46 protein-coding genes and 2 other annotated features are annotated in these 44201 nt (G+C 35.3%); of the genes, 5 read left to right on the plus strand and 41 right to left on the minus strand.

The window, feature by feature from the left end; translation table 11 throughout:
• The coding region (locus NE544_RS05720) for a transposase (protein ID WP_256268661.1) at positions 1–656 on the plus strand (656 nt) is incomplete at its 5' end.
• 158 nt (positions 657–814) lie between these two features.
• Positions 815–1744, plus strand: coding sequence for a TIGR01212 family radical SAM protein (locus NE544_RS05725; protein WP_256268662.1), 930 nt, complete (start codon positions 815–817; stop codon positions 1742–1744).
• Between the two features lie 16 nt (positions 1745–1760).
• Here the strand turns inward: NE544_RS05725 and tyrS are convergent, their stop codons facing one another.
• The 13 genes from tyrS to NE544_RS05790 form a co-directional block, all read right to left on the minus strand.
• On the minus strand, positions 1761–2993 hold the full coding sequence (gene tyrS, locus NE544_RS05730) for a tyrosine--tRNA ligase (protein ID WP_217292033.1): 1233 nt from the start codon (positions 2991–2993) through the stop codon (positions 1761–1763).
• Between the two features lie 31 nt (positions 2994–3024).
• Positions 3025–3220, minus strand: a binding site (T-box leader).
• A gap of 25 nt (positions 3221–3245) precedes the next feature.
• Positions 3246–4499, minus strand: coding sequence for a peptidoglycan bridge formation glycyltransferase FemA/FemB family protein (locus tag NE544_RS05735; RefSeq protein WP_256268663.1), 1254 nt, complete (start codon positions 4497–4499; stop codon positions 3246–3248).
• Positions 4500–4511: 12 nt separating this feature from the next.
• Positions 4512–6926, minus strand: coding sequence for a leucine--tRNA ligase (gene leuS, locus NE544_RS05740; protein WP_256268664.1), 2415 nt, complete (start codon positions 6924–6926; stop codon positions 4512–4514).
• Positions 6927–6963: 37 nt separating this feature from the next.
• Positions 6964–7161, minus strand: a binding site (T-box leader).
• Between the two features lie 18 nt (positions 7162–7179).
• The gene (locus NE544_RS05745) at positions 7180–7578 is read right to left on the minus strand and encodes a hypothetical protein (protein WP_256268666.1); all 399 of its coding nucleotides are present in this window, start codon (positions 7576–7578) and stop codon (positions 7180–7182) included.
• A complete protein-coding gene (locus tag NE544_RS05750; RefSeq protein ID WP_118114471.1) occupies positions 7529–7921 on the minus strand; it encodes a prepilin-type N-terminal cleavage/methylation domain-containing protein in 393 nt (130 codons plus the stop codon). Before NE544_RS05750 ends, NE544_RS05745 begins: the two co-directional genes overlap by 50 nt.
• A complete protein-coding gene (locus NE544_RS05755) occupies positions 7884–8045 on the minus strand; it encodes a hypothetical protein (RefSeq protein ID WP_158567574.1) in 162 nt (53 codons plus the stop codon). Before NE544_RS05755 ends, NE544_RS05750 begins: the two co-directional genes overlap by 38 nt.
• Positions 8032–8424: a prepilin-type N-terminal cleavage/methylation domain-containing protein gene (locus tag NE544_RS05760; protein WP_256268667.1), complete on the minus strand. Its 393-nt coding sequence runs from the start codon at positions 8422–8424 to the stop codon at positions 8032–8034. Before NE544_RS05760 ends, NE544_RS05755 begins: the two co-directional genes overlap by 14 nt.
• Positions 8402–8701, minus strand: coding sequence for a competence type IV pilus major pilin ComGC (comGC, locus tag NE544_RS05765; protein WP_117571621.1), 300 nt, complete (start codon positions 8699–8701; stop codon positions 8402–8404). The genes NE544_RS05760 and comGC overlap by 23 nt, the downstream gene beginning before the upstream one ends.
• 14 nt (positions 8702–8715) lie before the next feature.
• Positions 8716–9663: a hypothetical protein gene (locus NE544_RS05770; protein WP_256268668.1), complete on the minus strand. Its 948-nt coding sequence runs from the start codon at positions 9661–9663 to the stop codon at positions 8716–8718.
• Positions 9623–10615, minus strand: coding sequence for an ATPase, T2SS/T4P/T4SS family (locus NE544_RS05775; protein WP_256268669.1), 993 nt, complete (start codon positions 10613–10615; stop codon positions 9623–9625). Before NE544_RS05775 ends, NE544_RS05770 begins: the two co-directional genes overlap by 41 nt.
• Positions 10616–10658: 43 nt before the next feature.
• A complete protein-coding gene (locus tag NE544_RS05780; protein ID WP_256268670.1) occupies positions 10659–11282 on the minus strand; it encodes an MBL fold metallo-hydrolase in 624 nt (207 codons plus the stop codon).
• A 39-nt stretch (positions 11283–11321) separates the two neighbouring features.
• Positions 11322–11471, minus strand: a complete 150-nt coding sequence (gene rpmG, locus NE544_RS05785) for a 50S ribosomal protein L33 (protein ID WP_003864966.1) — start codon at positions 11469–11471, stop codon at positions 11322–11324.
• A gap of 79 nt (positions 11472–11550) precedes the next feature.
• Positions 11551–13626 carry a penicillin-binding protein 2 gene (locus NE544_RS05790; RefSeq protein WP_256268671.1) on the minus strand — a complete coding sequence of 692 codons (2076 nt, stop codon included), beginning with the start codon at positions 13624–13626 and terminating at the stop codon, positions 11551–11553.
• Between the two features lie 102 nt (positions 13627–13728).
• Between NE544_RS05790 and ispG the strand changes: the two genes are divergently transcribed.
• A complete protein-coding gene (ispG, locus tag NE544_RS05795) occupies positions 13729–14778 on the plus strand; it encodes a flavodoxin-dependent (E)-4-hydroxy-3-methylbut-2-enyl-diphosphate synthase (RefSeq protein ID WP_256268672.1) in 1050 nt (349 codons plus the stop codon).
• Between the two features lie 6 nt (positions 14779–14784).
• Here the strand turns inward: ispG and NE544_RS05800 are convergent, their stop codons facing one another.
• On the minus strand, positions 14785–15624 hold the full coding sequence (locus tag NE544_RS05800) for a deoxyribonuclease IV (protein ID WP_256268673.1): 840 nt from the start codon (positions 15622–15624) through the stop codon (positions 14785–14787).
• Positions 15621–16943, minus strand: coding sequence for a DEAD/DEAH box helicase (locus NE544_RS05805; protein WP_118114464.1), 1323 nt, complete (start codon positions 16941–16943; stop codon positions 15621–15623). The genes NE544_RS05800 and NE544_RS05805 overlap by 4 nt, the downstream gene beginning before the upstream one ends.
• 81 nt (positions 16944–17024) lie before the next feature.
• On the opposite strand from NE544_RS05805, the gene ispH reads away from it, so the two are divergent.
• Positions 17025–17924, plus strand: a complete 900-nt coding sequence (ispH, locus tag NE544_RS05810; protein ID WP_256268674.1) for a 4-hydroxy-3-methylbut-2-enyl diphosphate reductase — start codon at positions 17025–17027, stop codon at positions 17922–17924.
• Here ispH and NE544_RS05815 read toward each other — a convergent pair.
• The 23 genes from NE544_RS05815 to fmt form a co-directional block, all read right to left on the minus strand.
• The gene (locus tag NE544_RS05815) at positions 17909–18562 is read right to left on the minus strand and encodes a class I SAM-dependent methyltransferase (protein WP_256268675.1); all 654 of its coding nucleotides are present in this window, start codon (positions 18560–18562) and stop codon (positions 17909–17911) included. The two genes, ispH and NE544_RS05815, sit on opposite strands and share 16 nt — an antisense overlap.
• A complete protein-coding gene (gene rpoD / locus NE544_RS05820; protein ID WP_118114461.1) occupies positions 18562–19785 on the minus strand; it encodes an RNA polymerase sigma factor RpoD in 1224 nt (407 codons plus the stop codon). The genes NE544_RS05815 and rpoD overlap by 1 nt, the downstream gene beginning before the upstream one ends.
• 4 nt (positions 19786–19789) lie before the next feature.
• Positions 19790–21559: a DNA primase gene (gene dnaG, locus NE544_RS05825; RefSeq protein WP_256268676.1), complete on the minus strand. Its 1770-nt coding sequence runs from the start codon at positions 21557–21559 to the stop codon at positions 19790–19792.
• Entirely contained in the window at positions 21559–22938 is a 1380-nt protein-coding gene (locus NE544_RS05830; protein WP_118114510.1) for a glycine--tRNA ligase, read from the minus strand. The genes dnaG and NE544_RS05830 overlap by 1 nt, the downstream gene beginning before the upstream one ends.
• Before the next feature lie 191 nt (positions 22939–23129).
• Entirely contained in the window at positions 23130–23546 is a 417-nt protein-coding gene (locus tag NE544_RS05835) for an HD domain-containing protein (protein WP_256268677.1), read from the minus strand.
• Positions 23546–24268, minus strand: coding sequence for a DNA repair protein RecO (recO, locus tag NE544_RS05840; RefSeq protein WP_118115554.1), 723 nt, complete (start codon positions 24266–24268; stop codon positions 23546–23548). The genes NE544_RS05835 and recO overlap by 1 nt, the downstream gene beginning before the upstream one ends.
• Entirely contained in the window at positions 24258–25166 is a 909-nt protein-coding gene (gene era / locus NE544_RS05845; RefSeq protein ID WP_118115556.1) for a GTPase Era, read from the minus strand. Before era ends, recO begins: the two co-directional genes overlap by 11 nt.
• Positions 25167–25178: 12 nt before the next feature.
• On the minus strand, positions 25179–25526 hold the full coding sequence (locus NE544_RS05850; RefSeq protein ID WP_256268678.1) for a diacylglycerol kinase family protein: 348 nt from the start codon (positions 25524–25526) through the stop codon (positions 25179–25181).
• The gene (gene ybeY / locus NE544_RS05855; protein ID WP_256268679.1) at positions 25507–25962 is read right to left on the minus strand and encodes an rRNA maturation RNase YbeY; all 456 of its coding nucleotides are present in this window, start codon (positions 25960–25962) and stop codon (positions 25507–25509) included. The genes NE544_RS05850 and ybeY overlap by 20 nt, the downstream gene beginning before the upstream one ends.
• Before the next feature lie 44 nt (positions 25963–26006).
• Positions 26007–27014 carry a LacI family DNA-binding transcriptional regulator gene (locus tag NE544_RS05860; protein ID WP_118115560.1) on the minus strand — a complete coding sequence of 336 codons (1008 nt, stop codon included), beginning with the start codon at positions 27012–27014 and terminating at the stop codon, positions 26007–26009.
• Positions 27015–27016: 2 nt separating this feature from the next.
• The gene (locus NE544_RS05865; RefSeq protein ID WP_118115562.1) at positions 27017–27550 is read right to left on the minus strand and encodes a hypothetical protein; all 534 of its coding nucleotides are present in this window, start codon (positions 27548–27550) and stop codon (positions 27017–27019) included.
• Position 27551: 1 nt separating this feature from the next.
• Positions 27552–27902, minus strand: a complete 351-nt coding sequence (locus NE544_RS05870; protein WP_256268680.1) for a hypothetical protein — start codon at positions 27900–27902, stop codon at positions 27552–27554.
• 262 nt (positions 27903–28164) lie between these two features.
• A complete protein-coding gene (locus tag NE544_RS05875; RefSeq protein WP_227991801.1) occupies positions 28165–28587 on the minus strand; it encodes an arsenate reductase ArsC in 423 nt (140 codons plus the stop codon).
• A gap of 143 nt (positions 28588–28730) precedes the next feature.
• Positions 28731–30038: a UDP-N-acetylmuramate--L-alanine ligase gene (murC, locus tag NE544_RS05880; protein ID WP_256268681.1), complete on the minus strand. Its 1308-nt coding sequence runs from the start codon at positions 30036–30038 to the stop codon at positions 28731–28733.
• 1 nt (position 30039) lies between these two features.
• Positions 30040–30708, minus strand: a complete 669-nt coding sequence (locus NE544_RS05885; protein WP_256268682.1) for a hypothetical protein — start codon at positions 30706–30708, stop codon at positions 30040–30042.
• Entirely contained in the window at positions 30702–31040 is a 339-nt protein-coding gene (locus tag NE544_RS05890) for a thioredoxin family protein (RefSeq protein ID WP_118115572.1), read from the minus strand. The genes NE544_RS05885 and NE544_RS05890 overlap by 7 nt, the downstream gene beginning before the upstream one ends.
• Entirely contained in the window at positions 31033–31674 is a 642-nt protein-coding gene (trmB, locus tag NE544_RS05895; RefSeq protein WP_118115574.1) for a tRNA (guanosine(46)-N7)-methyltransferase TrmB, read from the minus strand. Before trmB ends, NE544_RS05890 begins: the two co-directional genes overlap by 8 nt.
• 1 nt (position 31675) lies before the next feature.
• Positions 31676–33064, minus strand: coding sequence for a dipeptidase PepV (gene pepV, locus NE544_RS05900; protein ID WP_256268683.1), 1389 nt, complete (start codon positions 33062–33064; stop codon positions 31676–31678).
• A 74-nt stretch (positions 33065–33138) separates the two neighbouring features.
• Complete coding sequence (gene pnp, locus NE544_RS05905) at positions 33139–35280, minus strand: polyribonucleotide nucleotidyltransferase (protein ID WP_256268684.1); 2142 nt, start codon at positions 35278–35280, stop codon at positions 33139–33141.
• A 67-nt stretch (positions 35281–35347) separates the two neighbouring features.
• A complete protein-coding gene (gene rpsO, locus NE544_RS05910; RefSeq protein ID WP_117923787.1) occupies positions 35348–35614 on the minus strand; it encodes a 30S ribosomal protein S15 in 267 nt (88 codons plus the stop codon).
• 88 nt (positions 35615–35702) lie between these two features.
• A complete protein-coding gene (hemW, locus tag NE544_RS05915) occupies positions 35703–36782 on the minus strand; it encodes a radical SAM family heme chaperone HemW (RefSeq protein ID WP_256268685.1) in 1080 nt (359 codons plus the stop codon).
• Positions 36782–38584 carry a translation elongation factor 4 gene (gene lepA, locus NE544_RS05920; protein ID WP_256268686.1) on the minus strand — a complete coding sequence of 601 codons (1803 nt, stop codon included), beginning with the start codon at positions 38582–38584 and terminating at the stop codon, positions 36782–36784. Before lepA ends, hemW begins: the two co-directional genes overlap by 1 nt.
• A 10-nt stretch (positions 38585–38594) precedes the next feature.
• Positions 38595–39524 carry a methionyl-tRNA formyltransferase gene (gene fmt / locus NE544_RS05925; protein WP_227991787.1) on the minus strand — a complete coding sequence of 310 codons (930 nt, stop codon included), beginning with the start codon at positions 39522–39524 and terminating at the stop codon, positions 38595–38597.
• Positions 39525–39634: 110 nt separating this feature from the next.
• Between fmt and rpsT the strand changes: the two genes are divergently transcribed.
• Entirely contained in the window at positions 39635–39898 is a 264-nt protein-coding gene (rpsT, locus tag NE544_RS05930; protein WP_003864936.1) for a 30S ribosomal protein S20, read from the plus strand.
• Between the two features lie 1006 nt (positions 39899–40904).
• Here the strand turns inward: rpsT and holA are convergent.
• From holA to NE544_RS05945, 3 genes are read right to left on the minus strand one after another with little or no spacing between them, the layout of a single operon-like run.
• A complete protein-coding gene (holA, locus tag NE544_RS05935; RefSeq protein ID WP_256268687.1) occupies positions 40905–41846 on the minus strand; it encodes a DNA polymerase III subunit delta in 942 nt (313 codons plus the stop codon).
• Positions 41843–43690, minus strand: a complete 1848-nt coding sequence (locus NE544_RS05940; RefSeq protein ID WP_256268688.1) for a ComEC/Rec2 family competence protein — start codon at positions 43688–43690, stop codon at positions 41843–41845. Before NE544_RS05940 ends, holA begins: the two co-directional genes overlap by 4 nt.
• The gene (locus NE544_RS05945) at positions 43687–44061 is read right to left on the minus strand and encodes a DUF655 domain-containing protein (protein WP_256268689.1); all 375 of its coding nucleotides are present in this window, start codon (positions 44059–44061) and stop codon (positions 43687–43689) included. Before NE544_RS05945 ends, NE544_RS05940 begins: the two co-directional genes overlap by 4 nt.
• Positions 44062–44201 lie beyond the last annotated feature (140 nt).

A 44201-nucleotide genomic window follows, 5' to 3' on the forward strand; every position in this document is an offset into this window, starting at 1 on the left:
CACATCCAGAAATGCTTCAGAAAAAGAAGATTAACACAGTATCTAAAGTGATTCAAAACAAAACATGTCATCGTCAGGCAGTGAGTGATACAATGGCTGACAAGGCCATAGAGTACTCTAAAACCATCTATTCAGGATGTGATAAGGATGATATTGAAGTATTAATCCTTCAGAGATTCATCAAGAAATTAAATGAAGATATGGCAGAGGCTGAAAGAACAATTGGTGAAATGATCAAGCTTGCACAGGAACTACCTGACTTTAATATAATCAAATCCATACCAGGTATTGGAGATAACCTAGCTGCACGCATTATTGCAGAACTAGGTGATATGACAAGATTTAAAAAGAAGAATGAGTTAGTAGCTTTTGCCGGACTGGATCCAAGAATTAGCGAAAGTGGACAAAATGATGGGGATCATATGCACATTACTAAAAAAGGCAATAAACGATTAAGGTGTTTATTATATCTGGCTGTAACGTGTTCTATAAGGCTTAAAAGAGATGATAATAGTATTAAAGATTTCTATATAAAGAAAAAGCAGCAATCAAACCCGATGTGTTCGAAAGCTGCAAAGACTGCATGTGCCAGTAAATTAGTCCGAATAATTTATAGCATGTGCAAAACTGGTGAGTTATACCAGTACAACAAATAACAACAAGATTATACGCCTAAACCACCCTGAAAAAAAGCGCTTTTTCTTCAGGGATTTTCAGCGTGCAATAAAAACCATGAAAAATCATTGATATTTTTTTAATTTTTACTTGATTTCTATTATCCAATTTTTTATGTTAGAATGTTTTGGGTGATACAATGAACAATCCTTATCCTTATTCAAATGACAATAAAAGATATCAAACCATTAATTATTATTTTCGCAACAAATACCATCAAAAAGTAGCGAAAATTCCATTAAATGCAGGCTTTACCTGTCCAAATCGTGATGGATTTAAAGGAACAGGAGGATGCACATTCTGTTCAAGTATGGGCTCCGGTGATAGTATTTTATGTTTTGATGATTCATTGCAGAAACAATATCAAGAAGGCTTAAAGCGCATGCAAAACAAGTGGCCCGATTGTATTGGGTTTGCGTATTTTCAAAGTTATTCCAATACATATGCTCCACTATCTATCTTGAAGAAAATATATGACCCTTTCTTTAAAGATCCAAATATTCCTGGCGTTGCGATTGCGACACGTGCCGATTGTTTAAATGATGAAATCATAGCTTACTTAAATCAACAAGATAAAGAAGTCTGGCTAGAACTTGGTCTTCAAAGCGTACATGAAGATACAATGGAAAAGTGTAATCGTAAACATAGTACAAAAATTGTGTTTGATTGGTTAGACAAATTAAAGGATACAAACATCAAAACATGTATCCATATTATCAATGGGCTTCCTGGTGAAACCAAACAAGACATGTTAGAAACTGTCAAACAGATTTCTAAACATCCTGTCGATGCGATCAAGATTCATATGCTGCACTTAATTGAAGGTACACAAATGGCTAAAGAATATGAAAAAGAACCATTTCATATTTTAACTTTAGAAGAATATGTCGATATTGTCGTCGATCAATTGGAGTTATTACCCCAAGAAGTCATCATTGAACGTTTAACAGGTGATGGAATTGCGAAAGATTTAATGGAACCAAAATGGACAATCAAGAAAACGATTGTGACAAATGAAATTGATAAGTTAATGGTAAAAAGAAATACGTGGCAAGGCAAACATGTCTAACCACGTATTTTTATTTTTATTTCAAATTTAAACAATAATATCTTTTCTTACCACGACGAATGATTACATAGTTAGATACATAGGCTTGAGTAGAATCAATAACCAAAGCTTCATCATTGACTTTGACACCGTTTAAGCTAATGGAGTTTCCTTTGATCCACTCTCTAGCTTCACGACGACTCGAAGCAATCTTAGCCTCAACTAAAACATCGATTAAAGTCTTTCCAGCTTCTTGGTCTACTTTGTCCATGTTTTTAACCGCATCTAGACGTTGTTGTTCATCCAAATCATTAAGTTGACCTCTGAATAATGCGTTTGTGATTTTTAAAGCCGATTCTAAACCTTCTTCACCATGTAAATCACGTACAACTTCTTCAGCCAATTTCTTTTGTGCCTCACGTCTTCCAGCATCTTCTTTTAAAGATACTTCTAAAGCATCAATTTCTTCTTTTGTTAGGAATGTTAATTTCTTTAAATATTCAATGACCTTTGAATCATCCGTGTTGAATAAGAATTGATATAATTCATAAGGTGAAGTCTTTTTAGGATCCAACCAAACCGTTCCTGTTTCACTCTTACCAAATTTAGTTCCATCCGCTTTCGTAATTAATGGCATAGTCAAGCCATAACATTTCACGTCTGCACCACATTTTTTACGAATCAACTCTAGACCTGAAGTGATATTTCCCCATTGGTCTTGTCCACCAATCTGCATTGTACAACCTCTTGTCTGGTATAGATTTAAGAAGTCCAAAGATTGAAGGATCATATAAGAAAATTCTGTATAACTGATTCCTGAATCTAAACGTTTTTTAACAGTTTCTTTATTCAACATATAGTTTACATTGAATAATTTTCCATAATCACGTAAGAAATCAATAATTGTGATATCTTTTGTCCAATCTAAGTTATTGACCATGTCAAAGCCCCATAATTTAGAGATTTGTGCATGTAATGCATCATAATTTGATTTTAATACTTCTGGAGTCAACATACTTCTTTCTCCAGTTGCCTTTGGATCTCCAATAAATCCAGTGGCTCCACCCACCAACATGATTGGGTGGTGTCCATGTTTTTCTAAACGTTTTGCCATCAACAAAGATGAATAGTGCCCAATGTGTAAGCTATCTGCCGTTGGATCCGTACCAATATAGAATGTAACTTCCCCATTATTGATGACATCTTCTACTTCTTCACTTGTGACGTTGTCAACTAGACCACGCCATTTCAATTCTTCAAATAATTCCATTTTGTCCTCCTGATAATAAAAAAAATCGCCCTATAAGGACGATTGAATCGCGGTACCACCTTACTTCATACAAAATATTTTTTGTATGCACTTAAACCTTTAACGCAGGTATACGTCAAAATTGAAGCTCCAAGGTGTATTCCACAGGTCTATTTGAAACTTTACACCAACCAGTTTCTCTCTAAGAAATAGATAATCTGTGTACTCTTTCTTATCATAGCGAATTTATTATATCGAATCTAGAATCTAAACTCAATATATATGTTTTAAATTGTTGTAAATTTTAAAGATAAATGGTTTACAAGGCAAGATAAAGTTACCAATATATTCATGCACTACAGCATTAAAACCTCTTTTAAAATCAAAAACTCCATATCCCTCTTGTTCAGGTTCGAATAAACCACTAATACCATAGAAGTTATAGTACTCATACCCTTCTTCTATAGCTTCTTGAATCATATTCCAATGAATCGCATATGGTCCTCTAAAGACTCTTTGTTCATAATTACTTGATCCTACCAAATAAATAATTTGATTTGAATACTTCAAGAATAAACAACAAGCCAATGGTACTATTTCACCATATTCATTTCTTAAACCTGAAATTTGGTTTAATTTTTTCTTTAAAGAATTATAGTATTCTTCATCCGTCTTTAAACGTTTTTCCTTTTTAACATTACCAGGATTTGATTCTAAGAATATCTTTGTCTTTTCAATATCTTTTAAAGTCTTATCATATTCTTTCTGTATTTTAGAAGAATATTGATCTAAATCTAAATAAGACAACCACGTTTCTACATGATCATCGCCATAGAACTCATAAAGTTCTTTATAATAGTTTAAATCAAAAGCATGGAAGTTATGACGCTTACTCGTCTCTTGTTCCATAGAATCTAGAATATCTAATTCATTAACATTTAATTTTCTGACATTTACACAATATTTTTGTGCACTACGAACGTCCTGTCTTGTTGTGTAAGAAAACTCTTTAAAAATATCATCGGCCGTTTTATTACGTAGATCTAAACTTGAACACCAACGACACTCTTTATTTAAATCATAGCCTTGAGTCAATGGAAGTTGTACAAAGCCTGATGACTTCAAATTTTCTACTACATCAAAATTATTGAATCCACCTTCAACAATATTTCCATCTTTATCTCTTTCTTGTAAATCAATCTCCGGATCTGTTTCTAGATACACAACATTCTTCTTTTTAAGATATTTTTTCAACTCGGATACAAAACTATTAAGCTTATCCTTTTGTTTATAATCAGCAATAAATCCTCTTGAAATATAACAATATTTAAAGACTTTCATCAAAGGAATATATGCAAGCATACATGTTGCATATACATTACCTTGCTCACTAGCTTGAATAAATTCAACTTGCCAGCCATCATGCATAAACTTTTGTGCCTGAAAATCCGATTGTTGAAAGATAACAGCATCAAGAGTATCTAAATAATTACGATACTCTTGGATACTTATGGTTTTAATTTGCATAAACACACCTTCTTAGTTGGCAACAATGTTTACAACTTTACCCTTAACAACGATCACTTTACGAATTGTCTTTCCTTCAAGCTGGCGTTGAACTGTTTCAAGTTCCATAGCCTGTTTTTGAAGTTCTTCATTGCTTGAACCAACAGCCGCTTCAAACTTACCACGCACTTTACCATTGACCTGAACAACACAAGTGATTGTATCTTCCACTAATTTAGCTTCATCATAGGTTGGCCAAGGCTCATACGCAATTGTAGATTCGTGACCTAATAATTGCCACATTTCTTCACCAATATGAGGTGTAATACATGAAAGCATCTTCACGATTCCTTCGGCATATGGTTTATAAACGGTGTCAGCCTTATATGCTTCATTCACAAAGATCATCATTTGTGAAATAGCTGTATTGAATCCTAATGATTCATAATCTTCGGTAACCTTTTTAACAGTCTGGTTATAGACCTTATCTAATTTACCATCATTTGTATCTGTGACTTTACCAGATTCAATAAATAATCGATAAACACGATCAATCCATCTTCTAGCACCATCACATCCAGCCATTGACCATGGTTTACTTTGTTCTAATGGTCCCATGAACATTTCATATAAACGTAGTGTATCGGCACCATATTTTTTTACGATGTCTGAAGGATTGACAACATATTTAGGGAATCGTTTTCCCATTTTAATTCCGTTTTCACCTAAAATCATACCTTGGTGCACTAATTTCTTGAAAGGTTCTTTACATGCCACAATACCCTTATCGTATAGATAGTTGTTCCAGATACGTGAATACATCAAATGTCCTACCGCATGTTCTGGTCCACCAACATATAAATCAACAGGCATCCAGTGCTTTAATAATTCTGGATCGGCCAATTGTTTATCATTGTGTGGATCAATATAACGTAAATAATACCATGAAGATCCAGCAGAACCAGGCATTGTACTTGTTTCACGAACACCCTTTACACCATTTTGGTTGTATTGTTTCCATTCTGTCGCATTTTCAAGTGGTGCTTTTCCATTGTGTCCCTTATAGTCTTCTAACTCCGGTAAAATCAATGGCAATTCTTCATCTGGAAGAACATAGTCAGTTCCATCTTCTAAGTGTACGATTGGTACGGGTTCTCCCCAATAACGCTGACGAGCAAAAATCCATTCACGGAAACGATAGTTTACTGTTTCTTTGGCAATCCCCATATCCACTAATTTTTTAGTGATAGCTACTTTTGCCTCTTCTACAGTAAGACCTGTAAATTCTTCGGAGTTGATTAGCTTGCAGCCTTTTCCTAAATAGTCCTGTTTTTCAAAGGCATGCTCACTTACGTCTCGTCCTTCGATAACTTGAATCCTGTCAATATTGTGGGCAATCGCATATTCAAAGTCACGTTGATCATGACTTGGTACAGCCATAACAGCACCCGTTCCATAATTTGCCAAAACGAAATCTCCAATAAAGACTTCAACTTCTCTGCCATTGACTGGGTTGATGGCTTTAATACCTTCTAGACGACATCCTGTTTTTCCTTTATTCAATTCTGTACGGTCCATTTCAGATTTAGAAACCGTTTCTTGAATATAAGCTTTTACTTCATCTTGATTTTTAATTCTAGGCATTAATTCCTGCACTAAATCTCCATCTGGTGCAAGTACCATGAATGTAATACCATAAATTGTTTCAATACATGTTGTAAAGATAGAGAATTTTCCTCCACCTACAATTTCAAATTGAACCTCAACACCCGTTGAACGGCCAATCCAGTTTCTTTGCATTTCCTTTGTCGATTCTGGCCAGTCAATTTCATTTAAACCTTCAAGTAATCGTTCCGCAAAAGCAGCCTGGTCGATACATAGTTGTTTCATATTTTTACGAATAACTGGATATCCACCACGTTCACTCTTACCATCGATAACTTCATCATTCGATAATACTGTACCTAATTCTTCACACCAGTTTACTGGCATGTCTACATATTTGGCATAGCCATCTTTATACAATTGTTTAAAAATCCATTGTGTCCAATGATAGAATTCTGGATCAGATGTTGCGATCATTTTTGACCAGTCATAGTCAAATCCTAATTCCTGCAACTGTTTTGTGAAAGTCTTGATATTTGTTTGTGTAAAGCCATTTGGGTTATTTCCTGTTTGAACAGCATATTGTTCAGCTGGAAGTCCAAATGAATCATACCCCATTGGGTGAAGCACATTATATCCTTGCATACGTTTCATACGCGAAACAATATCTGTAGCTGTATATCCTTCTGGGTGTCCAGCATGCAATCCGACACCACTTGGGTATGGGAACATGTCTAGTGCATAAAATTTAGGTTTTGAAAAATCCCAAACATCCGTTTTGAATGTTTCATGATCTGCCCAATATTTCTGCCATTTCTTTTCTACTTCTAAATGATCGTACATATTAGCCTCCTATTAAAAATAAAAAACGCCCTTGAAATCTAAGGACGTTTGTACGCGGTACCACCTTAGTTCACAATTCTCATTGTGCCCCTCAAACTCTTTATCGCAGAGTATACGGATAACATTACTCATCAGCTCCTTAGCAAGTTCAAAGGCTGTACAATGCTAAATTTCACCAACTTTAGCTCTCTAAAAATTGTCATTTCCTTCTACTACTCTAATTCATCGCTATGAGTCAATTTTATCTTTTTTTTCATTGTTCGTCAATATCAACCGAAACGATTGCCTTATCATCATAATAGATTTTCATTGAAACATCTAAATATGTACATTCAATAAAAGTCTCATGATCTTCAAAATGCACATCTATATTCTGTATCCTTTCATCTTTGTCCTTTAATATTTTTTCACTCGTATGACACAACTTAATGCGATTATTATGATGGATCATATGCTTGGCATGATCTACAATGGATAGTTCAAGAATATTTTGTTGATTTGCCTTTAATAAATACACATTTTGAAGGGTACTCAACGATAAAAAAGATACAATCTGAAGCACTAGAAACAAACACACTAGACTTACTTCACTGGCATACCCATTAATAGAGTTCAAAGTCATAGGCTTTATTCTTCTTTTTGAACCAAACATAATATCCATCTTCTTTCTTATAAAATATAGCCTCATCAATTTGTTCCATATAGATTTCATAGCCAGGACTCTTCACAATGCGATGCTTATCAAAATACAAGACCTTCTTTTCATGATTTAAAATATAACTTAGACAATCCGATTCTATTTTCAAATCATTTGATTGTGCAAGTTCTCTTCTTAATTGTAAAACCGCAAATTGATTCTGCGTATCCACATCCATATGGGCAAAGTGCAAAGCACAACGCATAAGCATACAGCCTAATAAGCTGACTAAACTTGTGATAAACAACGCCAACAAAGCTTCAATCAGAGTAAAACCATTTCTTTTCAATTTTTTCATCAATCTTTAGATTCCTTTGAAAATATAAAGTATAAATACCATTCAATATAAGACTTGCACAAACCAAAATCACAAAGAACGCAAACAAGGCATCTTCGAGTAAAAAGCCATTATTCTTTTTCAAGACGAACCCTCCCAGCTCCAACCTGGAAAACAAGTTTCATTTGACTCGATGCATTTTGACAATGAAGTGACATAGCCTTAGACATGTTGCCCTTGGCATTGTAGTAAAAAGATACATGATCACACGCAATATCATGGGGTATTTTATATTCAACATCATCCATATAGATCGAATCACCAATTTCAACATACACTTTTCGATGTTTTACATACGCTTTTTCCTGAGCCGTAATACATAGAGTCTGCAGATTTTTCATAAACACATATAAAGAAGAGTGCATCTTTGTAGAAAGCCCAAATCCAAGCATAGAAACAATAAGCAGCACCACTAACATTTCAATGAGGGTAAATCCATTCTTATTGGGATACGGCTTGCCCATCTACGATCACCACTTTACTATGATCCGGACATGTATCCTGTCCTTTTTTTAAATAACCAAAATCAATCAATTCCTGCACGCTGGTTGGCGTTTCTAATTGATCAATTTCATATAACATGATTTGCGAGTTGACAATTTCAAGTAAAGCTTCACACCCCTTATTACGAATAATCTTTTCTTTTTGTTGAATATTTGGAAGTGTGATTAATAAAAGTAGCGCAACAATCAACATCACAATCATCATTTCAAGTATTGTAAAACCATTTTTCTTTTCCATTTTTCTTTCTCCTTTTAGAATTGATTTAACATATTGAGTGGCATCATCATAATTTGATAGACAATCAAAACTAAGATTCCAATACTGATATACGAAAACAATTGAATACCCGTCGATATCTTCTTGACAGACTTTTCTAGATCTAGACTGCATTTCTTCATGTACAAGTCAAAAAAGACGTGCATTTGGTTGCTCGTTAAGGCATAGACCAACATCTTTTTAAAATCCGAATCAAACACTTCGATTTCTAGAAAACTTTTTTCTAGACTCTTTCCATTTTTTAAACACGCAAGAATTTCATTTGAAACCTTTCCAACAACACTAAAATTCATACACGCTAATGTTTCTAAAATTTCCTGTGTCGAAGTATAAGACTTGTCTAAAGCTTGATACATACATACAAATTGGAGCGATATCATTTTTTTCATTAACTGAAATGGACATTTCATCTTCGAATTGTATTTATAAAACAATACATAATAAAGAAACAAATAGAAGATCATGGATAGAATCGTAAATCCAAAACCCCACTTTAATAGATGGATAAACACAAATACCATTCCATTTGAAATGTAGTCTTTCATTTGAACAAGGACATAGTCTGAAAAGAATTGAATCATAAAGAACGCAAAGATCAATAAAAAGAACGGATAGCTAATCTTCTTTAAAAGTGTTTCAAAAAAAGTATTCGAACTTTTCTCAATTTTATTTACACAATCCAACGCATCACTTAAATTTAATTTTCTAGATAGAATTCGCAAATATTTAAAATACAATTTCTTTTGATTTCGAGTAAATATTTCTTGAAGACTCATCCCTTCTTTTAAATACGTTATGATTTCTTCATCCTTTTTAAATGTTAAATGAATCAATGTATCTAATGGCAAGCCTTGATTCATCAACATCGCAAATTGTTCAATTTCATCCCGATAAACTAAGACTATCGTATTTTGCCTGGGCATCCACGATATATCCTTTTTCAATACCTTCTGTAATCTTTTTAGATAAAGTTTTAAATTCTTTTGGATACCTTCCGTGTTCCAAGACATACTGCAACGTTTTTTGATCCATGATTTCATAAACACATACCTTAGAGTCACCTTTCGAATATAGGCGTTGTGAAATAATGGCCGTACAAACACTAGCCAGATCTTTCTTAGATACACCTAGATCTTCAAGACGACGAATACACTCCTTTCCATCTTTGGCATGAATACTCGTAAAAACAAAGTGACCGGTTAAACTCGCTCTCAAGACCATCTTTGCGGTATAGCTGTTTCTTGTTTCACCAATACAAATAATGTCAGGATCATGCCGCAACAATTGTTCAATACCGACATCATAGGTAAATCCCATACTTTCATTAATCTGCAGCTGCAAGTAAGAATCATCCTCAATCTCAATGGGATCTTCAAGGCTGACCACTTTATGCTTCTTGGTTTTGGCAATCTCATGAAGTAAGGCATGTAGCGTCGTGGTCTTTCCACTATTGGTCGGACCTACACTAATAACTAAGCCTTGTCTTAATGGCACAAGTGAATTGAAAAAATGCGTGTCTTCTTTCCATAAAGATAAAACATTTAGTTCAATCGCATGCATCGTATTCAACATTCGAATAACACCTGTTTGCACGTTATGATTATTCAGCATACTGAAACGACAAAAGATTTCGTGATTATGAAGTAAAATTTTGAATTGGCCACTCTGTGGAACATATGGACTGGTAAGATCCATTCTAGAAATGAACTTGAGATACTCAAAGAATGCGGGCTGCCAAATATCTTGGTAGACATCTAACATTTCATTTTGCGTTCGAAGTTTGATTTGAAGTTTTTGATTCTGCACGACAAAATGAATATCACTTGCCTTTTTTTCAATCGCATACGCAATGAGATCTTGCAATAAATCATCCATTTTTTATCACCCCTTCTCATATACGAAAAAAAAAGCAGAAATTCTAATAAATTTCTGCATATTTTAAACTTTCGTTCCATTTTTTCTCTTGCGATAAAGAAGTGGATGGGCCATGACCTGGATACACTTTATAATCCTTGTCTAATTGAGCCAATTTTTTTAGAGATTGTTTCATACTAGATACAGAGCCTGTTGCCAAATCCATTCTTCCAATAGATCCTTGAAATAAAACATCTCCAGTAAATAAACAATCTTCAATTTTTAATACAGTTGAACCAACGGAATGTCCTGGACAATACATGGCTTCTATATCAAATCCTGCAATGGTGTTCTTTCCTTCTAAAATGGGTTTACATTTTGCGCCACATGTAACATCCATATAGAAGGCAGAAGATGAATTTAAATCGGGATCTTGAAGAAAATCAAATTCATTGGGATTTAAATACACATCGCAATGGAATGCATCCACAATCTTATCTATACCTGAAATATGATCAAAGTGTGCATGTGTTAAAACAATGGCTTCTAGAGTGCATTCATTTTCTTTTAAGATGAATTCAAGGTTTGGATACATATCTGCAGGATCAATCAAGATGGCATGATGATTTTCCATCACCAAATAACAATTCGCCTGTACGGGTCCTAAGGGTTGTTGAAGTACTTTCATAGTCTAATACATAAAAAAGACCGAATAAAACGGTCTTTCTTACTTTTTCTCCTTATGTTCAGTCTGCTGATTGCATTTTGGACAATATTTTTTAACAGTCATACGTTCAGGATGTTTTTTCTTATTTCTTGTACCAATATAATTTTCTTCACCGCAAACAGAGCACTTAAATGTAATACGATCTCTCATGTTCAGTCCTCCTCACATTAGTAATTACTAGTTGATTCTAGCATAACTTACAAGTCAATTTCAAGTCATTTTCAAAATTTTAACTTGCTGGATACAATTCAAAATATTTTTTTACCACTTCTGGCATAACAGCCGTTGTACAAATGTTTGGTGCAACGCTCTTAGTATTCATTGAAGAAGTCGGTGCCGAGCACGCAAAAGACATCGTTGGAGACGAACTTGGTGCATATCCAACTAGGTTTGCGGTTGTATAGTCGTCAACTTCAGCTGTACCTGTTTTAGCCGATACTTCCACGCCAATATCCTTTAGCTCATCCCCACAATAGCCAGAAGATACACAGGCTCTAAATCCTTGTTGCACACGCTCTAAATATTGCGCATTCTTTTCAGGTAATGTAGATTTAATTTTTTTGCCTTTACTCACAACTACTTCACTCGAATTGACTTCTGTCGCATAAGCCATAAAGTGTGGTTCATATAAATTACCACCTGAGGCAATGGTTGTACTATAAGTAGCCAATTGAAGTGGTGTATACATATCAAACTGACCAATCGAATAGTTTAGTAACATGCCTGGTTCAGAACCATAACCCATATAAGAGCTCGATTCATTTGGCACATCCACACCCGTCTTATTGCCTAGGCCAAACATCGAATAATAAGAACGCATTAAATTTAGCGTACCCTGAAGGTCTGCCACAGCTAATGGTTCTTTTTCTACATAGCTTGAACCGGCTAAACGGATGGCTACATTAAACATATAAACGTTACTACTTACTTGTAGTGCAGATACATCATCAACAGGTCCATGGTCTTCATACGAACCAAATTCTTGACCACCAATATTCATAACTTTATCGACAATCACTTCACCTGGACTTACGGCATGTTCACTCTCACCCATATAGACAGTAGCCCCCTTGATACAAGATCCTGGGTTCACTAAAGACATATAGTTACCAGAGGCAAAGTAGGTCATTTCTTTAGTGTCTAGATCCATTTGATAGCCAGACATCGCAAGTACCGAACCATCTTTTGAATTTAAAACAGTCGTAAATAAAGATTGGAAGTTTTCACGATTTTTCGTACCACCATTCTCACTCAAAGTATTCTTTAATACATTATCTAATGTAGATTGAAGATCGATATCAATTGACAAATGAATGTCATATCCTTTTTTGGCTTCCTGAATCACTTCTTTTTGCGCTAGCCCCTTTGAATCATAGGTGATCTTGGCAATTTCTGGAGTTCCTGCTAGTAAATCATTATATTGATATTCTAGGCCCGATTTTCCAACACTCGCATTATATTGATAACCTTTCGATAGATAATAACTGGCAAGCTCACTTGGTAATCCTTGGGTACTTGTAGTAACACTGCCTAAAACGTCGGATAAAGATTCGCCATATGGATATTCGCGTTTCCAACCTCCAAAATCAACGTCAAAACCAGGAAAATCCGTTTTGTGTTCCACTAAATACGCGACATCATCATCACTGACATCTTCTAATACAACATTTTCTTGACCTGTACTTTGGTTGGCCACCATTCTTTGGTAGATAACACACATCTTTAGATCAGCCTGAGACATTTCTCCAATTTGTTTCTTACCAATACGATTCATTAAAATTTGATATCTTTTACTTTCAGCATCATCACCCCATGCCCCATTTTTATATTGTTTCAATTCTTTCGCAGTCAATAAATGATTGGCGGCATATTCACTATCACTCGGTGATAAGAATGATTTGTATGTGATATACGCTTGTTTTTTATCTTCATCCGTAAAATCTTTAGCACTGACACTGAAGACTTTTACAATACGCTTGGCATACAATTCATAGTCATCTTCATCAAAATTATTGGGTGAAGTAAAAACGATATTGTGACTGACTACTGTTTTAGCTAAGATTCTTCCCTTACAATCATAAATCTGGCCTCGTGGTGCCGATGTATATTGTTTGATGGACGTATAGTCTTCACGCTTTGCGGTATAGTCATTATATGAAATGATCTGCAGATAAAACAATCGTAAAAAGATGACCAAGAAGCACACGACTATTGTGAGTGTAAGTATCAATATACGATTGGAAATGACTTGATCAACAGATACATTTTGATTTGCCCTTTTCAATGTTTTTCTACTCTTTTTCAATTGGATCCCCCTTTGTACGAAACAATATATATTATACACGTTTCCAAGATGAAATGGAAAAAAAAGAAGGAATGGCGTATACTTTAATCATGGAGGTTGTCTATGAAAAGAACAGAAACTCGTCAAGTAAAAGTAGGAAATCTTGAAATTGGACATAATAATCACGTCATTATTCAATCTATGTGTAACATAGAGACTAAAAAGGCCGATGAAGTTGCCAAACAAATTTTAAACCTAGAAAAAATGGGATGCGAATTGATTCGTGTCAGCTGTATGGATATGGAGGATGCCAAAGCCATTAAAGACATTAAGAAACAAATTCATATTCCATTAGTAGCCGATATTCATTTTGATTATCGTTTAGCCTTGGCATGTATTGAGGCCGGTGTGGATAAGATTCGTTTAAATCCAGGTAATATTGGGGCTAGAGAAAATGTAGAAAAGGTTGTGAAGGCGTGTAAAGAAAAACACATTCCGATTCGTATTGGAATCAATGGTGGTTCTTTAGAAAAGGATATTCACGAAAAATATGGCAAGCCAACAGCCCAAGGTATGATTGAAAGTGCTAAAAGACATGTACAAATTCTAGAAGATCTAGATTTCTATGATACTGTATTATCTTTTAAATCCAGTGATCCATTACTTTGTATTGAAGCTTATCGCTTGGCTGCCCAAACCTTTGATTACCCACTACACTTAGGTGTAACCGAAGCAGGTACTACAATGACAAGTGCCATTAAGTCTAGCTTAGCTTTAGGTACATTATTAAATGAAGGTATTGGAAATACGATTCGTATTAGTGTGAATGGGTCTCCTGAAAAAGAAATTCCCATTGTCAAAGAATTATTAAAAGATTGTAAATTGATTCAAAACGTACCGAATCTAATCGCATGTCCAACTTGTGGACGTACACAATGGGATATGGAGCCAGCCGTAAATGAAATTGAAAGCTATCTTCAAACCGTCAATAAAGATGTCACAGTCGCCATCATGGGATGTGCTGTCAATGGTCCAGGAGAAGCAAAACATGCCGACATCGCCATTGCGGGCGGCAAAAAAGAAGGGTTATTGATCAAGAAGGGTAAAATCATTGAAAAGATTCCTCAAGACAAGATTGTGGCTCGTTTAAAAGAAGAAATTGATAAATTTTAAAAAATCTCAGCGCAAAGCTGAGATTTCTTCTTTATAAGGCGCCTTTCCATCAATAAAAGGTGTCTCTAATATTTTTGTGACATGTTCTAATTTAGGATGATGCACAATGGAATACAATACATCAAAGCCTATATAGCCTTTTCCTAAATTTTCATGCCGATCCTTATGTGCACCAAGTGGATTTTTAGAATCATTGATATGCATACATAAAAGATTCTCTAAACCTACAATAGAATCAAATTGATCTAAAACCTCATCAAAATGCGTAATATCATACCCGGCATCCCAAATATGGCATGTATCCATACAATAGCCAATACGCGATTTTTTATGGATTCCTGCATAGATCTTGGCTAATTGTTCAAAGGTAAAGCCACACTCATTCCCTTTTCCAGCCATCGTTTCAAGGGCAATTTTAACTTCTGTATCATCATGATCTAACACTTCATTTAAACCATGGATAATCCATTCAATACCTACATCCATACCCGCTCCTACATGACTTCCTGGATGCAGTACAAGTGTTTTTGCACCAATTTGAGAAACACGCTCTAACTCCGTCTTTAAAAAGTCTTGACCAAACTGGGCTGTTTCTGGTTTTAGAGCATTAGCCAAGTTAATGATATACGGTGCATGTACAATCACGCGATCGATAGAAAAATTGTGTTCAGCCATATAGTCTTTGGCTTCTTCTATCTTTAATTTAGATACGTCCACACGACGCGTATTACTTGGAGGACCCGTATAAATCATACAGGCATTCGCTCCATAGGATAGTGCTTCTTCAATAGCACCTTTAAAGTAATTTGGAGCTTTAAAAGATACGTGACTACCTAAATAGATCATACGTCCATTCCTTTTTGGCGTTGTCTTTCTTTCGCACGTTCTTTTTGTTGGCGCTTAATATCCGACTTAATCATTTCACGACGCTTTCTACGTTTCATACGATCAATTTCCTGGCGTTGTCTTTTCTTATAATTTGGTTTTACTTTCTTTTTCTTGTGAACGATTTTTTCCACTTCTTCATGAAATTCATCCTTTTTCATAGGACGCTTGTTCACATATGGTTTCAAATCTACAAATTGTTTATTCTTTACATCCTGATGTTCAAATTCAATGCCTTGTTTGATTAAAGACTGAATTGATTTCGCATCACTTTCTTTATATAAAGCGATACATTGTCCATCACGACTCGCTCTTCCGGTACGACCTGCACGGTGGATGTAAAATTTTAAATCTTTTGGGAATCCACAACTAATAACGTGCGTAATTCCTTCTAAGTCAATTCCACGACTGGCAATATCGCTGGCGACAATGTAGCTTTTCTTCTGGCTTTGAATCATTTTAATGGCCTGCATACGCGCACGTGATTCAAGACCTGAGTGAAGTTCGACTAGATCATAGCCATTTTCACGCATGGTATTCGCAATACTTTGAGCTTCTAGCGTTGTATTCGCAAAAATCAAACATACATAAGGTTGAATACATGGAAGTACGTCTAAGATCTTTTGTTCGTAGCTCTTATGCTTACAAGGAACTAAAATGTGTTTTACATCGCTTTGGAAAGCTTCTTCCTTTTTGATTTCAATAAATTCTGGATCATATAAATATTTCTTTAAGAATGGTTGTAAAGATTCTGGAATGGTTGCCGAGAAAACCATCATTTGAACCTTCTTATCCATCTTCGATAGAATTTCATCAATATCTTCTAAGAAACCAAATTCTAATGTCATATCCGCTTCATCAATTACGACAATTTTAGCCGTATCCAAACGCAAGACATTATCTTTAATAAACATGTCTTTCATTCTTCCAGGCGTACCAATGACGATTTGTGGCTGCTTTTCCATTTGTGTCACTTTTTCCATACCACCTGTGACTAATTTCACGCGTACATTAAAGTGTTTGGCAATCTTGCGACAACGATCATACAATTGGTATGCAAGTTCTCTGGTTGGAGCTGAAATAACAGCTTGTACGCAGTCTTGATCAAAGTCTAGCATCTCAAAGATCGGCATAAAGAAAGCGTGTGACTTTCCAGATCCTGTACTGGATACACCAATGATATCTCTATTTTTATTTTTACGATTTAACACCTGTTCTTGAATGGGTGTTAAAGTTTTAAAATGTTCTAAATCCATTATTTCTTGAATACGATTATTCATAATTTTCACATCCTTTACTTTAGTATTATCCCAAAATTCTTCCCATTTTACAAATACAAAAAATTAGGGCATAATGAATATATGAAAACACAAAATATTATTATAGTCAAGCCTCAGGGCTATTGCGGTGGGGTTTTAAAAGCCATTGAAACCGCCAAAAAAACAAGAATTCAATATCCAGATCAAAAGATTACCATATTGGGTAATCTAGTGCATAATCAATATGTCAAAAAAGCGCTTCAATATTATTCCATTGATACCATTGAAGATAAGACAAAGACACGCGTGGAATTATTGGATGAAATCCATGAAGGCATTGTGATCTTTACAGCGCATGGCGTCAGTCCGAAAGTCTATGAAAAGGCCAAAGAAAAAGGATTGATTTTGGTGGATGCGAGTTGTCCATTTGTACTTCAAACACAAAAGATTGTGAAGCAATATTTAGATGAAGAGTATACCATTTTCTATATTGGTAAAAATAAACATCCCGAAGCCGAATCGATTTATACAATGAGTGAGCATGTGCATTTGATTGAGCCACATAAAGAGATTCCTAAAGTGAGTACTTCAAAGATCTTTGTGACAAACCAGACTACGATGTCGATCTATGAATTGAAGGATACGTTTGAAAAGATTAGACGCTTATACCCGAATGCCATCTTCCACGATGAGATTTGTAACGCTACGCGTGTTCGGCAACAAGCTATTTTAGATTTAAAAAACGTAGATTGTTTGATTGTCGTGGGAGATCCAACAAGTAACAACTCGCAAAAACTTGTTGATATTGGAAAACAGGCTGGCATTGAGCATGTCTTCTCGATTCAAACGGTCGAAGATATTGATAAGAAAGATTTTGAAAAATATACTACGATTGCGATTACGAGTGGTGCAAGTACGCCTACGTATTTAACGAATCAAGTCAAAGATTATTTATCTCAAGACATCGAAAAACCAAAAATCCGTATTCAGGAAATTCTCTGAGTACGGATTTCTTTTATATATTCAATTTTTTCAAGAAATTCAGGTTTGTTGACTTTGGAAAGAATATTTTTATATTTATTCTCTTCAAAATCTAAATACGCTGCATAGGTTTCATCAATAAGCATGTTTACACCAAAGTAAAGTTGGGATGTAGAAACCTCTTGTTTCGTATCTTCGCAAACACAATCAAGAATCGGATAGTAGTGTCCATGATCATAAATCATTTTTTCTCTTACAATATGAATATGATGATCGTGTAAATATTCTCTTAAGGCAAAATCATCTTTATGGCAAGATAATAGAAGGCGTAAACCACGATACAAATTTCCCTTTGATAGGATATCGATAATGAGTTTTCCTCCCATGCCACAAATAATGATTTGGTCTACATCGCTTTCTAAGCCTTGAATGCCATCTAATAATCGACAAGATACCAAATCGGATAAGTGATTCTCTTCAATCGTTTTCTTGGCATTATCTAATGGGCCTTGTGCCACATCACAGGCATAGCCTTTTTTAGATTGATGATTCAGAATGGCGTTGCAGACAACGTAGGCATGATCACAGCCAATGTCCGCAATGCACTCTCCATTCACCCATTCTAATATTTCTTGAATTCGATTCGAACAAGGTATCATTATTTTACGAAATCTCTTAAACGCTTGCAGCGATTTGGATTTTTCAATTTACGTAATGCCTTGGCTTCAATCTGACGAATACGTTCACGTGTTACATTAAATTCTTTACCAACTTCTTCAAGTGTACGAGTTCTTCCATCCAACAAGCCAAAACGCAAACGCAATACTTTTTCTTCACGTTCTGTAAGACCTTGTAGAACGGCATTGATTTCGTCTTTTAATAATTGGTTGTTTGTGTAATCATCTGGAGATAATGTATCTTTATCTTCAATGAAGTCACCTAAGTGAGAGTCGTCTTCTTCACCGATTGGTGTTTCTAGACTGACTGGATCTAGGGCAATCTTTTGGATTTCACGAACCTTTTCCGCTGAAATATTTTCCATCTTTTCAGCAATTTCTTCTGGTAATGGATCACGACCTAAATCTTGCACCAATTGACGTTGAATACGTGTTAGTTTATTGATCGTTTCGACCATGTGTACGGGAATACGAATTGTACGTGCCTGGTCTGCGATTGCACGTGTAATAGATTGACGAATCCACCATGTCGCATATGTTGAGAATTTGAATCCTTTTGTGTAGTCAAATTTTTCAACAGCTTTGATTAGACCACAGTTTCCTTCTTGAATCAAATCCAAGAACAACATGCCACGTCCTACATATTTTTTGGCGATAGATACAACCAAACGAAGGTTTGAAGAAATCAACGTTTGTTTGGCTTGTTCACCATCCGCAATGACTTTTGCGAGTTTCTTTTTCTCTTCATTACTTAAATCAGGGTTTTTCATCGCTTCTTTGGCTTCTTCCCCTTCTTGGATCTGACGAGCAATGATGGGCTCTTCTTTTGGATCCAACAATGGAATTTGACCAATTTCTTTTAGATACATCTTAACGGGGTCATTGATCTTGGCATGAGATGCATTAGCGAATGTCTTTTCCAATTGCGAAATTTCTTCCGCAATCGAATCTTCTTCGTCCAAATCTTCGTCGCTTAGATCATCGTCTAAGACTTCATCATCATCTAATTCTTCCCCATCGATAAATTCGATTAAGTTTTCGTCGATCCAGTTATATAGATCGTCCATTGTATCATCATCTAAATTTAAAGCACTTACCGCATCTAAGAATTGTTTTTGGGAAACATCGGCATTTTCTTCTTTACTCTTCAGCAAGAATTCTTTTGCCTCTTCTAAGCTTGTAAACTTTAATTTTTCATTTGCCATACTTTCATCCTTCCTTTCGATGTAAGATTTCATTTCTTTGAATAATTAATTCCTGTTTTTTACTAGCCAAGGAAATCTTTAACATCGGATCTTGCACATTCTTGATCTGATCATTGAGATTGTCAATTTGGGCTTGTAAAGTACATTCTTTGATCTTCATTAAACTATCGTTAAAGAAGTCTTCATTATATCCATCAACATGAAACGGATTTTCCATCAAGCTTACCAACAAATTACGGACGTCTTCTTTTTCAATGTAGCTCATCAGTACATCAAAATCGATATGGTCCATATTTCGATACATGTCGTAACAATATAATGACAATTCTTCACAGACTGGATCTTGGAAAAAACCAATCTGATCTTTGAATTGATCGGCCGCAAGTTTACTGTTTAGAATCATCCATAAAACACCGTGTTCGGCAAGTGTTCTTCCATTTTTTAATGGCTCTATATTTCGAACCACAGCCGCATTATTTCTGGATTCTTTTTTGGGTGCCGGAATATTTGCGGACTGATGTGATAAATCAAATCCTGTCAAATCTCGGATACGAGAATAATAATCGGCCTTTTCAAAATCGGTACATGTCCTTTCAATGAAAGACTGCATTTCCGATGTGAATTTTTTCTTATCCTCGTAATTGTCTAAATCATATTGGTTCGGTAAATAATCAAATAAGAATTCTACAAATGATACAGTTTTATGAACAGATAAATAGAGTTCATCTTTTCCTAGTTCATTAAAGATTTCATCTGGATCTTTACCGGTTGTATTTTTTACTATGGAAAAATTCAGTCCGTAATCAACGGCTAATTTTCCAAACTTATAGGTAGCTGCTTTACCAGCTTTATCCCCATCGTAACAAACAACCAAAGGGACGTTTAAGCGTTTTAATAGCGTTATTTGTTCTTTTGTACAAGCTGTTCCTAAACAAGCAATACTTTCATGAATATCTGCCTTTTCAAAGGCAATGACATCCATAGCTCCTTCAACTAATATGCATCGCTTGTTCTTTTTCGCAAATTCTTTGGCTCTATGATAATTAAAAATCAAATGGCCCTTATGATAGATCTTTGTTTCAGAAGTGTTGATATATTTGGCTACATCCTTATCTTCATTTAAACGTCTGGCCGTAAATCCAACAGGATTTCCATTTTCATCATGAATGGGAATCATCAATCGATTGTCGAATACGGCATAGGTATCTAGATCGTGAGTACGAATTAAACCTGTATCTGTGAGTATTTGTTCGTTAAAACCTTTTGCCTTGAGATACTTCACACTACGACTCGATTCAGGTGCATACCCAATCTCAAATCTTTTTATAATATCTTCATTTATTTTTCTTTGACTTAAATACCTTTTCACGCTTTCGCCATTCTCACTCTGCAACTCATATGTTAAAAAGCGAATGTACGATTGAACGCAGTCATATAAAGGCTGATTTTGATCAACCTTAGGTTGAAACTGACTTGTATCCATGTGTAAAGGATAATGGATCAGTTCCGCTACCTTACAAACGGCTTCTAGAAAGGAAACGTTTTCAATCTTTTGTACAAATGTGAAGACATTTCCTCCGGTACCGCATACAAAACATTTGAATATTTGTTTATCCGTTGAAATTGATAAACTAGGATCGTGATCATCATGAAATGGACAAATGGCTTTATAGTCTTTGCCTTTTTTTTCTAATGTGATATAACGGGACATCACATCAACAATATCGGCCTGCTGACGAATGGCCTTTATATCATCTTCTGATATCCAGCTCATTAAAATTCAATTCTTTTTTCAATATATGAAACAAGGTCATCTAAAGCGATACGTTCTTGTTGCATAGTATCACGATCACGAACCGTAACACATCCATCGTTTGCGGTTTCGAAATCTACCGTAACACAGAATGGTGTACCAATCGCATCTTGACGACGGTAACGTTTACCAATGCTTTGTGCATCATCATACGTTACACTAAAGTGTTTAGCTAATTTAGCGAATACTTCATCCCCTTGATCGGATAATTTTTTAGAAAGTGGAAGTACAGCTACTTTATATGGAGCTAATGCTGGGTGTAATTTTAAGACAACACGAGAATCATTTTCTAATTGTTCTTCTTGGTAAGCTTCACACATTACGGCCAACATCAAACGTTCAACACCTACACTTGGTTCAATAACGTATGGAATGTATTTTTCGTTTGCTTCTTGATCAAAGTATTCTAAGTTTTGTTTAGAAGTTGTCTGGTGTGCTTTTAAGTCAAAGTCCGTACGGTCTGCGATACCCCATAATTCACCCCATCCGATAGGTTCAGAGAAGTGGTATTCGATATCACTTGTACCATTTGAATAGTGTGCTAATTCTTCAGGATCATGTGCACGTAAACGAATATTTTCTTCGTTGATGCCCAAATCTTTTAAGAATTGAACACAGTTTTTACAATAGTATTCAAACCAATCTAAATCCGTTCCTGGTTTACAGAAGAATTCAAGTTCCATCTGTTCGAATTCACGTGTACGGAAAATGAAGTTTCCTGGTGTAATTTCGTTACGGAAACTCTTACCAATCTGTCCAATACCGAATGGTAATTTTTTACGCATCGTTCTTTGTACGTTTTTGAAGTTGACAAAGATTCCCTGTGCAGTTTCTGGACGCAAATAGATTGTACTCTTCGCATCTTCTAATACACCTTGGAATGTTTTGAACATCAAGTTAAATTGACGAATGTTTGTGAAGTTTTTAGCTCCACATTTTGGACATGTGATTTCATGTTCAGCGATATAGTTTTCCATATCTTCATTTGACATACCACCACAGTTTACTGTGTGATTGCTGGCTTCTTCAATCAATTGATCCGCTCTAAAACGGCTCTTACATTCTTTACAATCCATTAATGGATCACTAAATCCGCCAACGTGACCACTGGCAACCCAAACATTAGGGTTCATTAAGATTGCACTCTGCAATCCTACATTGTGTTCACTTTCCTGGATGAAACGTTTCCACCAAGCATTTTTAATATTGTTCTTTAATTCAATGCCTAAAGGACCAAAATCCCAAGTATTTGCCAAACCACCATAAATTTCTGAACCTTGGTAAACAAATCCAGAGGTTTTCATGTGATTTACTACATCATTGAATGTCTTTTCGTTCATGTTATTTACCTCATTTCTTTCATGTATACAGACAAAAGGATACACTTTCATATTATATCTCATTTATCAACAAATTTCTAGACTAAATCCAAAGACACACGCAAAGAAAAAGCCATGATTTCTCATGGCCTGTTTTTAATCACCCACTTAAAAATAGGTTCTCTTATTTTTATATGTTTTGTACCACAAAACTAGTGCGTCGCAAGATATAGAATCGCTGTCTTGTACTTCTCTAGCCTTTGATAATCTTGTTTTGTGGGTTCTTTGATTCTTGTGATATCTAGATTGTGCAAAAGATCAGCAACCTTTATCTTTTTAGCTAACTTTGATGTAGATACTCTAGATATATATTCAAAATAAGATTCATCTTTTCTATGCGTTAATATAATTACCGTATCTACGATTTCATTTGGGAACATATTTCTCAATTCATCTTCTGTGACATTTGTATCTTCTAATACATCATGTAAATATGCAACTGCCTTTTCTGTATCCGTATCCATATAAGAAGCCACTTTCATCGGATGCAAGATATAATCTTTCCCTGCTTTATCCACTTGTTTAGAGTGTGCCTTTTTTGCGATTTGAAACGCTAATTCATGAAACATTACTTTAAGCCTCGAATACTTTCTAAAAAGCGAATGCTTGGATAATTCTTATGAGTATGATACTCCATCCATTTGGCTAGATAGATTAAGTCATCAAGATTGAAATTGAAATGTTCTTTAACATACTCTAAATTTTCTTCTTTGCACCTAAATAAAGCGCGATATTTCTTTAATTGTTCTACACTCCATTTGGGATATTGATTGTGATTGCACTTTTCACATAAGAATCCACCATCTTTTACAGAAAGAGTTTCTACTCTTGTGCTTTCACAATGTACACACCCTTGGATAAAAGGTTGGATTCCTTCTTGTTCAATACAATATTTTAGAATGATGCAGGCCCAGAAATAAAAATCATCTAAGTCTTTGTCGGCTGCGTTCCAACAATCCAATACTACGTTGAATAAATTCTCTTCTTTTTTAGTTTTAGAAATCAAGTCGTGCAACACGAAACAACAACTCGATTTAAACAGATCTTCTTGAATGTGATAGTAATAATGAATGGTTTGTCCTTGTAGTAATAAGGGCATTTTTGTCTTATCTTCGATCATGAATTCATTATAAGAAAAGGGCTGTACAAGCCGCAAATTCTTAGAATTGGGTTTGAACAGTCCTCTTGCGTATAAAGTTAAAATGGAATCTGTAGTCAAAACTTTGACTAGGCCATCCTTATCTTTGTATTCACCAACACTTAATACAAGTGCCTGAATCTTAGTCTTCATCGATTTGTTCTAATTCGTCTAAACCGAATTCTTTGATCTTGTTTTCGTGATTACGCCAATTCTTTTCAACACGCACAAAAAGTTCCAAATCCACACTGCATCCGAGCATATCTTTTAATTCCTTTTGTGCATCTAGACGAATCGAACGAATCATGCTCGCTTGTTTACCAATCAAGATTCCCTTCTGTGATTCACGATCGACTACCACCATCATTTGAAGATACATGCGATTACCACGTTTTTCTTTACGCTCTAAAATAACCGCTACACTATGAGGGATTTCCTCATGTGTTTTAAATAAGATCTTTTCACGAACAATTTCACACATTCTAAAATTGATGTCATGATCCGACTTCATTTCTTCAGGAAACATCGGCTCGCCTTCTGGCAAATACCCTTTGAACACCTTCAATAGCTCTTCTAAATTGTCTTTATCCAAAGCACTGATTGGAACAATATCATTAAAGTCATATTGTTTTTGCCAATACACCAAACGCTTTAATAATTGTTCCTTACCAAGCTTATCAATCTTATTCATGATCAATACAACCGGTTTATGTAATGTTTCAATACGTTTTAAAATAAATGAATCGCCTGTTCCAAAAGCTTGAGAGCCATCTACGATCCATCCGATCACGTCACAATCTTCCATTGCCGAATAGGCATTCTTATTTAAGACGCGTCCAAGTTGTTGTTGCGGCTTATGAATACCTGGTGTATCTACAAACACATATTGACAATCTTCATTTGTCAAAATACCCGAAATATTGTTTCTTGTCGTATTCGGTTTGTCCGACATGATTGCGATTTTTTCTTTCAACAATGCATTCAACAATGTTGATTTTCCTGCATTGGGTCTTCCTACGATCGCAATAAATCCTGATTTATAATTACTCATTTTACCTCCATTTTAAAATAGTTTGGGCAAAAATACATAAAGCCCAATACATGCGGCAAGCACACTGATAATAAAGACAGCTCCTGCGGCCATATCCTTAATATGTTTGGCTTGTTGGGTATGTTCAAGAGAAATATAATCCACGCATCTTTCAATACACGAATTGATGATTTCACTAAACCATACGAAGCCAATGGCGAAAATCAACATCATCCACTCATTTAGTGAACAATGGAAGAGAATGCCGCACAATATCACAATCAATCCAAAGATGCCTTGAAGACGAATACTGCGATCACAAGTGAAAGCGTAAAATAGGCCTTGAAAGGCATATTTAAATCTACCTTTGAACCAATTCATCTAAGATCTCATCCTGTAAGGCAAACATCACCTTTTCATCCTCTTTCTTCATGTGATCATATCCCATTAAATGAAGTAATCCATGGCAGAATAAGAAACATGCTTCACGACGAATCGAATGACCATAGGCTTTCGCCTGATCACGTATAGCTTGTACATTGATGAAAATATCACCAAGTTCATATTGATCTTCTTCAATCCACATATCACTCATATCATCTTGAATCGCAAAGCTAATGACATCTGTAGGACGATCAACATTACGATAGTCACGATTAATTTCGTGAATCTGTTCAGGTGTTACATAAATTACCGATAAACTCCAGTCTCCCTTTCTGTCTAACACCTTGCAGGCACGTTCTAATATCCTTTCAAAATCTTTTTTGTAGCGATAGACACTTCTATCTTTTGCGTTATTTGTAAAAATTATTTCCATGCCTTGATTATACACTAAACAAAAAGAGAGTTCAAAACGAACTCTTACTTTGTAGTTTCTCTAAATAATTTTGAGAATGAAATTTCAATATCTTTGTTCTGTTTAACAGACTCATCTTCCACTAACATCTTAGTTAGTAAACGCATCGCAACAGCTCCTAAATCATATTCAGGAATGTTGTATGTTGAAATTGTTGGACGCATCATTGTCAAATATTTTGAGTTCAAGATACATACAAGTTCTGTATCATCTGGAATTGAATATCCGCTTTCTTTACATGCGTTCATTAAAGCGATGGCCTGAGAATCACGGAATGTGATGACCATACGACTTGGTTTGTGGCTCTTGTAGTAGTCGGATAAGAATGTGTAGCTTGATTTGTAGCTATCATCGTATGTAACATACTTATCAAATACCAATCCTTTTTCTGCATAAGCACGATCTACACCCGCTTTTAATTGTTCCATCATAGAAAGATTCAATTTATCTTCTACCATAGAGATATCATCAATGCCCTTTTCGAAGCATTCATTCACAAATTCATAAGCCATACGTTCGAAGTTGATATATACATTTCCAACGTTACCAATCTTTTGGCCTTTTAATTTACTTCCAACTACAACCATTGGAATTTGGTATTCATGTAAAACTTCCATTTCATCTTCTGAGAAGTTGTCATTAAACAAGATGACACCATCAACACGTGATTTAATAATAGATTCAATCACATCCTGCATTTTTGAAATTCCCTTACTTGTTGTATGGAACATGATGTTGTAGTTATAGATTTTTGCGACATCCATCAAACCATTCAAGATTTTTGCGTTGTACGCAAACAATTTCTCGCTCATTACGATTGAAATTGTCGTAGTTTTAGACAATGCCAAACCTTGCGCAATCGCATTTGGTTTATAACCCAATTTTTCAATCGCTTGTTGAACACGCATACGTGTATCTTCACGCACTACATTACTATCATTAATAACTCGTGATACAGTTGCCAATGAGACATCGGCTTCTTTGGCAACATCATAAATGGTAATTCGTTTCATTCCTATTCGTCCCCCTTATTAAAAATCTTCTTTAATCCACTAAACAATGCTTCGGTAGCTTTACCCGTTACTTCTTCTGCTTTATCAACGGCACGAATAACAGAATCATTCGTACGAATTTCATCGACTTTTTCATCCGCCTTATCAATGACCTTGCGCAAAGAATCATTTTTTCTTAATGTTTCTTTTCCAAATTTAAAGCCATCAACAACCAATCCAGCTGTACCCTGTAAGAATTCTTTTCCAGCTGACATTGTCTGTTTAAATTGTTCACTTTCACTTACTTCAACCACTTTATCCTTTGTCGAAGAAAGAATATCTTTCGCATCCTCTTTTGCCTGTGATAATGCTTCCTTAACCTTTTCAGGATCTGAAGCATCTTTTAATAAGTCACGCACATCATCGAATAATTTTTCGATTTTGCTCTTGGCATCCTCAATAATTCTTTCATTATCTGTATTTTCGGATTCATGCATTACTTCAAGCTCTAGCATCGATTCTTTTTCTAAATCATCAATTAATTGTTTTTCATCCATGTCATTCATCCTCCTTTGTTTCTATGCTTTCTTTTCCAGTTTTTTTACTTTGAAACCAGTCTTTGGCATTTTGTACATTTTCACTTAACGCACCAACCACATTCATAAATGCTTCTTTTGCGGTTTGATTTACCTCATCCACCGTATTCGAAATATTTTCTGCCGTTTTTAATGGCACATCTAGTTTTTTCAATTGATCATTGGCCGTATCCAATGTTTTTGAGACTTGTTTTAAAGTTTCAATCAATTGCTTCAAAAAGAGAATTAAATAAATTAATGCGATGACACCAACGATGGGTAACACATATGAAAATGCACGAGCTAATGTACTCATAAAGATATCTAAACTCACAATACCACCTCAGAAAGATTATAACATGAACTTTCTAACTTATCTATTTATTTTGAAACTTTTTTCACAAGCGTGTAAACGCTACAAATAATAAAGGAAGTGTCGAATTACTCGAACACTTCCATAAAATACATTCTTGGCACAAATTTTTGAACATGATGAACATATTCACCATAAATGCAGGCTTTCATTTAACACCCACATATCCCTATACTCTTCAAAACAGAATTTGCTTAAATCGATGTATGACCATTTTGTTTTTTTATATTTTCTTTGAAATCAGCTCATCCTTTTTTATTTTCTCTGTTAATTCAAGTATTTTCGTATGAATGGAGTGAATGACTTTTGAAAACTCCACATCATTTTTTCCGGTAGGATCACTCAATCCCCAATCTTCTCTATATTCGCATGGAATTGCAGGACAATTTACATTACATCCCATTGTGATCACAATATCTACTTGCGGTATTTCTGACAACAGTTTGGAATATTGTGTTTTTTCCATGTCTATTTGATACATGTCTTTCATTAAACGTACGGCATCTTGATTGATTTGTGGTTTTGTTTCTGTTCCAGCGGAATAGCTTTCAAATACATTTGAAGAAAGGTGTTTTGACAATGCTTCCGCAATTTGACTACGACACGAATTATGTACGCAGATAAAAGCCACCTTTGGTTTTTTCATAAATACATACCCACCCTTCCTAGTTTTTAGCTTCGTCTTAGGTCGATGTTTTTCCATAGGATATGATTTCACTTCTTCTGTCTAAACAGAACAAAAAGCCTATTCCCTTATAAAAAGGTATAGGCTTTTATCCTTAGATACTCTTATAAGATTTTTTCTAATTTATCTCTTAATAAATAGATATCCTTACTAGACATAAAGACGAAGGCTGCTGGAGCAAGTTCTTTTAACTTTTCAGCTGAAGCATCATCTACATCTAATAAGATTGCGTTTGGACAACGATCCATCAAATCTTGAATTGTGACTGTGATTGTTTCATCTTCTCTTACGGCATTTTTAGGGAAATCCAGTAAACATACTTGATCCGCCGTATTTAAACTCTTCGCAAAGTCATCCAAGAAATATTGTAGACGTGAATAACGATCTGGTTTATATAACGCTACGATTTTCTTTTCTGGATATTTTTTACGAACTGCATCAATCATTAGACGAATTGCTGTTGGATGGTGTGCATAGTCATCGACTAATACACTATCCTTGACTTCATCAATCACAAATCGACGAGCAATTCCTTTATAGTCTTGTAAGCCTTGTACAATGATATCGGCTGGCATACCTAACATATGAGCTAGCGCAAAACATCCTAAGGCATCCTGCATAAAGGCATCTCCCACTTCATTTAATTCAACGTGAGCTAGAATTTCACCATTATGCTTACAATCAAAATGCATACCAAATGGACCTTGTTCAATATGGATAGCTTGATAATCATTGCCATCCTTTAAACCATATGTAGTTACTGGCACATTGTAGTGTAGATTTTTAAGGTGTTCATCATCTCCAAAGATGACAATGCCTTTTTTGACTTGGTTCGCAAAACTTTGGAACGCCGATACATAATCATCCAGATCTTTATAGTAGTCAATGTGATCCAATTCAATATTGGTAATGATCGCATAATCTGGATGATATGCCAAGAAATGTCTTTGAAATTCACAAGATTCTAGCACAAAATGGTTGGCATGTTCTGGCATATAGCCATGGCCATCTCCAATTAAGTATGCACATTCATCTTGTAAAGAAAGAACTTGGCCTAAAATACCTGTTGTTGTGGACTTACCATGCGTTCCCGCAACACAGATAGAACTGTATGAGTCTAATAAAATACCTAAATATTCATTATAATAATATGTTTTTACAGTTGGATTGTCCATCGCTGCTTTCACTTCCGGATGAGTTTGATCAAAAGATAAACCAATGATCACTGTGTCATTGTCCTTGATGTTATCAGGACTAAACGAATAGATTGGGATATTACGCGCTCTTAATCCATCTTCTGTAAAGATATATTTATCGATATCACTACCTGTGACTTCTTTATGTTCATCATGTAAGATACATGCCAAGGCAGCCATGCCTGTTCCTTTAATACCAATAAAATGATAAGCCATTTTATTCACCTTCTTTGTCAAATAACGATTCTTGTTTGTTTGTTTCCTTTTTTGGCTTCTCTAACATTTCAGAAAGATTCATATTTTTCTTTGATTCTTCCACCTTGTATTCAGGAATAGAATCCGCTGGCTGCATACTTGGTAAGTATGTTCCATACATTGGAGATAAGATCTTTGAGAAATCTTCGTCTTCTGGTTTGTTTAACGTAATCGCATCGTGCACTTTATCAAATTCTTTTTCAGAATCTTCCACATTTCCAAAGATTGGAGAAATGACTGGCTGATAATCTAAATCTTCGGCAACACGACGTACTTTTACCGATTTATGACGATCATATTTATACACTTTTTGTTTCGGTTTTGCCTCTTCTTGTGCAATCGAATCGACATCTAAACCTTGGAAAATTGTTGTTTTCTTAGGTTTAGGTTGAATAATCGCCTTTTCAAAAATAGGAGAATTCATAAAGTTTTCAGGATCCGTTTCAATCGAGCTTGCTGCTTCCTTTAAAATTGGTTCTGGCTTTACAACTTCTTCTTCTTGAACTTGTGGTTCTGCAACAACAGGTTCAGGTGTTACTTCTTCTTGTTTCGCAGGTTCTTCTACGACTTCTTCTTCATCGTCTTCTTCAACATCTTCATTGAAGATCGCATGCATTAAATCCTTTAACATATTTCCTTCTCACTTTCTATTGTCTGATTCAGAAATGCTTCTATTTCTTCTTTTGTCTTGCGAAGTGTAGAAACAAATCTTGATATTTCTTTTCCATCCTTGAAACATATAAAGCTAGGAATCCCCATCACTTCATATTCAATCGCAATATCCATACAATGGTCACGATTCAAAGAATAGAACTTTAAATCACTAAATTGTTCTTCAATTTCAGGCAAGAAAGGTTTGATGTACATACAGTCTGGACACCAAAATGCCGTAAACATCATCACTTGAATGCCTGAATTTGTTAATGCGTTTAAAAATTCGTCTTTATTACGAAGTTCAGTCATGTGCATATCTCCAAACACAACGATAGATTGGCTGACCTAAAGAAATGAATTTTTGTTCATATTCTGTAATCGCATCTTCATCATGTTTTTCACGACGATAATCTACACTGATTTCAACCATCTTAAAACCGGCATTTTGAAATTCAATCAAGCTATATTCAAATAAAGCACTGTTATCGGTCTTCATTTGGATTTCACCATTGAAAGACAAAATACGCTTGTATTGATCTAAAAACGTAGCACTAGATAAACGTCTTTTCGCATAGCGCTTTTTAGGCCATGGATCCGAGAAATTCAAGTGAATCACATCCACTTCACGCGGACCAAACCATTCTCCAATGGAACTCGCATCATCTTGAATCAGTTTTAAACGTTTCTTTTCTGCATCCTCGTCGTATTTTTTAGCGGCAATACCTGCAGCACTCTCATTCTTTTCAATCGCAATAAATCCAGTGTCTGGATACATCTTAGCCATATCTAAAGAATAGTTTCCTTTTCCACACCCAATTTCGATATGTAAAGTATCTGTATCCAATAGCTTTTTCCAGTTTCCTGCTTGTTTGGATGGTTCTTTTACTAAACAACTCGCAGTAGGCAAATAGTCTGTTGCCCACTTTACTTTACGCATTCTCATATTAGCTGCACAATGTCACGATCGCATCGGCATAAATACAGATAGCCTGCAACAAGTTATCTAATTTAATACCTTCATCACGTTGGTGACATCCTCCTACAAACGCATCGGTTTCAATCACTTCATTTGGAAGTTCTGGTCCATAAGATACAAAATTTTCAAATTTACGAGCATATGTTCCACCACCAATTGTGATTGGACAAGAGAAAGTATCACCTGTGTATTTTTGGTAGACACTCATTAAATCTTTCACTAAACGAGAATCTGGGTCTACGAATAATGGTTTTGAATCTCCACGATTTTCTGCTTTGATATTTGAAGTCAAGTTTGCACAAGCTGTATCAAATTTTGCCATGATTTCATCGGCATTTGTATCATTTGGATAACGAATATCAATTAAGATATCTGTTTCATTGTTTTCCATATTGACAATACCTGTATTCATTGTCAAGAAAGACATATATAAGCCATCTTTTTCAATACCTACTGGTTTACCCATCCAGTCTTTTAGTAAGAAATATAAATCTTTTGAAAGTTGATCATCATAGGCTTCACCAATAAAGTTCAACAATAAGACAGCGGCATTTACACCGTTATATGGCATAGCTGCATGCGCAAATGCACCATCAATATGTAAAGTTACACCATCTTCACTTCTTTTGATGGAACCCTTAACGCCTTGCGTAGCACAATAGAATTTAAATAAATCTTCTTGTTGATAACTCATGACATCCACTGTGACATCAGCTTTACCAATCACAATATTTGGACGGCTTCCCGCATGAAGTTTTTTGATGACAGTTGCATCACTACTTACTAAGCCAACATGTAAGCCACCTTTTTCACCATAAATAACTGGGAAATTGGCATCGGGTACAAATCCCATTTGTGGAACTTCGGCATGATCCACATAGTAGTTCATACATTCCATACCAGATTCTTCATCGCATCCCGTAATCAACATGACTCTTTTTTTCAAAGGAATGTTTAAGTCACGAATCATCTTTAATGCATAGTATCCAGCTAATGCAGGACCTTTATCATCCATAACACCACGTCCAAAGATGTAGCCATTTTCTAATGTTACTTTTAAAGGATCTTTTGTCCATCCCTCTCCTAGTGGCACAATGTCCAAGTGTCCTAAAACACCAAATGTTTCTTCTCCTTGACCATATTCAACAACGCCTGCATATCCATCAATGTCTTTGGCTTCAAAGCCATCGCGCTTAGCCATATCTAACATGGCATCCAATACGTCACGACAGTTTTTTCCAAAAGGAGCATTTTCAGCTTTCGTTGATTCATCACGAACACTTTCATACGATACAAGTGTGTTTAAGTCTTTTAAGAAATCGTCTTTATATTTAAGTACTTCTGTATTAAAATCCATAATTTTCACCTCTACCCAACTATTTTACCACATAGTCAAGAAAAAAGAACTCGTTTTTAACGAGTTCCTAACTTTTACGCTTCTGTTTTTTCTTCTTCTGTTTTAGGTTTTGGAAGTAAAGCTTTTGCGCTTACATTGATACGACCCTTATTATCGATTTCTGTAACCTTAACATCGATGATATCACCAAGTTTTAACACGTCTTCTACTTTATCTACACGGTGGTGAGAAATTTTAGAAATGTGTAATAAACCATCTGTATTACCAAACAAGTTAACGAATGCACCGAATTTTTCTAGACGAACAACTTTAGCTGCATATACATCTCCAACTTTGGCAACACGTACGATGTCACTAATCATTTGTTTCGCCTTTTCGATTGTATCGTAATCATTGTGGTAGATGACTACTTTTCCATCATCATCAATATCAATTTTTACATTGTCACATTGCGCAATGATTTCGTTGATCATTTTTCCACCAGGTCCGATTACATCTTTAATCTTATCTGGATCAATGTTCATCATCGCAATCTTAGGTGCATATGGACTCAATTGTTCTCTTGGACATGGGATACATGCCAACATGTTATCTAAGATTTCTAAACGTGCCTTGTGAGCTTGTGCCAATGCTTCTTCGAAGATATTTTTAGTAATACCTGTTACTTTGATATCCATCTGTAAAGCTGTGATACCATTTTTCGTTCCGGCAACCTTAAAGTCCATATCTCCAAAGTGGTCTTCCATACCTTGGATATCTGTTAAAACAGTATATTTACCTGAATTATCATCCATGATCAATCCCATCGCAATACCCGCAACAGGAGCTTTGATTGGAACACCAGCAGCCATTAAAGACATTGTTCCTGCACAAATACTTGCCTGAGAACTAGATCCGTTACTTTCCATAACATCCGCTACTGTACGAATTGTATATGGGAATTCATCTACACTTGGTAATACTTGAGCTAAAGCTCTTTCACCTAAGGCACCATGACCAATTTCACGACGTCCTGGATTTCCCATACGTCCAGTTTCACCAACGCAATATGGTGGGAAGTTATAGTGGTGCATAAAACGTTTTGAATCGACAACAGTTAAATCATCAATGATCTGGTTGTCATTTAATGCACCCAATGTAGTTGTTGATAATACCTGTGTTTCTCCACGCGTAAATAAAGCCGAACCATGAACACGAGGAAGTAAATCCACTTGTGAGTTCAATGGACGGATTTCATCGATTTGACGGCCATCTGGACGTACTTTGTCTTCAATGATCAAACGACGTACTTCGTCCGCTTCAATACTACGACAGATTTCACGAGCTTGTTTCACCGCATTGTTTTGATCTTTTTCAGATTCATATTCTTTGTTTGCGATCATTTCAGCAGCTTCATCTGTTAAATCATCAATTTTTCCGTAACGCTCTAATTTTTCTTTAATCGATACAGCTGCACGAATTTGTGCTTCAAAGTTTGCACGAACTTCACGATCGATTGTTTCATCTACGGCATACAATTCGATTTCACGTTTTTCTTTACCACAAGCGGCTACGATTTCTTCTTGGAATGCACATAATTTTTTGATTTGTTCATGTCCAAACATCAATGCCGCAAGCATATCTTCTTCGCTAACTTCTTTAGCTCCAGCTTCAACCATGTTTAAAGCTTGTGCAGTACCCGCAACAGTTAAATCGATATCACTTTCTTCCATTTGAGCCACTGTAGGGTTGGCAACCAATTCTCCATTGATACGTCCAACTTTAACACCTGCGATTGGTCCATTGAATGGAATATCTGAAATACATAATGCCAATGAAGCACCAAACATAGCTGCCATTTCAGGACTTGCATCTTGATCTACACTTAATACTGTGTTGACAACCTGTACTTCATTACGGAATCCTTCCGCAAATAAAGGACGGATTGGACGGTCGATCATACGTGCTGTTAATGTCGCATGTTCGCTTGGTCTTCCTTCACGACGTAAAAATCCTCCTGGAATTTTTCCAACAGAATATAACTTTTCTTCAAAACTTACTGTTAAAGGGAAAAAGTCAATCCCTTCTTTTGCCTGGTTTGATGCACATGCAGTTGATAAAGTCACTGTATCTCCATAACGGATAATAACGGCTCCATCAGCCTGTTTTGCGATTTCACCAGTTTCTACTGTGATCCCCCGACCACAAAAATCTAAATGAAACTCTTGTTTCGCCATTTTTTCACCTCAATCATACTTTTATATTCTATCAAATAAATGCATAAAAAAAAAGTAATCTTTTCGATTACTTTCTTAAACCTAATTTAGCGATCAATGCTTTGTAACGGTCTAAATCTTTACCCTTCAAGTAAGCTAACAATTTTTTACGACGACCAACTTTTTTCATCAATCCACGTTGTGAGTGGTAATCGTGTTTGTGTTCTTTGAAGTGCTCAGTTAAACGGTTGATTTCTTCAGTCAATACAGCGATTTGAACTTCAGGAGAACCTGTGTCACCTTCGTGTACTGCATACTCTTGCATAATTGCTTGTTTTTCAGATTTTAATAACATTTTTCTTCCTCCATGTATATTAGTCCTTTTCTACCGAGCGAAAGGTTGGAAGTTTCCAGACTCTCAGTACAAAAGCTATTAAATGATATCATTCTATCATCATAAAATCAACTAGAATCGTATTTAATATTTCAAGTCCAGCATCATTTAAATAGATACATTCCCCTTCAAAACAAAAATACTCACGATACATATCTAATACAGTGGCATAATGATTTTTAAAATCATTCTGATATTTCAAATTCCATTCTCTTATATTCAATCCAAACTTTGTACGCAATGCCATCATGATCGCATCCATACCTCGTTCAGATAGTGGTTCAGGAATATATGTAGAACAAGGACCCTTCAAACAATACTTCTTTAAACTTGTCGTATTATCATAACGAATGCCATCAAGTCTTCCACTTGCGCCACAGCCAAAGCCATAGAAGTCTTTATCTTGCCAATACGCTAAATTGTGTTTGGAATAATAGCCTGGCTTACAAAAGCTAGAAATTTCATAATGAATATATCCGGCTGCTTCAAGTGTTTTCGTAATGTATTCAAACATATCCGCTTCAAGATCTGGATCACAAGGCTCTACACCTGTCTTTCCAAATATTGAATTTTCTTCAATTTGTAAAGAATAAATGGATAAGTGTGGTATATCTAAACTTAAAAATGTAAAAATATCTCTTTTCACATCTTCCATTGTTTGATCGGGAAGTCCAAAAATTAAATCAACGGAGAAATTATGAATCCCACTTTCTTGAATCCATCGAATCACTTTCTTAGCCTGATTGGATGTATGTCTTCTTCGGCAGACTTTTAATAGATCATCATTAAAGCTTTGTACACCCAAACTAATACGGTTGACTCCCAAAGAAACATAAGATGCTAGTTTTTCTTCATCTAAGGATTCAGGATTGCATTCTACGGTAAATTCATCAATATCTTTGGGAAAACAATTTCTTATCGATGTAAAATCATCCAAACTCAATACACTTGGTGTGCCCCCACCAAAATAAAGAGTATGAAGATTTGAAATCTTATACTCTTGAATTTCTTGTATTAACTTTTCTTTCCAAAGTGAAAAGAATTGTTCATTTTTTTGAATCCGGACAAAATCACAATACGCACATATCGAATCACAGAACGGAATATGTACATAGGCTGATGGTACCATTAGTCGTCATCCATACTTAAAACGGCCATGAAGGCTTCTTGAGGAATCTCTACCGATCCAACCATCTTCATACGTTTCTTTCCTTCTTTTTGTTTCTCTAACAATTTCTTTTTACGTGAGATATCGCCACCATAACATTTTGCCAATACGTTTTTACGCAATGCCTTAATGTTTGTACGTGCAATGATCTTTCCACCAATCGCTGCCTGCACAGGAATTTCAAATTGTTGCTTAGGAATCAAGTCTTTCAATTTTACAGCCATCGCATTACCGCGGTTGTACGCAAAATCTCTAAACACAATGGTAGATAGGGCATCGACGATCTGTCCATTTAATAAAATATCCATCTTCACTAGACTACTTGTACGGTATCCACTAAATTCATAGTCAAAACTAGCATATCCTTTTGTACAAGATTTCATCTTATCAAAGAAATCATAAATAATTTCACTTAATGGCATTTGGTAAACCATCATCATACGAACATCATCTAAAACTTGAAGGTCTACATATTCGCCACGTTTTTTCTGACAAAGATCCATCATTGGACCCACAAATTCTTTTGGCACCATAATGTCACACTTCACATAAGGTTCTTCAATATGATCCACTTTTTGAGGTTCTGGTAAAGCCGATGGGTTATCGATTTCTTCCATAGTACCATCTGTTTTATAGACATGATAAATTACGGATGGACTTGTTGCGATTAAACTAAGATTGTATTCACGCTCTAAACGCTCTTCAACTACGTCCATATGTAATAAGCCTAAGAATCCGCATCGGAATCCAAATCCTAAAGCTTGTGACGTTTCCGGTTCAAAGTGTAGAGCCGCATCGTTTAATTTTAATTTGGACAACGCTTCTTTTAGGTCGTCATAACGCGCATTGTCTACAGGATACAAACCACAATAGACCATCGGATGCATTTCACGATATCCAGATAATGGTTCACTTGCAGGATTGGATGCAACTGTAATCGTATCACCGACACGAACATCTTCAATGTTTTTAATGGCTGCACTGACCCATCCTACATCTCCACAGTTCAACTGGTCTTCCACAACTTCTTTTGGTGTACGAACACCCACTTCTGTGACTTCATATTCAGCGCCTGTTGCCATAAAGCGAATCTTATCTTTTGGTTTGATTGTTCCATTCTTTACCGATACAAACGCAATGATTCCACGATAAGAATCATAGAAAGAGTCAAAGACTAAAGCTTGTGTTGGTGCTTCTTTATCCCCTTTGGGACTAGGTAGTTTATGTACGATTTCTTCTAGCACTTTATCGACATTCAATCCCGATTTAGCACTGATTTCAACCGCTTCACTACAATCCAATCCAATTAAGTCTTCAATTTCTTTTTTTACCACTTCCGGTTGGGCACTAGGAAGATCCACCTTATTTAATACAGGCAAGATTTCCAAGTCGTTTTCTAAAGCCAAATATACATTGGCTAAAGTCTGAGCTTGTACGCCTTGAGCTGCATCTACAACTAAGATAGCCCCATCACATGCCGCTAAAGAGCGAGACACTTCATATGTAAAGTCGACATGGCCTGGTGTATCAATAAGATGGAACAAGTAGTCTTGTCCATCTTTGGCATGATATACAAGCTGTACGGCATTTAATTTAATTGTGATACCACGCTCTCTTTCTAGGTCCATTGAATCTAGAATTTGATCTTTCATTTCACGCTTTTCAACCGTATCTGTAAGTTCCAAGATACGATCGGCTAACGTACTTTTTCCGTGGTCAATATGTGCAATGATACAAAAATTTCGAACATTCTTTTGATCCATAGATTTTCCCCTACTCTACAATATTTCCTACTAAGTTACGACCCTGTCCATTAAAGAAGCTTGCACAATCCATGACTGGCTTTCCTTCCATTTGACAAGTTTCAATCACAAGTGTACCCAAATGAAGGCCAATGCCAAGTTTGTTCTTGCCAATCTTGATAAGACGTCCAAACTCATTCTGTTCATCTAAATAACTTGCCTTTAAAATCTTAAATTTCTTTCCATTCAACAATACATAAGCACCTGGTGCATCTGAGAAAGCACGAATTTGATTCAAAATGTGTTCATCATCCTGATTTAAATCAATATGCTCTTCTTCTTTAGATAAAATAGGCGAGAATACAACCTGACTTTCATCCTGCTCTACATAGACAGCCTTGCCAGAACAAATCTCTTCAAAATGTTCCAGTAATAATTCACTTGCACAAATACCCATCTTTTCAAATAAAGATGTAGAATTGTCTTCAGGCAATATTTCAATTTCTTTTTGGGCTAAAACCGGTCCTGCATCCATTTTAGGTGCCATTTTCATTAAGGACATTCCACTTACTTTATCACCATTCCAAATGGCTCTTTGGATTGGGGCTCCCCCTCTATATTTAGGAAGCAAAGAACCATGAAGGTTCACACAACCATACACAGGAAGATCCAAGACTTCCTTAGGTACAATTTGTCCATAAGCACATGTCACAATTAAATCAGGGGCAAAATCAAGAATCGTTTGATAGTCTGACTTAATTTTAACAGGCTGAAATACAGGAATGTCATATTCTAAAGCCACTTCTTTGACTTCCGAATAGACAAGCTGTTGTTTTCTACCCTTTTTCTTATCCGGCTGTGTAACCACTAAGCCTACATGTATATCGTTTTCTAACATTGTTTTTAATACGACACTAGCAATTTTGGGTGTTCCCATAAAAATAATGCGTCTATTTTCCATAATATCACTCCAATACTAGAGTATTATAGCGTATTTTTTTGAAGTTGTGTTGCAATAAATCAGAAATTTTGCTATAATCCATTTGCAATTTATGTCAGGAGGTGCACTTCATGCCACAGATTAAATCTCAAAAGAAACGTGTTAAAACAAATAACAAGGCTCACAAATTAGTCGTATCTAAAAAATCAGCATTGAAATCAAGTATTAAAGCTGTATTAGCAGCTGTTGATGCTAAAGATAAAGAAGCTGCTGTAGCAGCTTACAACGACTGCAGTTCTAAATTGGACAAAGCCGTAGCTAAAGGTATTCACCACAAAAACTACGCTAGCCGTCAAAAAGCACGTTTAGCTAAAGCTATTAACGAAATCGCGTAATGAAGGATTAAGAAGTCATATGACTTCTTTTTTTTATTATCGATAAAAATCATGAACCAAACCAAACTACAATCGAAGCCATCGAGGAAGAAAGAAGAATGATGTCTGATCCAACAATGCCGAAATATTCCAGCATTGATGAGCTAAAAGCGGCATTAGATATATGAAATATATCCTAGAATTTACAACTCGTAGGTACACATTCCGACTTACTTCAATGATAAGTGCTAAATACTAATCCAAATACATTTAGATTGGCCATCCTTATTCATAGGAGCTTTTTTATTTGTCAAATATAAAAAGGTGGAGTCTTACTAATTGAAGATTCCACCTTTTCATAAGTATTCCTAAAAAATCAAATCTGGTAAGTTTTTCTGTCGGTTGTCGACAATGATTAGACATGAGCGTTTACCGTCTCTCATCCGACCACAACTTTTCTCTCGGTTGTCGAGTATGTAAATAGACATGAGCGTTTACCGTCTCTCATCCGACCACAACTTTTATAGATGCTTACCACATCTAAAGGTATTGCTACCTTCAATATAATTATACCAATAATTACCCTAAAATCAATCAATACATTCTCAAGAAAGACTTTTCCTACGAAAAAGTCACACGTCTAAATAGCATGCCCGGTTCGTTTCCAGTCGTCCGATAACATTTCAATATCTTCTCCATCTTTCTCAACCATTCGGTATCCCAATCCATTCAGTCTTTAGCGATGGAGTTTTTATTGTATGCATTATTTATAAATACTTCAGAATTTCATCCATGATCTATGTACCTATCATCCAGTAAGATATCATAAACTTCTGGTTTTGATTATGTATCTTATTAAATCACAAATCCCATGCCTCTAGGATTGATGACATAAGCTGCACAATAATGTACTCAGTCCTTTTTGTTGTTCCTGATAATCTATATCATGTGATATTTTATTGTTTTTTTACATACAATATTTTTCTGTTCCGAAACCAAAATCTTAATATACAAAAAATGAACAAGGCTATTCCTTGTTCATCATTAAGTTTAGACAAAAGTATTCAAAACCATCATCCTTATCAATCTTACCCATTTTCATTTGTTGATCAAAATCCGCAAGTAACGATAGATTGTAAAGTAAGGCTTCACTTGAAAAGCGCATGGCCTTTTGCATATTTAATTTCACGCGGTACGGATTAGCTTTTAATTCTTGGGCAATGGTTGCCTGCGCCTTTCCTTCATCCATTAATACGCGTACTTGAAATAGAAAACGTATTTGACTTGCCAAAAGTGCAACGATAGCTACTGGCTGCATATTGAGCTTTCTAAAATTACGATAGTAAGCTAATAATAAGATTCCATTTTGACTAAAGAAGGCATCGACCATTTTAAAAATATCATTCATAGGTTCTACGACAAGTAGATTTTGTACATCTTCAAGCGTTGGATGTTTTGAATAGATGGAAATCTTTTCAATTTCATTCTGGATGCACATGGGATCAAGTCCCATTCTGGATGTCATCCAATCTAATGTTTTAAAATCGACCTTGACTCCATATTCCTTCAGTTTATCTTGCACATAAAACTTTTGTGACTTTTCATCAAGTGCTAAACAAGAATACAATGTTGCACACCCACTAATTTCTTTTACCTTTTTCTTTCTTGTATCTAGTTTATCGCTTGGACATACTAAAACAAGAATCATGTCTGTATCTTTTCTTACTAGAAAAGGATCCACTTCATAGTTTGTCGTATTCTTACTTGAAAGAAACGTACAGTTATTGACAATAATCATCTTGTCATCATCAAAGATCGAATAGGCATCTAAATCTTGTAGAACATTGGATATTTCATCTGTTTGGGCATCATAGATATTTACGTTTTCTTGAATATGATGTCTTTTTTTAATGGCCTCTAGCTTCATAGAAACCATGCTTTTGTCTTTTCCGTATAAAATATAAATCATGTCCATATTATACCAAACATTCCATCGTTTGTGACAACAAATGAAAAGTGAAATAAAGAATACATGGCTATACTTCCACAATCACTCGTACATAGTGTATTTATGTGTAAATTTTCTAATGTCTTGAGTGTTTCAACACTTGGATGACCATACTTATTCTTATAGCCACAACTAATCAAGGCAATCTTACAATCTAAAGAGTCAAGAAAGTCTGGGTCTGAACTCGTATTTGATCCATGATGTCCTACTTTTATGACATCAGCTTTTAAATCATATGTAGCCATCAATTGTTTTTCAATTTGTTTACTCGCATCCCCCATAAAGAGATAGGTTAAGTGATCATACGTAAAATAACTGATAAGACTCGAATCATTCGTATCCTTAGATTCTCTTTCACTTAACAACAAATAAAATGGATAATCGACATGAACCGATTGATTTGAATCTTCTATGACTTGTTTGATTTCAATTTTATCTTTTAAACTGTCATATCCTCCATTATGATCAAAGTCATCATGTGTAAGTATCAATGTATCAATCGCATGAATGTTCTTGTTTTCTAGAAAGGGCATAATAATTCTTTCGACATTATCACGATATAGGTTTTGCCCACAATCAATCATCACCACACTTTTATGGAAAGGTTCTACAATGATGCTGCAGTCGGCTTGACCTATATTTAATGTATATACTTGAAAGAAAGGATTACAATAGATTTCTAGAAATGGAACGATACATATCCATAGATATTTCCATTTAAAGTGTTTTAAGCATTGTATATAGAAGATGATAAACAGAACTATAAATAGGATTCTAGGTGCATAATGAATGGTTAGGTCTGGTAATTTTAGGTGTATTAAATCATACACTGTAAATCCAAATAAGAAAATCAAACCATATAGTTTTCTAAAGACATTAAAGAAAAGCAATGAAATAAGATTCACTTTCTTAAAGTAAATAAACATCAATCCAAGTAAGGCCATCTTTTGTACGATCCATTTGTGTTCTGTACAAAAATACGATACGAGTTGTAACAAGAGTGGACATACAAAAGATATAGATAGTACTTGATTTGGATAGATTATGCCAAAACAAAGGATTGTAAAAGCCATTTGATTGGGTTTGGATGTGAATAATAGAGTACTCAACTGATACAAAATAAATCTTGTGAATGCAAGTGTAAACACAAAGAAATGACCAAATAAAACACTGAAGACTAGAAGGATTCTTCGAATACGAGTCTCATCCCACTTTCGCTTTAATACATGCAAAACAATGTAGTATGCGCTCATATAGCCATATCCAAGCATCGTATAGATTTCATCTATGCTTTCATCGTGTATGCCATAGTATAAGGATAAGACAATAGAAGAATTGGGTTTCAACTTTAAATAATTGTAGAGTCTAGACTTGAATGATGTTGATTTATGGATGATTTCTACAGAATTCGTCTTAAACCTGATATTCTTATTTTCATTGTATCGAGTAAAACTAAACAGCGTAAAATTATCATCTGTATGAATGGGTTCTATGTGTTTGACTTTAACTTCATCTTGAAAGCTTAGATCTAAATCTGTTTGGATAAGAATTTTAGAACCTCTATTTTTACCTATATAGTATCCTTTCTTTATTTCTGTAATTTTATATGTATCCTGTTGTTGAACTTCTTTTGGATATACAAGGATACAGCTTAATAGGCTAAATAAAATAAATAGAATTAGGATTATTTTATCTTTAAACCGATAGTGTAGATAGACAAGAAAGAAGAGTGTGAAACAGAGTATACAAAGTATTTCTTTTAAGATTAGACAGGCTAAAAAGCCAAGTGAAAGTATCAACATCATAAGCAGATCTTATCCTTAATCTTATTAAACATGGCTGGACCAATGCCTTTGACATTTTGGATTTGTTCTAAAGATTGAAATGTGTTACTCTTGCGATACTCCATGATTCTTTGGGCAATGGCCGGACCAATACCTGGAAGTGTTTGTAGTTCTTCTAGTGTTGCACTATTAATAGAAATGAGTTTTACATCTTGTTTTTCTGGAATCACCACCACATCTTTATCTTGTAGGATATAGTTAAAACTGATTCTAGACGTATCACTGTTTTCTAATAGGCCTCCGCTCATTTGAATCAAACTTGAAATGGAGCTATGTCGCTTTAAAGTATAAACGCCTGGATTTTGAATAGCCCCCTTGATTTCCACTTGCATCAATGTGGGCTTGGCTTCTTGTAAGGTAATGGGTGTATACCGGTTAAAGCAGGTAAAGGTAAAGAAAATAAAGAGACAAAAAAAGGACTATATAAAAATAGTTGGGGTCTAGATACGCTATAAGATTACATAGGGTAATG

It is taken from the genome of Holdemanella sp. MSK.7.32, from assembly GCF_024460475.1.
In the GTDB taxonomy this organism is placed as follows: Bacteria; Bacillota_I; Bacilli_A; order Erysipelotrichales; family Erysipelotrichaceae; genus Holdemanella.

Bases quoted from the DNA above. Each gene is read 5' to 3' on its own strand.
- NE544_RS05725 (WP_256268662.1), top strand. From the start codon at position 815: ATGAACAATCCTTATCCTTATTCAAATGACAATAAAAGATATCAAACC.
- tyrS (WP_217292033.1), bottom strand. From the start codon at position 2,993: ATGGAATTATTTGAAGAATTGAAATGGCGTGGTCTAGTTGACAACGTC.
- NE544_RS05735 (WP_256268663.1), bottom strand. From the start codon at position 4,499: ATGCAAATTAAAACCATAAGTATCCAAGAGTATCGTAATTATTTAGAT.
- leuS (WP_256268664.1), bottom strand. From the start codon at position 6,926: ATGTACGATCATTTAGAAGTAGAAAAGAAATGGCAGAAATATTGGGCA.
- NE544_RS05745 (WP_256268666.1), bottom strand. From the start codon at position 7,578: ATGTTTGGTTCAAAAAGAAGAATAAAGCCTATGACTTTGAACTCTATT.
- NE544_RS05750 (WP_118114471.1), bottom strand. From the start codon at position 7,921: ATGAAAAAATTGAAAAGAAATGGTTTTACTCTGATTGAAGCTTTGTTG.
- NE544_RS05760 (WP_256268667.1), bottom strand. From the start codon at position 8,424: ATGGGCAAGCCGTATCCCAATAAGAATGGATTTACCCTCATTGAAATG.
- comGC (WP_117571621.1), bottom strand. From the start codon at position 8,701: ATGGAAAAGAAAAATGGTTTTACAATACTTGAAATGATGATTGTGATG.
- NE544_RS05770 (WP_256268668.1), bottom strand. From the start codon at position 9,663: ATGCCCAGGCAAAATACGATAGTCTTAGTTTATCGGGATGAAATTGAA.
- NE544_RS05775 (WP_256268669.1), bottom strand. From the start codon at position 10,615: ATGGATGATTTATTGCAAGATCTCATTGCGTATGCGATTGAAAAAAAG.
- NE544_RS05780 (WP_256268670.1), bottom strand. From the start codon at position 11,282: ATGAAAGTACTTCAACAACCCTTAGGACCCGTACAGGCGAATTGTTAT.
- rpmG (WP_003864966.1), bottom strand. From the start codon at position 11,471: ATGAGAGATCGTATTACATTTAAGTGCTCTGTTTGCGGTGAAGAAAAT.
- ispG (WP_256268672.1), top strand. From the start codon at position 13,729: ATGAAAAGAACAGAAACTCGTCAAGTAAAAGTAGGAAATCTTGAAATT.
- NE544_RS05800 (WP_256268673.1), bottom strand. From the start codon at position 15,624: ATGATCTATTTAGGTAGTCACGTATCTTTTAAAGCTCCAAATTACTTT.
- NE544_RS05805 (WP_118114464.1), bottom strand. From the start codon at position 16,943: ATGAATAATCGTATTCAAGAAATAATGGATTTAGAACATTTTAAAACT.
- ispH (WP_256268674.1), top strand. From the start codon at position 17,025: ATGAAAACACAAAATATTATTATAGTCAAGCCTCAGGGCTATTGCGGT.
- NE544_RS05815 (WP_256268675.1), bottom strand. From the start codon at position 18,562: ATGATACCTTGTTCGAATCGAATTCAAGAAATATTAGAATGGGTGAAT.
- rpoD (WP_118114461.1), bottom strand. From the start codon at position 19,785: ATGGCAAATGAAAAATTAAAGTTTACAAGCTTAGAAGAGGCAAAAGAA.
- dnaG (WP_256268676.1), bottom strand. From the start codon at position 21,559: ATGAGCTGGATATCAGAAGATGATATAAAGGCCATTCGTCAGCAGGCC.
- NE544_RS05830 (WP_118114510.1), bottom strand. From the start codon at position 22,938: ATGAACGAAAAGACATTCAATGATGTAGTAAATCACATGAAAACCTCT.
- NE544_RS05835 (WP_256268677.1), bottom strand. From the start codon at position 23,546: ATGTTTCATGAATTAGCGTTTCAAATCGCAAAAAAGGCACACTCTAAA.
- recO (WP_118115554.1), bottom strand. From the start codon at position 24,268: ATGAAGACTAAGATTCAGGCACTTGTATTAAGTGTTGGTGAATACAAA.
- era (WP_118115556.1), bottom strand. From the start codon at position 25,166: ATGAGTAATTATAAATCAGGATTTATTGCGATCGTAGGAAGACCCAAT.
- NE544_RS05850 (WP_256268678.1), bottom strand. From the start codon at position 25,526: ATGAATTGGTTCAAAGGTAGATTTAAATATGCCTTTCAAGGCCTATTT.
- ybeY (WP_256268679.1), bottom strand. From the start codon at position 25,962: ATGGAAATAATTTTTACAAATAACGCAAAAGATAGAAGTGTCTATCGC.
- NE544_RS05860 (WP_118115560.1), bottom strand. From the start codon at position 27,014: ATGAAACGAATTACCATTTATGATGTTGCCAAAGAAGCCGATGTCTCA.
- NE544_RS05865 (WP_118115562.1), bottom strand. From the start codon at position 27,550: ATGGATGAAAAACAATTAATTGATGATTTAGAAAAAGAATCGATGCTA.
- NE544_RS05875 (WP_227991801.1), bottom strand. From the start codon at position 28,587: ATGAAAAAACCAAAGGTGGCTTTTATCTGCGTACATAATTCGTGTCGT.
- murC (WP_256268681.1), bottom strand. From the start codon at position 30,038: ATGGCTTATCATTTTATTGGTATTAAAGGAACAGGCATGGCTGCCTTG.
- NE544_RS05885 (WP_256268682.1), bottom strand. From the start codon at position 30,708: ATGTTAAAGGATTTAATGCATGCGATCTTCAATGAAGATGTTGAAGAA.
- NE544_RS05890 (WP_118115572.1), bottom strand. From the start codon at position 31,040: ATGACTGAACTTCGTAATAAAGACGAATTTTTAAACGCATTAACAAAT.
- trmB (WP_118115574.1), bottom strand. From the start codon at position 31,674: ATGAGAATGCGTAAAGTAAAGTGGGCAACAGACTATTTGCCTACTGCG.
- pepV (WP_256268683.1), bottom strand. From the start codon at position 33,064: ATGGATTTTAATACAGAAGTACTTAAATATAAAGACGATTTCTTAAAA.
- pnp (WP_256268684.1), bottom strand. From the start codon at position 35,280: ATGGCGAAACAAGAGTTTCATTTAGATTTTTGTGGTCGGGGGATCACA.
- rpsO (WP_117923787.1), bottom strand. From the start codon at position 35,614: ATGTTATTAAAATCTGAAAAACAAGCAATTATGCAAGAGTATGCAGTA.
- hemW (WP_256268685.1), bottom strand. From the start codon at position 36,782: ATGGTACCATCAGCCTATGTACATATTCCGTTCTGTGATTCGATATGT.
- lepA (WP_256268686.1), bottom strand. From the start codon at position 38,584: ATGGATCAAAAGAATGTTCGAAATTTTTGTATCATTGCACATATTGAC.
- fmt (WP_227991787.1), bottom strand. From the start codon at position 39,524: ATGGAAAATAGACGCATTATTTTTATGGGAACACCCAAAATTGCTAGT.
- rpsT (WP_003864936.1), top strand. From the start codon at position 39,635: ATGCCACAGATTAAATCTCAAAAGAAACGTGTTAAAACAAATAACAAG.
- holA (WP_256268687.1), bottom strand. From the start codon at position 41,846: ATGATTTATATTTTATACGGAAAAGACAAAAGCATGGTTTCTATGAAG.
- NE544_RS05940 (WP_256268688.1), bottom strand. From the start codon at position 43,690: ATGATGTTGATACTTTCACTTGGCTTTTTAGCCTGTCTAATCTTAAAA.
- NE544_RS05945 (WP_256268689.1), bottom strand. From the start codon at position 44,061: ATGCAAGTGGAAATCAAGGGGGCTATTCAAAATCCAGGCGTTTATACT.